Origin of the sequence: Synechococcus sp. H55.10, assembly GCF_047502715.1 — a bacterium.
In the GTDB taxonomy this organism is placed as follows: Bacteria; Cyanobacteriota; Cyanobacteriia; order Thermostichales; family Thermostichaceae; genus Thermostichus.
The window spans coordinates 57,156-113,048 of sequence record NZ_JANSJJ010000125.1; the positions used below are offsets into that span (position 1 = coordinate 57,156).

General features: G+C 61.2%; 55 protein-coding genes (2 of these 55 running past the window's edge). 38 read left to right on the plus strand and 17 right to left on the minus strand.

Going from position 1 to position 55,893, the window contains the following annotated elements:
- Positions 1-584: the 3' portion of a Stp1/IreP family PP2C-type Ser/Thr phosphatase gene (locus NW858_RS08655; protein ID WP_414332391.1), read on the plus strand. It extends 136 nt beyond the left edge of the window; 584 of the gene's 720 nt are visible here — the last part of the coding sequence; its start codon lies off the left edge, out of view; it ends in the stop codon at positions 582-584.
- Positions 585-595: 11 nt separating this feature from the next.
- Here the strand turns inward: NW858_RS08655 and NW858_RS08660 are convergent, their stop codons facing one another.
- Positions 596-1,513, minus strand: coding sequence for a histone deacetylase (locus tag NW858_RS08660; RefSeq protein ID WP_414332393.1), 918 nt, complete (start codon positions 1,511-1,513; stop codon positions 596-598).
- Between the two features lie 133 nt (positions 1,514-1,646).
- On the opposite strand from NW858_RS08660, the gene NW858_RS08665 reads away from it, so the two are divergent.
- A complete protein-coding gene (locus NW858_RS08665; protein WP_414520291.1) occupies positions 1,647-3,446 on the plus strand; it encodes a protein kinase domain-containing protein in 1,800 nt (599 codons plus the stop codon).
- Between the two features lie 3 nt (positions 3,447-3,449).
- A complete protein-coding gene (locus NW858_RS08670) occupies positions 3,450-5,789 on the plus strand; it encodes a transglycosylase domain-containing protein (RefSeq protein WP_414520292.1) in 2,340 nt (779 codons plus the stop codon).
- Positions 5,790-6,070: 281 nt separating this feature from the next.
- Here NW858_RS08670 and holA read toward each other — a convergent pair whose 3' ends face one another.
- Complete coding sequence (gene holA, locus NW858_RS08675; protein ID WP_414332399.1) at positions 6,071-7,051, minus strand: DNA polymerase III subunit delta; 981 nt, start codon at positions 7,049-7,051, stop codon at positions 6,071-6,073.
- 858 nt (positions 7,052-7,909) lie between these two features.
- On the opposite strand from holA, the gene NW858_RS08680 reads away from it, so the two are divergent.
- From NW858_RS08680 to NW858_RS08730, 11 genes are all read left to right on the plus strand, one after another.
- The gene (locus NW858_RS08680) at positions 7,910-9,304 is read left to right on the plus strand and encodes an IctB family putative bicarbonate transporter (RefSeq protein WP_414520293.1); all 1,395 of its coding nucleotides are present in this window, start codon (positions 7,910-7,912) and stop codon (positions 9,302-9,304) included.
- A 173-nt stretch (positions 9,305-9,477) separates the two neighbouring features.
- Complete coding sequence (locus tag NW858_RS08685; protein WP_414366262.1) at positions 9,478-9,816, plus strand: P-II family nitrogen regulator; 339 nt, start codon at positions 9,478-9,480, stop codon at positions 9,814-9,816.
- Between the two features lie 133 nt (positions 9,817-9,949).
- On the plus strand, positions 9,950-11,356 hold the full coding sequence (locus NW858_RS08690; protein ID WP_414509367.1) for an ammonium transporter: 1,407 nt from the start codon (positions 9,950-9,952) through the stop codon (positions 11,354-11,356).
- A 123-nt stretch (positions 11,357-11,479) separates the two neighbouring features.
- Positions 11,480-12,187, plus strand: coding sequence for a 2-C-methyl-D-erythritol 4-phosphate cytidylyltransferase (ispD, locus tag NW858_RS08695; RefSeq protein ID WP_414520317.1), 708 nt, complete (start codon positions 11,480-11,482; stop codon positions 12,185-12,187).
- 115 nt (positions 12,188-12,302) lie between these two features.
- Entirely contained in the window at positions 12,303-13,109 is an 807-nt protein-coding gene (gene cobM / locus NW858_RS08700; RefSeq protein WP_414520294.1) for a precorrin-4 C(11)-methyltransferase, read from the plus strand.
- Positions 13,110-13,287: 178 nt separating this feature from the next.
- Positions 13,288-15,159: a tetratricopeptide repeat protein gene (locus NW858_RS08705; RefSeq protein WP_414520295.1), complete on the plus strand. Its 1,872-nt coding sequence runs from the start codon at positions 13,288-13,290 to the stop codon at positions 15,157-15,159.
- 33 nt (positions 15,160-15,192) lie between these two features.
- Positions 15,193-16,422 (plus strand): NAD(P)/FAD-dependent oxidoreductase, encoded by a 1,230-nt coding sequence (locus tag NW858_RS08710; RefSeq protein ID WP_414520296.1) that lies wholly within the window; start codon positions 15,193-15,195, stop codon positions 16,420-16,422.
- Between the two features lie 149 nt (positions 16,423-16,571).
- A complete protein-coding gene (sufU, locus tag NW858_RS08715; RefSeq protein ID WP_414337875.1) occupies positions 16,572-17,060 on the plus strand; it encodes a Fe-S cluster assembly sulfur transfer protein SufU in 489 nt (162 codons plus the stop codon).
- Positions 17,061-17,122: 62 nt separating this feature from the next.
- The gene (locus tag NW858_RS08720; RefSeq protein ID WP_414520297.1) at positions 17,123-17,287 is read left to right on the plus strand and encodes a hypothetical protein; all 165 of its coding nucleotides are present in this window, start codon (positions 17,123-17,125) and stop codon (positions 17,285-17,287) included.
- A 106-nt stretch (positions 17,288-17,393) separates the two neighbouring features.
- Positions 17,394-17,600 (plus strand): hypothetical protein, encoded by a 207-nt coding sequence (locus NW858_RS08725; RefSeq protein WP_414520298.1) that lies wholly within the window; start codon positions 17,394-17,396, stop codon positions 17,598-17,600.
- A gap of 39 nt (positions 17,601-17,639) precedes the next feature.
- On the plus strand, positions 17,640-17,873 hold the full coding sequence (locus tag NW858_RS08730) for a hypothetical protein (protein WP_414520299.1): 234 nt from the start codon (positions 17,640-17,642) through the stop codon (positions 17,871-17,873).
- 129 nt (positions 17,874-18,002) lie between these two features.
- On the opposite strand, the gene fba is transcribed toward NW858_RS08730, so the two are convergent.
- Positions 18,003-19,082, minus strand: a complete 1,080-nt coding sequence (gene fba / locus NW858_RS08735; RefSeq protein WP_414332418.1) for a class II fructose-bisphosphate aldolase — start codon at positions 19,080-19,082, stop codon at positions 18,003-18,005.
- A gap of 409 nt (positions 19,083-19,491) precedes the next feature.
- Between fba and NW858_RS08740 the strand changes: the two genes are divergently transcribed.
- The gene (locus NW858_RS08740; protein WP_414332420.1) at positions 19,492-20,073 is read left to right on the plus strand and encodes a hypothetical protein; all 582 of its coding nucleotides are present in this window, start codon (positions 19,492-19,494) and stop codon (positions 20,071-20,073) included.
- Positions 20,074-20,120: 47 nt separating this feature from the next.
- Here NW858_RS08740 and murI read toward each other — a convergent pair whose 3' ends face one another.
- Together murI and NW858_RS08750 are read right to left on the minus strand one after the other, a co-directional pair.
- Positions 20,121-20,987 carry a glutamate racemase gene (gene murI / locus NW858_RS08745; protein WP_414520300.1) on the minus strand — a complete coding sequence of 289 codons (867 nt, stop codon included), beginning with the start codon at positions 20,985-20,987 and terminating at the stop codon, positions 20,121-20,123.
- Positions 20,988-21,091: 104 nt separating this feature from the next.
- On the minus strand, positions 21,092-22,900 hold the full coding sequence (locus tag NW858_RS08750; protein ID WP_414520301.1) for an N-acetylmuramoyl-L-alanine amidase: 1,809 nt from the start codon (positions 22,898-22,900) through the stop codon (positions 21,092-21,094).
- A 150-nt stretch (positions 22,901-23,050) separates the two neighbouring features.
- Here NW858_RS08750 and NW858_RS08755 point away from each other — a divergent pair, with 150 nt between their 5' ends.
- The 3 genes from NW858_RS08755 to NW858_RS08765 all read left to right on the plus strand — a co-directional run bounded on the left by NW858_RS08755 (position 23,051) and on the right by NW858_RS08765 (position 25,413).
- The gene (locus tag NW858_RS08755) at positions 23,051-24,169 is read left to right on the plus strand and encodes a hypothetical protein (protein ID WP_414332426.1); all 1,119 of its coding nucleotides are present in this window, start codon (positions 23,051-23,053) and stop codon (positions 24,167-24,169) included.
- A 220-nt stretch (positions 24,170-24,389) separates the two neighbouring features.
- Positions 24,390-24,995 (plus strand): precorrin-6Y C5,15-methyltransferase subunit CbiT, encoded by a 606-nt coding sequence (gene cbiT / locus NW858_RS08760; RefSeq protein WP_414332428.1) that lies wholly within the window; start codon positions 24,390-24,392, stop codon positions 24,993-24,995.
- A gap of 199 nt (positions 24,996-25,194) precedes the next feature.
- The gene (locus NW858_RS08765) at positions 25,195-25,413 is read left to right on the plus strand and encodes a hypothetical protein (protein WP_414337870.1); all 219 of its coding nucleotides are present in this window, start codon (positions 25,195-25,197) and stop codon (positions 25,411-25,413) included.
- 275 nt (positions 25,414-25,688) lie between these two features.
- Here the strand turns inward: NW858_RS08765 and menB are convergent, their stop codons facing one another.
- Both menB and cobA read right to left on the minus strand, forming a co-directional pair.
- On the minus strand, positions 25,689-26,513 hold the full coding sequence (gene menB, locus NW858_RS08770; RefSeq protein ID WP_414378485.1) for a 1,4-dihydroxy-2-naphthoyl-CoA synthase: 825 nt from the start codon (positions 26,511-26,513) through the stop codon (positions 25,689-25,691).
- A gap of 49 nt (positions 26,514-26,562) precedes the next feature.
- The gene (gene cobA, locus NW858_RS08775; protein WP_414520302.1) at positions 26,563-28,062 is read right to left on the minus strand and encodes a uroporphyrinogen-III C-methyltransferase; all 1,500 of its coding nucleotides are present in this window, start codon (positions 28,060-28,062) and stop codon (positions 26,563-26,565) included.
- 311 nt (positions 28,063-28,373) lie between these two features.
- On the opposite strand from cobA, the gene NW858_RS08780 reads away from it, so the two are divergent.
- A complete protein-coding gene (locus tag NW858_RS08780; RefSeq protein WP_414520303.1) occupies positions 28,374-29,378 on the plus strand; it encodes an ABC transporter substrate-binding protein in 1,005 nt (334 codons plus the stop codon).
- Between the two features lies 1 nt (position 29,379).
- On the opposite strand, the gene NW858_RS08785 is transcribed toward NW858_RS08780, so the two are convergent.
- The gene (locus tag NW858_RS08785; RefSeq protein ID WP_414520304.1) at positions 29,380-29,892 is read right to left on the minus strand and encodes a phycobilisome rod-core linker polypeptide; all 513 of its coding nucleotides are present in this window, start codon (positions 29,890-29,892) and stop codon (positions 29,380-29,382) included.
- 457 nt (positions 29,893-30,349) lie between these two features.
- Here NW858_RS08785 and NW858_RS08790 point away from each other — a divergent pair, with 457 nt between their 5' ends.
- The 6 genes from NW858_RS08790 (at position 30,350) to NW858_RS08815 (ending at position 34,086) form a co-directional block, all read left to right on the plus strand.
- The gene (locus tag NW858_RS08790) at positions 30,350-30,835 is read left to right on the plus strand and encodes a 2Fe-2S iron-sulfur cluster-binding protein (protein WP_414332440.1); all 486 of its coding nucleotides are present in this window, start codon (positions 30,350-30,352) and stop codon (positions 30,833-30,835) included.
- A 69-nt stretch (positions 30,836-30,904) separates the two neighbouring features.
- Positions 30,905-31,588 (plus strand): V4R domain-containing protein, encoded by a 684-nt coding sequence (locus NW858_RS08795; RefSeq protein WP_414520305.1) that lies wholly within the window; start codon positions 30,905-30,907, stop codon positions 31,586-31,588.
- Between the two features lie 52 nt (positions 31,589-31,640).
- Entirely contained in the window at positions 31,641-31,922 is a 282-nt protein-coding gene (locus NW858_RS08800) for a hypothetical protein (RefSeq protein ID WP_414332444.1), read from the plus strand.
- Between the two features lie 105 nt (positions 31,923-32,027).
- The gene (locus NW858_RS08805) at positions 32,028-32,567 is read left to right on the plus strand and encodes a hypothetical protein (RefSeq protein WP_414520306.1); all 540 of its coding nucleotides are present in this window, start codon (positions 32,028-32,030) and stop codon (positions 32,565-32,567) included.
- Between the two features lie 16 nt (positions 32,568-32,583).
- Positions 32,584-33,054 carry a phycobilisome protein gene (locus tag NW858_RS08810; RefSeq protein WP_414367802.1) on the plus strand — a complete coding sequence of 157 codons (471 nt, stop codon included), beginning with the start codon at positions 32,584-32,586 and terminating at the stop codon, positions 33,052-33,054.
- A 357-nt stretch (positions 33,055-33,411) separates the two neighbouring features.
- Positions 33,412-34,086, plus strand: a complete 675-nt coding sequence (locus NW858_RS08815) for a V4R domain-containing protein (RefSeq protein ID WP_414520307.1) — start codon at positions 33,412-33,414, stop codon at positions 34,084-34,086.
- 29 nt (positions 34,087-34,115) lie between these two features.
- Here the strand turns inward: NW858_RS08815 and NW858_RS08820 are convergent, their stop codons facing one another.
- Positions 34,116-34,805: a hypothetical protein gene (locus NW858_RS08820; protein ID WP_414334368.1), complete on the minus strand. Its 690-nt coding sequence runs from the start codon at positions 34,803-34,805 to the stop codon at positions 34,116-34,118.
- Between the two features lie 301 nt (positions 34,806-35,106).
- Here NW858_RS08820 and NW858_RS08825 point away from each other — a divergent pair, with 301 nt between their 5' ends.
- From NW858_RS08825 to NW858_RS08850, 6 genes are all read left to right on the plus strand, one after another.
- Positions 35,107-36,351, plus strand: a complete 1,245-nt coding sequence (locus NW858_RS08825) for an HhoA/HhoB/HtrA family serine endopeptidase (protein WP_414520318.1) — start codon at positions 35,107-35,109, stop codon at positions 36,349-36,351.
- Between the two features lie 175 nt (positions 36,352-36,526).
- Positions 36,527-37,426 (plus strand): glycine betaine ABC transporter substrate-binding protein, encoded by a 900-nt coding sequence (locus NW858_RS08830; protein WP_414520308.1) that lies wholly within the window; start codon positions 36,527-36,529, stop codon positions 37,424-37,426.
- Positions 37,427-37,446: 20 nt separating this feature from the next.
- Entirely contained in the window at positions 37,447-38,415 is a 969-nt protein-coding gene (locus NW858_RS08835; protein WP_414520309.1) for an ABC transporter ATP-binding protein, read from the plus strand.
- Positions 38,412-39,029: an ABC transporter permease gene (locus NW858_RS08840; RefSeq protein ID WP_414334363.1), complete on the plus strand. Its 618-nt coding sequence runs from the start codon at positions 38,412-38,414 to the stop codon at positions 39,027-39,029. The genes NW858_RS08835 and NW858_RS08840 overlap by 4 nt, the downstream gene beginning before the upstream one ends.
- A gap of 57 nt (positions 39,030-39,086) precedes the next feature.
- A complete protein-coding gene (locus NW858_RS08845; RefSeq protein ID WP_414334361.1) occupies positions 39,087-40,469 on the plus strand; it encodes a sigma-70 family RNA polymerase sigma factor in 1,383 nt (460 codons plus the stop codon).
- Between the two features lie 8 nt (positions 40,470-40,477).
- Complete coding sequence (locus NW858_RS08850) at positions 40,478-41,116, plus strand: VanW family protein (RefSeq protein WP_414334359.1); 639 nt, start codon at positions 40,478-40,480, stop codon at positions 41,114-41,116.
- A gap of 251 nt (positions 41,117-41,367) precedes the next feature.
- Here NW858_RS08850 and tilS read toward each other — a convergent pair whose 3' ends face one another.
- Both tilS and hrcA read right to left on the minus strand, forming a co-directional pair.
- Complete coding sequence (tilS, locus tag NW858_RS08855) at positions 41,368-42,393, minus strand: tRNA lysidine(34) synthetase TilS (protein ID WP_414520310.1); 1,026 nt, start codon at positions 42,391-42,393, stop codon at positions 41,368-41,370.
- Between the two features lie 39 nt (positions 42,394-42,432).
- Positions 42,433-43,560: a heat-inducible transcriptional repressor HrcA gene (gene hrcA / locus NW858_RS08860; RefSeq protein WP_414520311.1), complete on the minus strand. Its 1,128-nt coding sequence runs from the start codon at positions 43,558-43,560 to the stop codon at positions 42,433-42,435.
- 343 nt (positions 43,561-43,903) lie between these two features.
- On the opposite strand from hrcA, the gene NW858_RS08865 reads away from it, so the two are divergent.
- From NW858_RS08865 to NW858_RS08875, 3 genes are all read left to right on the plus strand, one after another.
- Positions 43,904-44,206, plus strand: a complete 303-nt coding sequence (locus tag NW858_RS08865) for an urease subunit gamma (RefSeq protein WP_414334353.1) — start codon at positions 43,904-43,906, stop codon at positions 44,204-44,206.
- Between the two features lie 99 nt (positions 44,207-44,305).
- Complete coding sequence (locus NW858_RS08870) at positions 44,306-44,665, plus strand: urease subunit beta (protein WP_414334374.1); 360 nt, start codon at positions 44,306-44,308, stop codon at positions 44,663-44,665.
- A 128-nt stretch (positions 44,666-44,793) separates the two neighbouring features.
- Positions 44,794-45,045, plus strand: a complete 252-nt coding sequence (locus tag NW858_RS08875; RefSeq protein ID WP_414334351.1) for a hypothetical protein — start codon at positions 44,794-44,796, stop codon at positions 45,043-45,045.
- A gap of 141 nt (positions 45,046-45,186) precedes the next feature.
- On the opposite strand, the gene NW858_RS08880 is transcribed toward NW858_RS08875, so the two are convergent.
- Positions 45,187-47,514 (minus strand): endonuclease MutS2, encoded by a 2,328-nt coding sequence (locus NW858_RS08880; protein WP_414520312.1) that lies wholly within the window; start codon positions 47,512-47,514, stop codon positions 45,187-45,189.
- Positions 47,515-47,611: 97 nt separating this feature from the next.
- Complete coding sequence (locus NW858_RS08885) at positions 47,612-47,788, minus strand: hypothetical protein (RefSeq protein ID WP_414341549.1); 177 nt, start codon at positions 47,786-47,788, stop codon at positions 47,612-47,614.
- A 156-nt stretch (positions 47,789-47,944) separates the two neighbouring features.
- Here NW858_RS08885 and NW858_RS08890 point away from each other — a divergent pair, with 156 nt between their 5' ends.
- The 4 genes from NW858_RS08890 to NW858_RS08905 all read left to right on the plus strand — a co-directional run bounded on the left by NW858_RS08890 (position 47,945) and on the right by NW858_RS08905 (position 49,859).
- Positions 47,945-48,349, plus strand: a complete 405-nt coding sequence (locus NW858_RS08890; RefSeq protein ID WP_414509434.1) for an NIL domain-containing protein — start codon at positions 47,945-47,947, stop codon at positions 48,347-48,349.
- 99 nt (positions 48,350-48,448) lie between these two features.
- Complete coding sequence (gene ndhL, locus NW858_RS08895; RefSeq protein ID WP_414334345.1) at positions 48,449-48,670, plus strand: NAD(P)H-quinone oxidoreductase subunit L; 222 nt, start codon at positions 48,449-48,451, stop codon at positions 48,668-48,670.
- Positions 48,671-48,697: 27 nt separating this feature from the next.
- Positions 48,698-49,033 carry a DUF3007 family protein gene (locus NW858_RS08900; protein WP_414348778.1) on the plus strand — a complete coding sequence of 112 codons (336 nt, stop codon included), beginning with the start codon at positions 48,698-48,700 and terminating at the stop codon, positions 49,031-49,033.
- Between the two features lie 205 nt (positions 49,034-49,238).
- Complete coding sequence (locus NW858_RS08905) at positions 49,239-49,859, plus strand: response regulator (protein ID WP_414334341.1); 621 nt, start codon at positions 49,239-49,241, stop codon at positions 49,857-49,859.
- On the opposite strand, the gene NW858_RS08910 is transcribed toward NW858_RS08905, so the two are convergent.
- The 4 genes from NW858_RS08910 to NW858_RS08925 form a co-directional block, all read right to left on the minus strand.
- Positions 49,839-50,891, minus strand: a complete 1,053-nt coding sequence (locus NW858_RS08910) for a sensor histidine kinase (RefSeq protein WP_414334339.1) — start codon at positions 50,889-50,891, stop codon at positions 49,839-49,841. The genes NW858_RS08905 and NW858_RS08910 overlap by 21 nt on opposite strands.
- Positions 50,892-51,440: 549 nt before the next feature.
- Positions 51,441-52,169 carry a DUF2993 domain-containing protein gene (locus NW858_RS08915; protein WP_414334337.1) on the minus strand — a complete coding sequence of 243 codons (729 nt, stop codon included), beginning with the start codon at positions 52,167-52,169 and terminating at the stop codon, positions 51,441-51,443.
- Positions 52,170-52,288: 119 nt separating this feature from the next.
- Positions 52,289-54,307 carry a magnesium chelatase ATPase subunit D gene (gene bchD, locus NW858_RS08920; RefSeq protein ID WP_414520313.1) on the minus strand — a complete coding sequence of 673 codons (2,019 nt, stop codon included), beginning with the start codon at positions 54,305-54,307 and terminating at the stop codon, positions 52,289-52,291.
- Between the two features lie 302 nt (positions 54,308-54,609).
- Positions 54,610-55,893 carry the 3' portion of a gamma-aminobutyraldehyde dehydrogenase gene (locus NW858_RS08925; RefSeq protein WP_414520314.1) on the minus strand. Its footprint extends 159 nt past the window's final position, so only the last 1,284 of its 1,443 coding nucleotides appear in the window; its start codon lies off the right edge, out of view; its stop codon occupies positions 54,610-54,612.

Below are 55,893 nucleotides of genomic sequence, written 5' to 3' on the forward strand. Positions count from 1 at the left end.
GCTTGTTGGCCGTCGAGACCATCCGGGCCTATCTGGATCGAGGCTGGAAAAACGTGCCGGCACCCAAGTTGCTCAGCGAAGCGGTAGAAGCAGCCAACGAGGCCATCCTCAAGGACCAGCGGCAAAACCCGGAGCGGGCCGACATGGGCACCACCGTGGTGGTGGCCTTGGTGGATCCTAACAACAATTGCTGGAGCGCTCACATTGGCGATTCTCGCCTCTATCGCTTGCGGGGATCCGAGATGCAGCAGATGACGGAGGATCACACCCTGGTGGCCCGCTCGGTTCGCCAAGGGGAGTTGACTCAAGAGCAAGCCCGCGTCCACCCCTGGCGACATATTCTCGAGCGCTGCCTGGGCCGGCCCGATGCGGGGCCGCCTGCCGTGCAGCCGATTACAGTTTGTCCGGGGGATCGCCTGCTGTTGTGTAGTGACGGCCTCACCGAGGAGCTGGAGGACGAGGCTATCGCCGAGTATTGCCTGCAGGTAGAGGACTTGGAGCAGCTCCCCCGCAAGTTAATCGAGGCGGCCAAAGAGCGGGGCGGGCGAGACAACATCACGGTGGTGATCGCCGAATATGCCTAGTTGGCAGCCAGCTAGAGACGGTATTGCCGGTACACTTCGCCGGCGGCGCGGTGCAGCAGCGAGTGGCGGTACACAAGGCGGGCAAGGTCTTGGCCATAGCCGCCGCCGATGACGCAGGCGACCGGATGGCCCCGTCTCACGCAAGTATCCAGCACCTGCATGTCGCGGCGAAACAGCCCCTCGTCGCTGAGGGCCAGCTTGCCCAAGAGGTCTTCTGCGTGGGGATCCACCCCCGCGTCGTAGAGCACCAGATCGGGGCGCACCTGGGCCAAGAGATCCGGCAAGTGGTCGGCCAAGATTTGTAGATAGGCTTCGTCTTCCAGGCCCACCGGCAGAGGCACGTCCAGGTCGCTCTGTTGTTTGGTGGCCGGGAAGTTGGCGGCGCAGTGCATGGAGAAGGTAAACACCCGCGGCTCGGAGCGGAAGATCCAGGCGGTGCCATCGCCCTGGTGCACATCCAAGTCTACAATCAGAACCTTGTGCACCAGCCCCTGCTGCAGCAGGACTTGGGCGGCAATGGCCAGGTCATTGAAAATACAGAAGCCGGAGCCGTAGGTGGGAAAGGCGTGGTGGGTGCCGCCGGCGGTATTGCAAGCCAGGCCGTGGCGCAGGGCCAACTGGGCGGTCAGGACGGTGCCGCCCACGGCTCGACAGGTGCGCCGCACCAGCTCAGGGCTCCAGGGCAGGCCGATGCGCCGCTGCAGCTTGGCTTCCAGGGATCCCTCACAGTAGGCCCGCACGTACTCTGGCGTGTGCACCGATTCGATCCAAGCCAGGGGAGGCAGCTCCGGCTGATGCACTTGCTGAGAGCGGATCACCCCTTCCCGCAGCAGCAGCTCGTGCAGGAGGCGGAATTTGGGCATAGGAAAGCGATGGCCCGGCGGCAGGGGGGCGCTGTAGTCGGGGTGGTAAACGACGGGCAAAGACATTCAAAGCAACCGGATTGACGGCGGTGGGCATAGCCTATGACAGCTTCAGTGCTTATGGTAGAGGTAGCCCGCTCCTGTCAGATCCCTGCGGAAGTCTTGCTCTGTTCTCTTCTCTGGATTGCCGCGATTTCCTATGTTCACTTCCTCGGATCCCTTTTTGGATCGCCTCTTGGCCCAGCGCTATCGCCTCACCCATCTGCTGGGGCAAGGAGGCATGGGGCGGGTCTATTTGGCCCAAGATCTGCTCTTTGGCGGGGTGGAAGTGGCCGTTAAGCTGCTCTCCCAGCCGGCGATGGACGAGCAGGCCCGCCTGCGCTTCGAGCGGGAAGCGAAAGCCTGCGCCGCTTTGGGCCAAAAGAGCCTGCACATTGTCAAGGTGAGCGACTACGGCATCACTGCCGATGAGGTGCCCTTCTATGTGATGGAATACCTGAACGGCCAAACCCTCAAGGATATTCTGGCGGCGGGACCTCTGCCTCTGGAGCGCTTTTTTCGGCTGGCCCGCCAAATTGGCCTGGGGCTCAAAGCAGCCCACGAAGGGATCCTCTTGGAAGGGCAGCGGATCCAGGTCATCCACCGCGACCTCAAGCCGGCCAACGTGATCGTGGTGGCCGACGAGAGCTTGGGGGAGCTGGCGAAGCTGGTGGATTTCGGCATTGCCAAGCTGCTCAACACCCGTGAGTCGCTGAGCCTCACCCACGCCTACTTGGGGACGCTGGCCTACTCCTCCCCAGAGCAATTGGAAGGGTTGCCGCTGGATGCCCGCTCCGACATCTACAGCTTCGGGATCATCCTCTACCAGATGGCGTCCGGCCAGATGCCCCTCCAGCCCACCACGGAATCTTTCCCGGGCTGGTACCAGGCCCACCACAAGCAGCGCCCCCTGCCTCTGGAAGAGCTGGGACTGCCCGCTGGCCTCTCCGACCTCATCCTCAGTTGTTTGGCCAAAGATCCAGCCGCCCGTCCGCCCACGGTGGCCAATGTGTTGGCAGAGCTGGAGCGCATCCAAGCCGGGATCCAAAGTTCCGCCCCTGTTGCCTTTCCATCGCCAGGGATCCGTGGCGCCTCGCTTCGGGATCCTGCTCCTTTAGCCACAGCCGGCACGCTGCGTCTCAGGCCCGTGACAGGGGCCACTGCGGCGGAAAACAGGGGACCCCTGCGCCTGATCCCCTTCTTGGCGGGCGGTTTGCTGGGTTTGGCTTTGGTGAGTTGGGGGTTGGGGCGGTTTCTGCAGCGCCCTGCGGCTCCGGTGATCTCCGGCTCTCGCCCCTCGCCAGCTCCCACGGAGTTAGAGGATGAGCGCCCCGGAGCGGGTGCGCAGCCCGATACGGCCCCTGAACCTCTTGCTCTGGATCTGGGCGGCGGCGAGACGGTTCGGGATCCGGCGCCGGAGCTGGAGCCCTACGCCAGCAGCGAGCCGGTGTTGCGCGCCTTCCCTCTCCAGACTTCCCGCGAGGTGGTGCGGGCCGCCCTGGGATCCCCCAGCCAGCAGGGGCGGGGCGCCTGGCCCAACACCGTGTACGACCTGTACCGCTTGGGCGGCATGAACTTGAGCCTCACCTACGACGAATCCAGCCTGGCGCTGCAACAAATCGAGGCCACCATCGCCGACGACGTGCCCGCCCCGCAGGCGGAAGGGCTGCTGGAAGACATGCTGCAGGCCCCCTTGCCCCCCCAGTTGCAGCGAGAACTGCAGGCGGTGCGGGAAAACCGTTCTGAGCGCGTCCAGTTCCGCTCCGGCTCTTGGTCTGGCCTCGTCGAGCGCACCCCCCAGGGCCACCTCTACCTGGCCGTTTGGGATCCCCCGCCCAGCCCTTCACCTTCCCCGCCCACCGTCCCCGTTGCCCAGCCCCGTCCGGCCCCCGCCGGCCCTCGTCCCGGCCAGACCATGCAGGAGCTGCTGCGCCGTACGCGCGAACTGCGGGGAGATTGAGCCATGTCTGCTTCCGAAGACAAAAAGTCGCTGTTGAACACCGTTGTCCACTTCTTCAAAACCCTGGCAATGGGGCGGCCTTTCCCTGCTGGGCCCACTGCCCTCCTCAAGCCCCCCGACCCTCCCCCGCCCAAGCGCCCGGTGCGCCTGCGGATTACTTGGCCGGGAGAAGCTCCCCAGGTGTTTGTCCTGCAGGGATCCGACATTCTGGGTCGCAGCCAGACGGTGGCCACCATCCGCATCCCCGCCCCTGCGGTGAGCCATCTGCACGCCTGCGTTCGCCCGCGTCCGGGTTGGCGTCTGCCCGGCCTGGGGTGGCGGATCCCGTTGCCCCCGATTCTCTACTGGCTGGGGTGGAACGCCGGTCGCTACCAACTGGAAGATCAAGACTCCACCAACGGCGTCTTTCGCCTCAAGCCCTTTGGCGGCGCCGAGCGGGTGCGGCGAGTGATCCTGCGCCATGGCCAGCGACTCAGCCTTGGCCCGCCCCGGGATCCGGAGAGCGTGTTTATTCAAGTGTTGGATCCACCGCCGCCGCAGGTGTACGGGGTGCGCGGCTGCCTGATCCTGATGGCGCTCTTGGGGCTGGGGGCGAGGATTTGGATCGGCCACGAGTGGAGCAAGTTCTCAGTAGAACCGCCGCTCGCCGCCGATCGCAACCCCCTCATCGTCCTGGCCGGGGATCGGCAAACCGAACTGCGCCGCCACCAGGGGGATACCTACCGGGAGCTGCCCAACCTAGAGGCCTTCGGCCCGATTCTGCCCAAGGTGGTGGTGGCCGCCGAAGATCACCGCTTCTACTCCCACTTCGGGGTCGATCTGCTGGGCATTGGCCGCGCCTTTTGGGTCAACCTGCGCTCCGGAGAGGTGCAGCAGGGGGGCAGCTCCATCAGCCAGCAACTGGCCCGCACCGTGTTGCGCGACTACACCGGCTCAGGCAACACCTTTGGCCGCAAGCTGCGGGAGGCCGTCGCCGCCCTCAAGCTGGAACGGCGCTACAGCAAAGACGAAATCCTCACCCTCTACCTCAACAACGTCTACCTGGGCAACGGCATCTACGGCTTTGAGACCGCCGCCCAGTTCTACTTCGGGATCCCCAGCCGCCAGCTCAGCCTTTCCGAAGCCGCCACCCTGGCCGCCATCCTGCCCGCTCCCAATGCCTTTAACCCCGTCGCCAACTACGATGCCGCCGTGCGGGGCCGGGATCGGGTGTTGGATCGCCTCAGCGAGCTCCAAGTCTTCCCAGAAGAGGAGATTCGGCGGGCCCGGCGCAGCCGCCTCACCCTCAACCCCAATCTGCGCTCCCAGACCTCGACGGTTGCCCCTTACTTCTACAGCACCGTCTTCCAGGAGCTGCGGCAGCTTCTGGGCCAAGACCTCTCGGCAGAGGGCAACTTCATCATCGAGACCACACTGCATTTGCCCTACCAGCGGCTGGCGGAGCAGGCCCTGGCCCAAACGGTGCGCGAGGCGGGCTCCCGCCTGGGCTTCAGTCAGGGTGCCCTGGTCAGCCTCGACAGCCGCAACGGCGAGATCTTAGCTCTCGTGGGCGGGATCGACTACAACGCCAGCCCCTTCAACCGGGCTACCCAAGCCCAACGGCAGCCGGGATCCACCTTCAAAGTCTTCACCTACGCCGCCGCCCTCAGCCAGGGGATCCCGCTTTCGCAGGTGCTCTCCTGTGAGCCGCTTACTTGGGGCAACCTCACCTTTCAGGGCTGCCGCTCGGGAAGTGCCCCCATGGACTTGGCCCGCGGCTTGATCCTCTCCGAAAACGTAATCGCCCTGCGGTTGGCCCAACAGGTGGGGCTGGAGCAGGTGGTGGCCATGGCGCGGCAAATGGGGATCCAATCCCCCTTGCAGCCCTATCCTTCCCTGGTACTCGGCACGATGGAGGTGAACCTGCTGGAGCTGACCGCGGCCTTTGCTCCTTTGGCCAATCGCGGCCTTTGGTCCAGGCCCCACACCATCCGCCGCATCCTGGATAGCAGCGATTGCGCCAACCCCGACGACTTTCGCACCTGCCGCGAGATCTACCCAGGCCGCGAGGATCCCCGCTCGCAGCGGCTGGTTTTGTCGGCAAGCGTCGCCCAGCAGATGACCGCCGTATTGCAAGGCGTGATCCGCTCCGGCACCGGCACTGCCGCTCGCCTTGGGATCGGAGAAGCGGGCAAAACCGGCACCACCACCGCCAACAAGGATCTGCTCTTTATCGGCTACACACCCAACCCGCCTCTGGTAACCGGCATTTGGCTGGGCAATGATGACTCCAGCCCAACGCGAGGGAGTAGCGGCATCGCCGCTCAAACTTGGGGAAGTTACATGAGGCAAGTCATTCAATAGCTCGCCAAAGCCAATCAGACAACTCCACATCCCGACAACTCGACAAATAGACGCTTTGCCTCCCTCACCCCCAGCCCTCACCCCCGGCCCCTCTCCCAGAGGGAGAGGGGAGTTAGAGCGGCGCGTCCGCGACAGCGTTGCGGAGCAATAACGACGTGGAGAAACGTTTCATTGCTATTTGAAATGGCTATAAGCTGGAAAAGGCTGTAACCTAAGCCGATTAAGTCTTCGGGCTGTTGTCAGAACTGTCTCTGAAGTCCGAGTAACAGAAACGGGGAAGATCAGCAGGATTTGCGGAGAATGGTCGCGATCTGGATTAGGGCTTCTTGAAACACCTCTCGCTCTGGCTGACCTTGCTTGAGCTGGTATTCCAGTTGCAAAAGTTGCTGCATTGCCTTCAGCAGAGCTGCGCTTTCCAGGGATCCCACCTCTTTCTGTAAAAAGTAAACTCGGTTGGGGTTGGCGATCTCTGCTTTTTGGGCGATGACTTTGGGATCCCGTTCTCCCTCCTCCAGCAGCAGCCGTACCCACAGCCAGGTGCGGAATTGGCCCACCAACACTGCCAGGATCTTCAGGGCCGGCTCGTTGTGATCCAGCAGATGGGCCAGGATGGGCAGGGCCTGATCCAAGTTGCCCTGGCGCAGGGCGGCCGCCAGTTGAAAGCTGTTGTAGGCGCTGGCGGGAACCAAGGCCTCGATTTGCTCAGGGGAGATGGGATCCTCTTGAGCGGCTGTAAACAGAGCCAGCTTTTCCAATTCCATCGCCAAGCGGCGGGAGTCGTTGCCCACCGCCTCGGCCAACTTCTGGGCTGCCGCCGGGCTGAGCTTGAGATGCCGTTGCCGGGCTTCGCTGTATACCTGTCTAAGAATGCCCTCTTCATCCCAGGGAGGCAGTTGGGGAAACTCGCGGACGATGGCCACTTTCTTGAGGATTTTGGTGGATTTGAGGCGTCCGTCCGGCTTGCTGCTGCTGGTTAACAGCAAATGTGTCGTGGGGGGCAACTGGGCCAGGGTGCGCTCCACTGCTTCCCACAGCTCTTCCGGGCAATGTTGGGTGAGTGTCGTCTCCTCCAGCCAAACCAGGCGGGCGTTGGATCCCAGGGGCGGCGTCATGGCCTGGCTGAGGCCGACAAGCGTCGATTCCGGTGGCAGGCGATCGTAATTAAAAGCAGCCCAATCGGGATCCAGCACTTGATCCCGCAACTGCTGCACCGCCTGCATCAGCCGATAGGTGTCATCTCCCCAGTAAAGGTAGACGGGCATAATACCCTAGCCCCCTCATCAACGCTCTGGCTGGATCCCTGGCCAACCTGTTTGATTGAGGCGGCTGCAGATCCCAGCAAGTTGCTCAGCCTCCGCAGAGCCGCCACTGCAACTGGTCTCCAGCCCTTTTCCGTGGTTTCTCTAGGCGTTATTTTACGTAAATCAACGCGCATGCTCCCGCCCTTTGTCCGGGATCCCCCAGAAAAAACCGGGCCAGGTTCAAGCCTCTTCCCTCTCTCTGAAAAAAGGTGCCAGCTTTGCATGATCTTTGATTTGGCCCTAGCTTGGCAAATTCTGTGTTCCCACTGAAGAAAGATCATCAATCTTCTCCTAGATTGAGCTTAGGGATAGGCATCGGGAGGGGGTCGCGAACGATGGACACCATTGGCGAACTGGAGTTCAAGGTACAGGTTCTGGCTCGCTGCCTGGGGTCTGCTTTGGGTTTAGGCCGTCCTACCCGTGTTCAGATTCATTATTGCGATCCTCAAACCTTGAATGCAGACAAATCGGGATCGGTGATTTCTCCTTTCGATTCCCAAGAAGTTAAGGGATCTCAGTTTCGCCCGTTGGCCTCGGTTGCCTAAGTGATGTTTCGAGCTTGGTCTCGACAAAGCTATCAAAATCTCTGGATACCTCTCGGCCAAAAAGAGACGGGTGGGCAGTTTAATGGGGGGATAATTCCCCCCAAAGTTGTTTCGTCTTGGGCTGCCTCTAAAACAACCAGTCCTGAAGCCAAGCCCAGGAAGAAAAGATTAGCCTTCTAGAAAGGGGATCCCTCTTGCCTTCCCGCCCTTGCTCCTGTCCGCTGGGGATATAAACTCGGAAGATGAGCTGAAGCCTAGGGTGTTGGAAGGAGTCATGCAACGAGCAACGCAAGCATGGCGCGGCCTGCTGCTGCGGGATTTCTCTATCGAGTCCTGGTGGCAGGGCAGCCTTTTGAGCCGAGTGTCGGGATCCCTGCGGCAGTGGGGCAAAAGCAGCCGGCTCGTCCAAACCTTGGATTGGATCGGTTTGGGCCTGGTGCTGCTCTACTGGTTTTTTTCGGCCCAAAGCTCCACCGGCATCCTAGGTCTGATTTTGCTGGCTATGGCGGCGCTTGTGGTCTTGGGCTGGCTGGTGGAAACCCCGAATTGGCTGCCCGTCCATCTGCCCCTAGGCCTGTTTTGGGGCATAGCCACCCTGGCCACAATCCTGTCGCCGGTTCCCTATGCAGCGCGGGACGGCTGGCTGAAGTTGACGCTCTACCTGGCCGGCTATCTGCTGCTGCAGCGTCTGCTTCGCCAACTGCAGTTCCGGGATTGGATCGTCGGATCCCTGCTCTTGGTCAGCTTGGGGATGGGGGTCTATGGCCTGCGGCAATACTTTTACGGGGCTGCCGAGCTAGCCACCTGGGTGGATCCGGAATCGGGCTTGGCAGGCCTGACGCGGGTGTACAGCTTTCTGCGCAACCCCAATTTGTATGGGGGCTACCTGGTTCCGCTCCTCCCTCTGGGGCTGGCTGCCATTTGCATCTGGCCGGGCTGGGGGATCAAGCTCTTGGTTGGGTTTACAACTGCCGTCAACTTCATCTGCCTGGTGCTGACCTACAGCCGCGGCGCCTGGATTGGCGGCCTAGCAGCGCTGGGAATGATGGCGGTGCTGCTGGCGCAATGGCAAACCCCCCACTTGCCAGCCCGTTGGCGACGTTGGACGCTGCCGGCTCTGTTGGGAGGGGGGGCAGCCACGTTGTTGCTTGCGATCGTAACAGTACGCCCCCTGCGGCTGCGGGCTCAGAGCCTCTTTTGGGGACGGCTGGACACCAGCAACAATTTTCGCCTCAACGTCTGGGCCGCCGCGCTGGACATGATCCGCGACTTTCCCATCTTGGGGATCGGCCCCGGCAATGTCGCCTTCAACCGCGTCTATCCCCTCTACCAGCGGGGCAACTTCAGCGCCCTTGGGGCCTACTCGGTGCCGCTGCAACTCGCCGTGGAGACAGGCTTCATCGGATCCCTGGCTTTTGCCTGGTTTTTGCTGGTGCTCTGGGATCACGGCTGGAGAGGCTGGAACACTTTGCTCAGCTCCCGGGATCCCGAGGGCCTGTGGGTGGCAGCAGGCTTAGCGGCTTGCACCGGCATGATGGCCCACGGCCTAGTGGATACCATCTGGTACCGTCCCCAGGTACAAATGCTGTGGTGGCTGGCGGTGGCCCTCGTCACAGCCAGTCTGGGTTCTCCTCGATCCTCAACGGCCGCTGAAAGACCCAGCTCGTGAGATGCCGGCGCGGACTTCTTAGAGTGGCCCGGGCTTGGCCTTCTGGTCTTGACGAGAGCAAATCTAGAGTGGTAAGCATTCTCAGTAGAGGAACGAAAATGTATCTAGATTTACAATTTGCAGGTTTTAGTAGTGTTAGAAATTAGCGGGATTGTTGGGGATATGGGAGGCCAATGAAAAAGATCGAGGCTATAATTCGGCCCTTCAAGCTGGATGAGGTGAAAATTGCCCTGGTCAATGCCGGCATCGTCGGCATGACAGTGAGCGAAGTGCGGGGTTTTGGTCGGCAAAAAGGACAAACCGAGCGCTATCGGGGATCCGAGTACACGGTAGAGTTCCTGCAAAAGCTGAAGGTGGAGATCGTGGTCGAAGACGACCTGGTGGACACGGTTGTGGAGAAGCTGATCGCGGCGGCTCGCACCGGCGAAATCGGGGACGGCAAGATTTTCATCAGCCCTGTCGAGAAAACCATTCGCATCCGTACCGGCGAACTCAACCAAGACGCCCTGTAAAGCAGGGAAGGTCTTGGAGCCTGGGTAGCTCGATCCGGGTCCCAGGCTGGCTTGCAGTGGGCAAATGAGGGATCTTTGCCCTATCTACTAGTGCGTTGTGAAAAGTACCGTCACTTTAGGTAAGTCGAAAAGCATGTCTACAACGATGATCCAAAAGCATAAGAACCCGCTACCTCAGCGGCTTGGGCGACTGGCCAAGTGGAGTCTAACTGCTGCTCTGACGATTTCGCTGGTTTTCCTATTGGGCCAGGGGAGTGCCTTCGCCCAGGACGCGGAAGTCGTACAGGAACATGCTGACATTGTCTGGACGCTGGTGGGGGCAGCCTTGGTGTTCTTCATGCAGGCGGGGTTCGCCATGGTGGAGACGGGCTTTACCCGCGCCAAAAATGCCGCCAACATCATGATGAAAAACCTGATGGACTTTTGCATGGGCTGTTGCGCCTTTTGGTTCATCGGGTTTGGCCTGATGTTTGGAGAAAATACTGGCTTCTTTGGCAGGAGCTGGTTTGCTTTCAGTTGGCAGCAAGCCCACGAAGCAGGGGATTGGCCCTTCACCTTCTTTGTCTTCCAGATGGTGTTTGCCGCCACCGCTGCCACCATTGTTTCCGGGGCCATGGCGGAGCGCACCAAGTTCGTGGCCTACCTCATCTACTCTGTCGTCATCTCTGGGCTGATCTACCCCATCTCGGGGGGCTGGGCCTGGAATGGTCTCTTCGGCGACTACAACGGTGGCACTAGCGGCTGGCTGGAAAATCTGGGCTTCATCGACTTTGCCGGTTCGGGCGTAGTGCATTTGGTGGGGGGCGCTTCCGCCTTGGCCGGGGCCATGGTGCTTGGCCCTCGCATCGGCAAGTACGGCCCCAACGGCGAGCCGCGGGCGATTCCCGGCCACAACCTGCCCCTGGGGATGCTGGGAGTGTTTATCCTCACCTTGGGTTGGATTGGGTTCAACGCCGGCTCGACCACAGCCGCCAGCCCCGATATCGGCTGGATTGCCATGAACACGCTGCTGGCAGCTTCGGCAGGGGCCATTGGGGCGATGATCACCTGCTGGGCGCATTTTGGCAAGCCGGATATGACCTTTGCCGCCAACGGGGTGCTGGGCGGCTTGGTAGGGATCACCGCTCCTTGCAACACTGTCCACCCTCTGGGAGCTTTGATCATCGGTTCGGTGGCCGGGATCCTGGTGGTCATCTCGGCGGTGATTCTGGATACGGTGCTGAAGATTGACGACCCGGTGGGCGCCGTTTCGGTACACGGCACCTGCGGTATTTGGGGGGTGTTGGCAGCCGGGATCCCTTGGTTTGCCCACGCCGATTCAGGGGTGACCTGGGCGCAATTTGGGGTACAAGTTGTGGGCGCTCTAGCCTATTTCTTCTGGCCTTTCCTCACCTGCTTGATCCTGTTTTTGATCCTCAAGGCAACCGTTGGCCTGCGCACCAGTGCCGAAGAGGAGCTGGCCGGCTTGGATGTGGGCGAGCATGGTAACGTGGCCTACCCGGATTTTGTGATTGCTTCTGCCGAGTTGGACCAACCTTGAGGCGGCACCCCGGCTCTGAGGGGGATCCAGCGGCACCAATCGCCACTGTCAACGATGAGGAGGGCCAAGCCTGGCCCTCCCTGGCTGTAAACTGGGATGCGGTTGGATGCACTTTTGGATCCCATGCACCTGTTGATCCCGGCGGCTGGCAGTGGCAAGCGAATGGGGGCGGCGGTCAACAAGCTGTTGTTGCCGCTTTTGGGCCAGCCCATCTTGGCTTGGACGTTGCGGGCGGCAGATCGGGCGCATTCCATCGAGTGGATTGGCATTCTCTCCCAACCCGGCGACTGGCCAGCCATGGAGCGGATCCTGGCGTCCATCGAGCTGTCCACGCCGGTGCAGCTTCTGCAAGGAGGGGTGACGCGGCAGGAGTCAGTTTACAGGGGGGTGGAGTATCTCTATGGGCTGGGAACGGTGGAGCGGGTGCTGATTCACGATGGAGCTCGCTGCTTGGCCACCCCTGAATTGTTCGATCGCTGCAGCGCCGCTCTGGAGCAGGTGGACGGCTTGATTGCGGCGATCCCTGTCAAGGATACGATCAAAGTCACCGAGACCGGCCCCAAGGGGATCCAAATCCAATCGACACCGGAGCGCAGCCGGCTGTGGGCAGCTCAGACACCGCAGGGGTTTCGCCTGTCGCTCTTGTGGCAAGCCCATCGGGAGGCGCTGGCCCAGGGGTGGCAGGTAACCGATGACGCAGCCCTGTTCGAGAAGCTGGGTTGGTCGGTCTATATCGTGGAAGGTGAGGAGTCTAACCTGAAGTTAACCACCCCCTGGGATCTGGTGCTGGCCGAGCAAATTCTACAGCAGCGCCTCGAGCTGGCGCGTTAGCCTAATCCCTTACTCTCTGTCGCCCTCACCCCCAACCCCTCTCCCAAAAGGAGAGGGGAGTTTTGGGGGATCGGCTGCTGTTAGGATGCAGGCTGCTGGGGCGAGAGGAGAGCAGATGAGCGAGGAGACTTCGTCCTACTGGCCTGTGCACATTGTCGGCGCCGGCCCCGGGGATCCCGAGCTGATTACCCTGCGGGGCCAGAGAGCGCTCGCGGAAGCAGATGTAGTATTCTACACAGGCTCTTTGGTGCCGGAGGGGCTGCTGACCCATTGTCGCCCTGGGGTGGAGGCCATCGATACACGCGCTTTCACCTTGGAAACGCTGCTGCCCCAGATGGTGGAGCGGGTCAAGGCAGGGCTGCGGGTGGTGCGGCTGCAGGATGGGGATCCGTCTCTTTACGGTGCTCTGCACGAGTTGCTGATTCGGCTGGCGGAGGCCGGGATCCCCTTTGAGATCGTGCCGGGGGTGAGCGCCTTTCAACTGGCAGCCGCCCGTCTGCAGGTGGAGCTAACGGTGCCGGAGCTGGTGCAGACGATTATCCTCACCCGCGCCAGTGGCCGGACGCGTGTGCCGGCAGCGGAAGCCCTGGCCAGCCTGGCGGCTCACCGCGCCTCTCTGTGTCTCTACCTGAGCGCCCGCCATGTGGAACAAGCCCAGGCGGATCTAATGACCCACTATCCTGCCGATACCCCTGTGGCCATTTGCTACCGTCTGGGCTGGCCGGACGAGCGGATCTGGCTGGGATCCCTGGCGGAGATGGCGGCCCTCACCCGGCAAGCCAGCCTGGAACGCACCGTGCTCTACCTCATCAGTCCCGCCCTACGGGGCTTGGCAGGAGCCGGCTCGGCCCGCTCGCGGCTCTACAGCCCTGACCACGCCCACCTCTTCCGCCCCAAAATTGGCCGGCGGGCCCATTTGTAACAGACTCTTTCAGTATATTGACGGATGACGGCAGGCTGAACATAATGACGATGAGGCAGCAAGATGAGGTCAAATACTTTGGCTTCTGGCTGCAGGGCGCCCATCTTTGCCAAAAGAAGTGGATCCCTTTTGGGGTTGTTGCAAGACTTTTTTTCTCCCTCTTTCTAGCCTTATGCTTATGGATGACTCATCTGCTGCTCGCAGCGCGGCAACCCTGATCAAGACTTTGCAGAAGGCCCTTGCTCCCCTGCCAAGCCGTTCGGCGCTGAAACAAGATGTCCTTTACCTGATGGTGGAGCTCCCACAGCAGGGACTGTTCAGCCGCTCTATGGTGTTGCAGCGGGTTGCCGACCAATTGGAAGGCGCGCCGGTGCAGGGAGTCAGCCAACTGGTGGTGTACGGTCGGCTGCAGGGAGAAACACAGCCGCAGTGGAAAAAAGTCTTCTATTTGTCTTCTGGGAAAAGCGGTGCCGACGCCACGCAGATTGTATTGCCGGACGCCAAGATTTCCGAGATCAAGGTGCTGGATGCCCAAAAACCTGTTGTGGATCCCGATGGCAGCTCTGATTTTCGCAAAGTTAAAACTCTAGAGGCGCCGGTTCCCAAAACCCAGAAAGAGCGACGCTCAGAGCCTGACCCAAGTCAGTCTCCTGCTGCTCATGCCTCTGCACAGGCCCAAGCTGGGATCCCGACCTCTCCGCCCACGACTGCCCCTGCTCGCCCCAGTTCTCCCATCAGCCTTCCGGTCAACGTTCAGGCGCTTGGCCAGCAGTTGCACCAACCTACCCTACGACCCTTCCTGGGGGGAGCCCTGGCTTTGTCTCTCCTGCTGGGGGCCGGGTTGGTGGTGCATTCTTTCCGGCAGCCCGACGTCCCTGCCCGGGCCAGATCGCTGGGAGTAGGGATCCCTCTGTTGCTCCTGGCTGCAGGGGGGGGCTGGCTGGGGTGGAAAGGCCGGCGTGCTGTCAACACCTTTAAGCGAGAGGGATCCTCTGATCCTTTGGCAGAAGGTTTGTCCTTTTTACAGGCCAATCAAGTTCCTGAGGCAGTGGAGCGGTTTCAGGAGGCCCTGTCCCTCACCCAGGGATCTGCTCAAGTTGAGATCCATAGCCTGCTCGGCCAAGCCTGGGCCGAGAAAGGCAACTGGGCAGAAGCCTTGGCCCAGCAACAAAAGGCCCTTGAGTTGGATCCCCACTTCAGCCAGGCCCACCTCCGTATTGCTCAAATTCGCCTCAAGTTGGGGCAATGGGACGAGGCGATCGATTCCTGTTGGTCTGCTTTGGAATTGAACGATCGCCTGGGCCTGGCCCACCACCTGATGGGGCAAGCGCTGATGCGCAAGGGCCAGTTGAAAGCGGCAATAGCAGCTTTTCAAACCGCCCTCAATCTCGATCTGGATCCCGAATTAGCCGCTGCTGTGCGGGTGGATCTGGGCTTGGCCATGGTTCATGCGGGGCGTCTGGCCCAGGCTGGCCAAGAGTTCAGCCAGGTGCTCCTCTCCGGCAGCTCCTCCAAGCTCCAGCAGGGCCGCGCCTACTACGGGCTAGGCTTGGTCTTAGCGGCCCAGGAGCAGCACAACGAAGCCATCAAGAGCTACCAGCGAGCCCTGGGGCTGGTGCCCAACTTGCCTGAGGCGGTTGCTGCCATCGGCTTGTCCTATTTGGGTCAAAAACACCGCGACGCCTCCGGGCGCAAGTTTGTCTGGCCCCAGCAGGTGCAAGAGGCTGTGCAACAGTTTGAACAAGCGTTAAGAGAAGACCCAGATTTGCCCGAAGCCCACTTTGGCCTGGGAGAAGTGGCTCGTATCAAGGGGGATCTGAGCTCAGCGTTGGCCAGCTATCAACGGGCGATGCGCAGCAACGGCAGCTACGGCATGGCCCACTACCGCCTGGGATCCGTCTTGGCCCGCCAAGGCAAGCTGGGGCAGGCCATCGATCACTTTCGCTCGGCTTTGGAAATTTCTCCCAACTTCCCCGAAGCCAGAGGGAGCCTGCAGCGGCTTCTCTCCAAGCAGATGGAAGAGGTGCATACCGACCTACTGCCCGTGTAAAGATGGGAGCTGATCGACGCTGAGGGATCCCGGTTGCCGCCCGACAAGGTGCGCGCCCGCCTGCGAGAGGTTGCCGCTCCAGCCATGAAGGGAGCCCTGCCCACAGTGGTCTTGGCCGGATGTGGCTATGGGGCCATCGACGCCTTGCGGGCCCTCAAAGGGCAAGCGCGGGTGATCGCCATCAATCCCCACCCCTACATCGTCAACTCGGGCATGTCCACGCGGCTGCTGAGCGGTCGGTTTTCCCTGGATCTGGTGCGGATCCCGCTGCTGGAGCACGTTCAAGCCAATGGTGCCCAGTTTCTGCCGGGACGAGTAACCCACATGCAGCCGCAGGCGCAAACCCTGACCCTGGAAGGCGCAGGCGGGATCCAAACCCTTGCCTACGATTACCTGTTGGTGAATGTGGGGCGGGAGCTGCGTCCCATCGACGGGATGCAACATGCCTTCGCCATTCGACCGGCGGAGCAACTGGTGGCCGCCCAAACCCGGATCCGGCAGTGCTGGCAGCGGGCGGCCCAGGGAGATCCGACGCCGGGCCTGCTGACCTTTGTGGTGGTGGGGGGAGGTTGCACCGGCACAGAGCTGATAGGAGAGCTGTACGACCTCTGCCGCGAGATGAGCGCAGCAACGGGGATCCCTTTGGCGCGGGCCCGCCTGCTCCTGATCCATGGCCAGGCCCATCTGGTCGAGGGCTTCTCAGAACGCTTCCGCCAGGAGGTGGAAAGGGAGATCCGCCGCTTGGGGGTAGAGATCTGGGCGGAGCGCCGGGTAAAAGCCTTCGGGCCACAGCAAGTTTGGCTAGAGGATGGCAGCGAGCTGGTGGCCCAGACCCGCCTATGGGCGGGTGGGTTGCAGGCGCCCGCCTGGCTGAGAAGCTGCGGCCTGCCGCTGGGGCCGACGGGATCCCTGCTGGTGGATGAGTGCCTGCGGGTGCAGGGGGCAGAGCGCATCTTGGCCTTAGGGGACTGCGCCGACTTTGTCTGGGGATCCCGGCTCTTGCCCAAGATCGGCGTGTACGCGGTGCGCCAGGGGCCGATTGCAGCACAAAACCTGCTGCGGCTCATCCGCGGCCAACCCCTGCTTCCCTACCGACCCCAGGCCACTGTGTTTGTCTGCGTTACGATGGGAAACCGGGTTGCCGTCGCCGAGAAGGGCAGGTGGGTCTGGCGCGGCTACCTGGCCACGCTGCTGAAAAACCTGTTCGATTGGCTCTACATGCGCCAACGCAAGCCCGTGCGCTGGCAGGCGTTTTTCTACTAAATCTCTACAGAGAACGGGGTTAAGATTAAGTTACAGATTGGCCGGAATGGGCTAGCTTCCTCGGCTTCTCGATCTCGACCCTATCGCCCTTCAACCCTCAAAAGCTCTTGACGCTCTCCGGCCCAAGCAGCGACCAAGCGGGAACAACAATGCCTCTCGATAACCTGCGCGGACTCTATCAGCAAGTCATTCTGGAGCGGTACAAAAAGCCCCGCAACTTCGGCAAAGTGGATCCGGTTCATCGCCACCAACGCGGCCACAACCCTTCCTGTGGCGACACCATCGACCTCACCTTGCAACTGGATCCGGATCAAGAGCGAATTGTCGATGTCAAGTTCGAGGGCGAAGGCTGCGCTATTGCCCTGGCCTCTGCCGATCTCATGGCTGACGCCGTGCGGGGGCGCACCATCCCCGAAGCGTTGCAGTTGGTGGATCACTTCCAAGCCATGATGCGCGGCGGCGCTGAGTTTCCGCGGGAGCAGCGGGCCTTGAACGCCATGAAGGGAGTTGCCCAATTTCCGGTGCGCATCAAGTGCGCCAACCTGGCCTGGCATGCCCTCAAACACGCGCTGGAATCGCCCGAACCCAGTGGATCCCCGGACAACCCAGGTTTTGTGAGCAACGAAAACACCGACTAGGTTTCGCCCTCTGGGGGCAACGTAGGGGATCCCTGTTATCCAGGAAACTCCGAGGATCAGGGATGCCAGGGTGCCTCTTTGGCTCGTCTGGGAGCCAATGGCCTCAGCAGCAAGCCCTTCAACGCCGCCACTCTGGCCGCCGCAATCGCGGCTCTGCTGAGCTGGGATCCCTGAACCTGCCCCCCCAGATCCGTAGGATCCCCGCCGCTATCCGCCAAATGGCGTAGAAAAATCCTATAAATCGCGTACGTAGATCCTCGGTGTTTTACGTTTTTTTACGGATATCCAGGCTATAATGGGAACGTGAACGTTGGAAATACGGAGGAAACGCAGATGCAAGCTGGTGTCGATCTAACGCTAGACTACCGTACTTACCGCATAGCGGCCCTGTTGAGCGAGAGCTTTTCTTTGGGAGCACTGCTGGGAGTATCCCTCAAGTGGCAGGGTGAGGCCTCTTCTGAGGACGAGCCGCGGGCCGGAGTTTCCCGCCTCTCGCTGGAGCAGATTGAGCAGCGCTATCTCGTTCCTCGGCGCAAGTAACCGGGACTCTCGAAGCAACTCTCTCAAACGGAAACGACCATGAATACCTCTCTCGATTTTCTCCCTGTTGCTCCGGCCCCTAGTATCGCAGAAGTCGTGGAGCAAGTTTTCCGCAGCGGCCTTCTCAGTTGGCATCAAGAAAACCTCATCAACGAGCTGCTCTTTCAGCGGCGCTACTCTGAGGCCGACCTGGAAATGCTGGATCGCCTGACTTTGGCGTTGCTAAATCGGCAAATCGAAGTGGAAAAAAGTTTTGTAGCAAAAGCTGCCTGACCGCCAAAACGCATCAAGTTCCTCCAAAGCAACAGGGGATCCTCTGCGGATCCCCTTACCTGTCGATTGAGCTAGAGTCTCCTCAGCAAACGCCGAGGAGTTCTGGGCTGCAGCGGCCGGGTGTGAGGGCTAGACCGCGACGGTCTTCTTCACCTGAGCTGCCAAAGCGCCAGAAGCATACTTGGCTGCCATCTCATCCAAGGTAACCACCGGAACCTTGGTGCCATGGCCGGCACAGCCGAAGGCGATGTAGCGCTCAGCGCACACTTTTTGCATTTCCTTAATAGAAGGCTTGAGGAAAGAGCGGGGATCAAAGTCTTTCGGATTTTCGGCCAGGGCGCGGCGCACGGCAGCCGTGATGGCCAGGCGGTTGTCGGTGTCGATGTTGACTTTGCGCACCCCGTTTTGGATGCCCCGCTGAATTTCTTCCAGCGGCACGCCGTAGGTCTCGGGGATGGAGCCGCCGTACTGGTTGATGATGTCGATCAACTCCTTGGGCACCGAGGAGGAACCGTGCATCACCAGGTGGGTGTTAGGCAGGCGGCGGTGGATCTCGGCGATGCGCTCCATGTCGAGAATGTCGCCGGTGGGCTTGCGGGAGAACTTATAGGCGCCGTGGCTGGTGCCAATGGCTACAGCCAGCGCATCCACCTGAGTTCGCTCCACAAAGTCCACCGCTTGGTCGGGGTCGGTGAGCAGTTGGTCGTGGCTGAGGGCCCCTTCAGCACCGTGACCATCTTCTGCTTCGCCACGGCCTGTCTCCAGGGATCCCAGGCAGCCCAGTTCCCCTTCCACGCTCACCCCAATTGCGTGGGCCACTTTCACCACTTCGGAGGTAACGGCCACGTTGTACTCGTAGCTGGCCGGCGTTTTGGCATCTTCTTTGAGGGAGCCATCCATCATGACGCTGGTGAAGCCGTTGCGGATGGCAGAGTAGCAGGTGGCGGGGCTGTTGCCGTGGTCTTGGTGCATGGCGACGGGAATGTGGGGGTAGGTCTCCACCGCCGCCAGGATCAGGTGGCGCAAAAAGTGCTCGCCCGCATACTTGCGTGCCCCTCGAGAGGCTTGCAGGATGACCGGACTGTTGGTTTCATGGGCAGCTTGCATGATCGCTTGGATCTGCTCCATGTTGTTGACGTTGAAAGCCGGAATGCCGTAGCCGTGTTCGGCGGCATGATCCAGCAGCGTCCGCATTGCAACGAGAGCCATCGGTTACCTCCTGAGGTGCTGACCTAATGCGTATAAGGTTTGCTTACCGTTGATCTTAAGATACTTTTTACGTTTTGGCGGATAAGCCGCCGGCGATCTGCGTATCTTGCCGAGGGATCTTTGCAACCATTGGCCGTGAGGCTCGCGCTCAGACGCAACAGGCCCACCAACCTCTCCAGATACAGTAGGAAAGGGCCGGGAGGGCAAGACTTTTCCCATCGAGGAAGGCTCTGCCCCTGCCTGACCATGTGTTCATATCGTTTCTGCATTGGTTGTCCGGAGGAATGAGAAGGTGCATTGCAATCCGCGGCCGGTCTTGGGCGCCAACCGAGGGAAGGCTCTATCCTGTGGGGGTAAACAACTGCCCTTGTCTCAAGGGAGAGGACTCCGACCCGCTAAGGCGATTGGTTTGGCCATAGCCTGCTGGGCGGCAGCGGGTCTTCGCTTGGCCGCTTGGGGGATCCCTGGGCAATCTCCGGATCAGGTGGCCGCCTGGGTGAGGGAGAATCCCGTGCTGCGGCCCCGTCCGGGCGAAACCCTGAACATCAACCGCGTGGAGCCGGATGGATCCCGGTTTACCTTTTTGGCCTCGGTGGCTCCGCCAGGACGGATCATCAACCCGCTGGATCGGGAGACGATTCGCTCGGAGCGCATGACCTTCTTTCGCCCACAAGGGCTGACGGCGGAAGATCTCTTTCAGGCAATTCGCGAGGTCTATGGGCCAGAGATTGCCGCCGATTTGGATCGGGCGGTGGAGGTGATCCGCTACCCGTCCCCAGAGGCCCTGGCGAATACTCCCGGCTATACCCTGGCCTTGGCCATTCAAGGCGTGGTGCTGCGGGGAAACCAATTCGTCTATTGGCTGGAGCTGACGCAAAACCCCGATGGCCGCGTGCAGCAAGGCCAGGTGTGGGTGTTTCAAGAGGAATGGCTGCCCAAGGTAGAAGGGGAGTTGGCGGAGCGCTTCCCCCTGCAGGTGATGACCCGTTGAGAACAAAGAGCCTGGTGCTCCCAGTCCTGAAGAGAAGGAGCGCCTGTTCAGGGGCGGCGGGAGCTGTTGACATCCAAGGCCGGCCATTCCACCCGTTCCACCTGGGGCCGAAAGCCCAGCCAAGGAGTGGCCAAGCGGGCAAATCGCTCTGGATCCCCGCTCACGCAGAAACGGTAGGGTTCCTCCTGGGCGGCGGCCGAGGGGCAGCGCAAGCCCCATAAGCTCAGTTCGCGGGCCAGGGATCGCACCAGCGCCACGCCGGGATCCACCCGTTTGACGGCTGGGGGCAGCAGGGATTTCAAGAGGGGATCCAGCAGCGGGTAGTGGGTGCAGCCGTAGACGAGGGTATCGATCCCCTGTTGCAACAGGGGCTGCAGGTAGCGTTCGGCCGCTTGCCGCAGGGCGGGGCCGTCCAACTGGCCGGCTTCGATGAGGGGGACGAACTCCGGGCAGGCCTGCTCCCAGCACTGGACAGGTTGGGGAAAACGCCTGCGATCCAGGGCGCTGTACTCCTGAATGGCCCTGGAGTAGGCGCGGCTTTTAACGGTGGCCGCCGTGGCGATCACCCCAATGCGGGATCCCTGAGACAAGGCCGCCTGGGCGCCCGGCAGGATCAGCCCCAGAATGGGCAAGGCGAACTCCTGCCGCACGTGTTCTAGGGCCAAAGCTGAGCTGGTATTGCAGGCCATCACCACCAGCTTCACCGGCTGCGCCTGCATCCACGTCAGAATTTGCCGCACAAAGGTCAAGATCTCCTCTGGGGAGCGTTCCCCATAGGGCAGCCGCGCCGTATCGGCAAAGTAGAGGAGCCGTTCCTGGGGGAGGCGGCGGCGCAAGGCTCGCCAAACCGTCAGCCCGCCCAAGCCACTGTCAAACACCCCAATTGGCCAACCGGGATCCGGATCCCAACGCATGCTCCGTTCTCCTCAACACCTTGGCTAAGCTGCTGTATCCTACCCTGCCTCTGAGGCTGTCGGCATCGCTTTCTGGCCCTCTCCCTGGGATCGGCTGCAGGACCTTAGCGGCTGCGCAGAAAGGCCTCAATGCCCTCGGCAATGGCCCGCGCCAAAATAGCCTGGTATTCGGCAGTAGCCAATTTTCGCCCTTCGGTTGGGTTGGTTACATAGCCCAACTCCAGCAGCACGGAAGGCATACCCACGGGCGTTTCCCGCACCATGAAAAAGCGGGCCCGTCGCACCCCCCGGTCGGCAGCGCCGGTGGCCCTCACCAAGCTGCGGTGCAGGATGGTGGCCAGCTCGGCGCTATCGGGCCGCAGGTAGTAGGTCTCGATGCCGTGGATGCCGGAGCGATCCAGGGCGTTGGCATGGATGCTCACCAATAGGGTAGCGTTGGCCTGAACGGCCATATCCACCCGCGGCTGCAGCAGCACTTCCCGGTCGTCGGTGCGAGTCATCACCACTCCATAGCCCCGCTCTTGCAGCAGTTGTCGTACCTGGAGGGAAACGGAGAGGACGATGTCCTTCTCCTGGATCCCATCCACTCCGATGGCGCCGGGATCCCGTCCGCCGTGTCCCGGATCGACGGCGATGACCGTCCGGCCCTGGGGTGGAGGAGGGGAAGCTTGGGCAGACGGTTGCCGCTGAGGTGTTGGCGGCGGGGCGTTGAGAGGCCGCAGCTCCAAGGTAATGCGGCGGGATCCCTGGCCGGGGTGGGGCTCAAACACATTGAACTCTTCGGCAGGTTGCACCAGAATGCTGACCGTGCGGGCATCTTCTTGCACAAAGCGGATCCGCTCCACCGGCCCCCCAACCGGCAAGCCGGGATCTGGCAAAGACTGGGGCAGGCGAGCCGGCGCCACGTTGATGCGGTAGCCGCCGCTTTCCGGATCCCAGCCGGCCCGGTAAAACAGGAACCCATCGGCGCTGATGATGAGCTGATTGCCCTGCAGCTCCACCGAGCGCAAGGTAGCCAGCGGCCCTTGGGGATCGCCCTGGCTGACCTCAGGCAAAAGGCTGGCCTGGTCAGCGCCACCGGCGGGCTGGATCCAGATCCCGCCCTGCTGCGGGTCGTAGCGGGCTTCCCAATCGCCACTCGAAGGATCCACATCCAACACCACCCGAGCAATCGTGGGCTCAAACTGCCCGATGCGCAGCCGCAAAACCCCCAGACGGTTGACGATGTAGGCTCGTTGGGTGAGGGCGGGGCTGAGGGTGGTGTTGAGAAAATCCACCACCACCCGATCCGGATCGAGGATGCGCCGCACCGTGGTGGCGGGGCTGCCCTGGGTGCGGATGAAAAAACCCTCCGCCTGCGGGGATACCCCCAAGATCTGATGGTCGGCACGGGAGGGAGCGGGGCTGCGGGGAGGGGGCGCAGGATCGCGGGGGCCAGGGGGAAACAGCGGGGCGGCAGGCGAGGGTTGGCCGGCCTGGAGGAATTGAACAGCCCAGCGGGAGGGGCCGGCGGTGAGCAGTTGCAGTTGGTTGAGTCTGAGAGGCTGATCCGGCTGCAGATACAGCACAAAGCGGGTGATGGTCTCTGTGAGCTGGCTGATCTGCAGGGAGGCAACACGGCCTGGGAAAGTCTGGGTTTGGGGATCCCGTCCATAGCGGGTGTTGGGAAAATCCAGAACAACCCGCGGCGGATTCTGGAGCACAAACAGGAAAGGCCGCACCTCGCCCTGGGTGTTGACTTCCAGCCGTCCCTGCTGCGGATCGTAGTACCAACGGTCGATGTGAGATAGACCTGGAGCCGTGGTTGCCTGAGCCCGGACAGGTTGAGGGAGAAACACGCCTGCTCCGGTTAAGCTCAACAGCAGCATCGCCCCCCATATCTGCCTTGACCCTGGCTTGTCCAATTCGGGCATGACCCTCCATCCACTCCGCACACCTGCTGCCCTCAACTATACCAACCTCCCCCGGGAGCGGCCTGAGAGGGAGCGCAATTTCGCTCTTGCTGGCGGGGTTGGGGGATGATGGGTTCGCTCCTTATTTTTGATTTTTGGAGGTATCCTGGGATGCCCAGCCCACCGGATCCCCTCACCCTAGCGCGAGCTGGGGACAGCCAATCGATTGTGCGGGTTGTGCGGCTGGAGCTGCTGCGGCGACGCTGGCCCGGACGGGTGAACTTTGCCGATGAAACCCTGCACATCCACCTCACCGGATCCCTGCCCCAACAGCCATCTCTGCTCGTTGCCCAACTGTTTTTGATGGTGCAGCAACTGCGGATCCCGCGGCTGAAGCAAGTGGAAATTTGTGCTTACCGCGGCTCCCAATTGCTCTGGCAGCGCAGCCTCAAGTTGGGATCCCAGCAGCGTTGGGATCGCTTTTCTTTCGATAGCTGGGCGGTCAATATCTGGGCTTATCCGGTTGCATTTGCAGTGGCCCTGCTGGTAAACAACGTTGGCTTGTTGCAGGTGTTGCATTTGCCTTTACACATCTGGATTCACGAGTTTGGCCATGCCACCATTGCCTGGTGGAGCGGACATCCAGCTTTGCCCTTACCCTTTGGCTGGACCAGTATCAGCTCAAAAGAGGATCCCTTTGTATACTTTGGGATCCTTTTTTTGCTGGCTTTGCTGTTCCGGTCAGCCCGCAAGGAACGGATCCGATGGCTGCAGGCGTTGGCTATTTTTCTGGCCTTGTTGCAGTTTTATATGACTTGGCTGCTGCCCAATCGTACCAAAGAGCTGCTGATTACCTTTGGCGGCGTTGGCGGTGAGTTTTATCTCAGCACCTTTTTAATAGCCAGCTTTTATCTTCGCTTGCCGGATCGTTGGCGATGGGATTTTTGGCGATTCATAGTGTTGGGAATTGCAGCCAGCAGCCTATGGAAAAGCTTTTGGCAGTGGCACACTATCCAATTGGGCCTGAACCAGATCCCTTGGGGAACTCTGTTTGGCGGGCAAGGAGATGCCAGTGGGGATATGAACCGCCTAAACTACGAGTTTGGCTGGAGTACCGATCGAATTATCCAAACCTACACTTTTTTGGGAAATTTGTGTGCCTTAGTCGTATTGAGCCTCTATGTCATATTCCTGTTGCGGGCAAACGATGAGATTTGGCTCTACCTGCGAGCAAGGCTCATCCTTTGGATGAATGGTTTGGGACACTTCGGCTCAGGCAAATGTCCTTAACAGCTTTTTCCAGCGTTATCTACTCCAGCCAAGGGAGCTACATCCCTCACCCCCAGCCCCTCTCCCAGAGGGAGAGGGGAGATCGACATAACGAGCCGTTTCATGGCTCTTGGAAATGGCCAGAACTTGATCGGATCCAGAAGGTGTTTTCAGACCGGCGATGGTCTGTCGAGCATTCGCTCTATGCTGAGGGATAGATGCACAGCAGCGGTGCCTTGCAATGTCAACCCCTTTCCCTTGGCCCTACCGCACCCCAGGGATCCCGGATTCTGCCTTTGAACGCATTCCAGGGATCCCGATGAGCCCTCGCGAGGTGCGCGTGTTGGTGCTGAGCCAGTTGCGCCTGGGAGAGAACCACTGCTTGTGGGATATTGGCGCCGGAACGGGCACGATTGCCATTGAAGCGGCTGTTCTGTGCCCCAAGGCTCGCGTGATCGCCATCGAGCGAGACGCAGAGGTGGTCAGCTTGATCGAGAGCAATTGTGAGAAATTTGGCCTCACCAACGTGCAAGTGATTCAAGGTACTGCCCCCGATTGTTTGCAACACCTTTCTCCTGCACCGGATCGCATCTGCATTGAGGGAGGCCATCCCCTACGGGAGATCCTGGAAGCCTGCTGGAGCCATCTCAATCCCAACGGACGGATCGTGGCGACAACCAACTCTTTGGATGGGCTCTACGGCCTCTCCGCCGGTCTGGCTGCTGTGCGGGCTCATCATGTGGAGGTCATTCAATCGGCGGTGAACCGTCTGGAACACCGCGGTCGGACTCAAATGTTGCTGCCGCTGGATCCCACTTTTGTTTTAAGCGGAGAAAAAATGAGCTAAGTTTTATATAACCTGTTTACATTTTTTGGTAAATCTTTTCTCAAAGCGACAGACAAAATTAGATAGGTTCATCTCAGCTATCCTGAACCAGTAAGAAGGATGGGCCCATTCCAAACCTTAAGCTATGCCAATATTTCTCGAACTCAAACTCAAATCTGCTCTTATACCAGATTAAGAGAGCTGGGAAACCCCAATGGCTATGGACCAATTCCAACACCCCTTTCAGGAGTCACGGGAAGTCAAGCTGCGGCAACTGTTGATTCGAGAGCGCTGGCCGGAAATGCTGAAGGGCTGCCGGGCTTGCATCCATTGGGACGACTTCAAGCGACCGGAATGCTGTGGTGACTGCGGCATTGGGGATCGGCGCAGACAAGAGATAGCCAGAGAGAGCCCGCCCAGCAAATCCTCAGGAACTTAGGGATCCCAGCCGCTGTTGTGGCTTGTAGTAACGAGCGCCTCTCCCAGGATAGCTATGTCGTGGATCCCTAGAAAGACCCTCTTGGACTACCCCTCAGGAGCCCATCCCAGGCCATCTCAACAGCAGCACCGGGATCTCTGTAAAGCTTTATACCCAAAATTCAGCGACAGGGTCGGAGACAACCCTCAAACCCTGATTTTTCCGCTGACCTGGTCAATCTTTTGCTGGATCTCGGCGGTCGCTTCCCTGCGGGGAAGTGGAATTCATGGAAAGAACTAGGGCCGCCAGGGAAACTGGCGAAAGTTGGGAGGGCGCTTCTCCAAGAAGGCGCGTTTGCCCTCGGCAGCTTCCTCGGTCATGTAGTACAGCAGCGTCGCGTCCCCGGCCAGCTCCTGCAGCCCCATCTGGCCGTCGCAATCGGCGTTGAAAGCTGCTTTGAGGCAGCGGATGGCCAGGGGGCTGTGCTGGAGGATCTCCCGCGCCCAGCGGATCCCTTCTGCCTCTAGTTCCTCCACGGGCACCACTGCATTGACCAGGCCCATCTCCAACGCCTGTGCGGCTGTGTACTGGCGGCAGAGAAACCAGATTTCGCGCGCTTTTTTTTGCCCCACCACCCGTGCCAGGTAGCTGGCCCCAAAGCCGCCGTCGAAGCTGCCCACCCGAGGCCCGGTCTGGCCAAAGATGGCGTTGTCGGCGGCAATGGTCAGATCGCAGATGAGATGCAAAACATGGCCCCCACCGATGGCGTAGCCGGCCACTAGGGCAATCACCACCTTGGGCAAGGAGCGGATGATGCGCTGCAGATCCAGCACATTGAGGCGTGGGATCCCGGCCTCGTCCAGGTAGCCGGCCTCTCCCCGCACGCTCTGATCCCCGCCGGCACAAAAGGCATATTTTCCATCCGTATGCGGCCCGGCGCCCGTCAAGAGCACGACTCCAATATTGGGATCCTCCCGCGCATCCAGAAAGGCGTCGATCATCTCGGCAACCGTCTTGGGGCGGAAGGCATTGCGTTTGTGGGGCCGGTTGAGGGTGATCTTGGCGATGCCGTCGGTTTTTTCGTAGAGGATGTCTTCGTAGAGCTTGGCCGTCTGCCACATGGTGTCTTGGGGGTTCCTTTTCTTTGCCAATCCCTGCCCATTATCCGCGCTAACCGTCTGCCTGAACGAGGGATCCCAACAGCCCTTCCAGGGTGTACTCCTGCGCCTCAACATCCACCCGCCCCAAGATCTGCTTGCAGGTTGCTGCCGTTTTGGGGCCGATGGCGGCAATCTGCACCGGCGGATCCCAGACTTCAGGGCCTAGCCCCGCCTGGCGCAGGAGATGGGCAAAATGCTGCACGGTTTTGGAGCTGGCAAAGGTGAGGATATCCACCTGGCGCTCTTTGAGGGCCTCGAGCACTTGGGGATCCGCTGCTGCCGGACAGGCCGACTGGTAGGCCGCCACCTCCACCACCTCGGCTCCGCGTTGCCGCAGCCCCTGCACCAGCTCCTCCCGTCCTCCGGATTCGACGCGGGGAAAGAGGATGCGCTGCCCCTGCACTGGCTCCGGCCAAATGGGCAGCAGGGCCTCGGCCACAAACTCAGAGGGCAGCAAATCTGGGCGGATGCCGTACTGGGCCAGTACCGCCGCCGTTTTGGATCCCACCACTGCCACCCGCACAGGGTGGAGCGCCCGGCTGTCTCGCCCCTGCTGCTGCAACCGCTCGAAAAAAGCCTGCACGCCGTTGGCCGAAGTCAGCAGCAGCCAATCGAATTTCTCCAGGTCGGCAATGGCTGCGTCCAAGGGATCCCAGCTTGTAGGCGGCTGGATGACCAGGGCGGGCATTTCCAGCACCCGCGCCCCCTGAGCCTGCAGCAGCTCGCGCCAAGCCGGCGACTGCCCCTCGGAACGGGTGACCAGCACCGTTTTGCCTGCCAAAGGAGCCGGTGGCGGTAACGGTGGGATCCCTGGCAAAAACTCCTGCCGCAGCCGCACCACCTCGCCCACCACCAGCAGGCCAGGCAGCTTTTCTGGCTCCAACCCTTCCCCCTGTTGCAGCTCTGCCAGGGTGCCCACCCAAACCTGCTGCTCCGCCTGCCCCGCCCCCCAGATCACGGCGGCGGCACGCTCCGGCGGGATCCCGGCTGCCACCAACTGGGCCGCAATCTGCTGCCGCTGCCGGGATCCCATCAAGATCACCAACGTATCCAACTGGGCCAGAGCGCCCCAGGGCAGGGGCTCCAGCTCATGGGCGGTCAGCACGGCAAAGGCGCGGCTCAAGTGCTTATCGGTCAGAGGGATCCCTGCCCACAAAGGGCCGGCCAGAGCCGACGACAGACCTGGCCAGATCTCAAACGGGCAGCCCGCCTCCCGCAGGGCCTGCACCTCCTCGCGGGCACGGCCAAAGATCAAGGGATCCCCCGCCTTGAGGTGAACCACCTGCTTCCCTTCCCGGCAGCGCTGGATGAGCCAGCGGATGCCCTCCTGCAAGCTCGCTGCTTCGGAACGTCGCCACACCTGCGCCTGGGGGGGCAACTCCGCCAACAAGCGCTCGTCCACCAGCTCATCCACCCAAACGGCCTCAGCCCGCCGCAAGATCTCCAGCGCCCCTTGCGTCAGGCCGTCCCGCCCACCCAGCCCCGCCCCCACCAGATACACCTTGCCCATGCCGCACCCCTTCTCTTGCCCTCTACCTGTTGATCCTGCCGCAAAAGCGGGATCCCGCTCCCTTTGCAACTGTAGTCATTTCAAATAGCAACGAAGCGTTTCTCTACGTCGTCATTGACGTCGTTATTGCTCCGCAACGCTGTCGCGAACGCGCCGCTCTAACTCCCCTCTCCCTCTGGGAGAGGGGCCGGGGGTGAGGGATGGGAGAGGAGAGATACCGACATCCGGCTAGGGGCTATTTGGGCCAAGCTGAGGCAAAAACCACCTGCTTGCGAGATACTGAAAGCGTTGCAGTCTGAGGATCCCTGCCCATGGCTAGTGTGACCGCAGAGCTCTGGCCCCGACGGCGCTTTCTAGCCAGTGGAGCTGCTCTAGTGACAGCAGCAGCGGGATCCCGCCGCTCCAGATCCCGGCCCCTGCGCCTGGTGACCAACTGGTATGCTCAGGCGGAGCATGGCGGCTTCTACCAGGCCCTGGCCCTGGGTATCTACGCCGACTACGGCCTGCAGGTGGAAATCCGCATGGGGGGAACGGCGGTCAACGTGTTGCAACTGCTGGCTGGAGGAGCAGCGGACTTTGTCCTCGGCGGCAGCCCCGACGCCCTGGCGGCCTTGCAATCAGGGATCCCCGTGCTCACCGTGGCCGCCTTTTTCCAGAAGGATCCCCAGTGTCTTTTGGTCCATCCGGGCGTGGGCATCGAGCGCCTGGAAGACTTGCGGGGCAAGCCCATCTGGGTCTCTCCAGGAGCCAACCTCACCTACTGGCCTTTCTTGCGGGCCAAGTTCGGCTTCAGCGACGAGCAAAAGCGCCCCTACAACCTCAGCCTCGCCCCCTTCCTGCTGGACAAATCCTCTGCCCAGCAGGGCTATGTCACCTCCGAGCCCTTCCGCGTGCGCCAGGAGGGCGGCTTTGATCCTGTTGTCTTCCTGCTGGCCGACTACGGCTATTCCCCTTATGCCACCACGCTGGAGACCACCCGCCCCTTTGCCGAACAGCACCCGGAGGAGGTGCGAAAATTTGTGGCCGCCTCTATCCAGGGCTGGCAGAGCTACCTGGAGGATCCCCGCCCCGGCAACCGCCTCATCCGCCAAGACAACCCCAACATGAGCGAGGCCCTTCTGGCCTACGCCCACCAAGCCCTAAAAGACTACGGCCTCCTCACTGCCGGCGACGCGGCCACCCTGGGGATCGGTGCCATGACCCACCAGCGCTGGCAGACCTATTTTCAGGAAATGGTGGCCCTGGGAATTGTCGAAGCTGGCCTGAATGCCCGCCAAGCCTACAGCCTCGACTTTCTCCCCGCTCCCGCCGCCTGAGTTACATCACCGCCAAGCTCTGCAGCCGCGGGGATCCCTGCATCGCCAGCTCATGGCGCCGGTGCATCTGCTCTGTCAGCAGGTAGGCCAGAGGCGGGCAGCCGCTCAGCCGCTGCCGCGGGTGGGGCAGTTGGTCGTTGCCGAAGGTGTGGCGGTACTCCTCCGAGTCGATAAAGGCATTGACCATGGCTTGAAAGCCCTGGTGGAGCAAGATGTCGTGGTAGGCGGCCACCTCCTCCTTGCTGGCCGGGGCCCGCCCCAAAAAGTGCTTAAAACCCTGCTCCACGCAGCGGGTGTTGCAGCCGGTGCTGAAAAAGAGCTGCCGGTAGAGCCGGGATCCCCCAATTTGGCGAACCAAGCGCTTGATCCCAATCCGACCCCGCAGAAAGTCCTGCTCGATTTTTTCCAGCTCTCCCGCCTTCTCGTGCTGGTAGGGCTGGCGTTCCAAAAGCTGTTGGTAGGCAGCCCGCAACAGGTTTTGCAACGTTTGCGGATCCCGCTGGCGTAGTTCCATAGCGATAGCTCCCAAGCAACGCGACCGACAAAAAGCGAACAAAAACCGATTAGACAAGAGGTCAACTTAAAGAAACAATGAAGATAGGGTTGCTCGATACACTTTTACAGTCGGCATTAACCAGATCCGAAAATTGTCAATGCCAACCCAAAATCCAATCGAGCAAAAGCCCTACTCAAGATTTATCTTGTCGATAAGTTGAACTGGGGAAGCTTGCGATAAATGTTTACAAGAAGGCCCCCAGTTTTTTCGAGTTTATGTGATTCTACTTTCCAGCTTTCTACATGGAGAAAATTTCCGTATTTATTCGTAGTTAAAGATTATGACATTTTGATTCTCTCAGCCTGGCCAAAATCCAGAATACGAGTAGGAACTGATTTTTCGCTTGCATTGCTTTTGCGGCAGGGCGTATCTGCCGGCAGAGTTTTTGTCTGCCTTGAAGTTGGGGATCCCACCTATGGTGAAACAAATCCGGCTAGATCCTCTATCCCGTGTCTCGGAGGTGGATACCTACAGCAATCTGCTGTCGGCCATTTTGTCGGAGGAGCTCCATGTCTCAAAGGAATGTAACGGCCGCGGCCTCTGCGCCACCTGTCATGTCTACGTCAAGGAGGGCATGGAGAGCCTCACCCCCATCACCCCCCGCGAGGCCAAAACCCTGGAGACGATCACCAGCGCCCGCAGCAATTCCCGCTTGGCCTGTCAGGCACGGGTGGTGGCCGATGGGGTGGTGGTGGAGCTGCCGCCGGGGATGTACGTGAACTCGCTGAAGGATATCGAGGTGCTCATCGGTCGGCGGGCCGAACAAGACTTGCTGCACCCCCGAACAGGGCGCGTTTTGGTGGAGGAGGGCAAGATCATCACCCGTTCCACGATCAAGCAACTGGAAAACGAAGACTTCCGCATCATCGGCAGCACCCTTGCCCAGACCCGCGAGGCCTAAGGGATCCCAACACTCTGCTTGGGTTCCTGCTGTAGTAGATCACGGCTCAGTTTTGTTGAGGAGAAAGCCATGGCCAGCGTTACCACTCGACCGGATCCCCGTCCCGCAGTCACCATGCCGGTGGGCCACGAAAAGCACGCCCACTACAGCTACCGCGATTTCTTCCGCTTTAACCGAGAGCAAGGCACGATCATCGACTGGAACAACACCCAAAACCTGCTGCTCAGCGAAGACTTCATTGTCGGCCTGCAGGCGGGCCTAGAGCGGGAAGTGGGCGATGCCTCTGCGGCGGTGATGTACACCATCGGCAGAGACTGGGGCAGCCGCGATGCCCAGCATTTTTCCCAGTGGTATGAGCGGGAGTACGGAGTTGGGGTCAAGCAGTCCAACCTTCTGTTTTTGCTGGAGACCTGGTGGTGGCCTTTTACGGCGCAAGGGTGGGGCAAGTGGGAGGTGGAAACCGAGTCCAAACAAAAAGGGTTCCTATTCATCAACCTGTTTGACTCGCTGGTGGCCCGCACCTTGGGCGATGTGGGCAAGCCGGTTTGTCACCTCTATGCCGGGCTATTTGCCGGATTTTTCTCTGCTATGACTTCCCGCGAGCTGGCCTGCATCGAGATCCAGTGCTACGCCATGGGGGAGACCTATTGCAAGTTTTTGCTGGGCGGGCAAGAGCGCATCGATGCCGCCAATTTCTGGGTGAGCGAAGGGGCCAGCGCCCGCGAGATCGAGCAGCGTTTGCACCAACTGTGAGGTCTGCCTGTGGCTTTTGCAATCCTTCCCTTGCCACTTTGGAGAAACGACCATGGTCACCCTCAACCTAGACACCGATCTGGACTTAACCCAGCCGCTGGCGGTGTTTTTACAGGGGTTGAACTGGGATAACCGGCCCTTGGCCAAAGCTCCCTTCGCTCCAGAATCGCTGTCGGACTCCCCCCTGTTCTTGGCCCAGTCGGTAGGGCAGTTTTTTGCCGGCTGCAATTGGTCGGGCGTCCGCCCGCGCCCTGAGCCACCGCCGGAGCTGCCGCCAGAGGATCCCTTTACGCTTGAGGATTTTGCCGCTTTGTTTGGTGGAGCCTTGCTCTAGCCCTGCTTTGCCCCAACTTGGGTTTTGCTTCCTCGAGCCGCTCGATCTTTTGACTTGTTTTGAATTGGTTTTTTTTGAATTGGTTTTTTTAAGGAGACCTCACCCATGAATGACCTTCACTCCTGGCCGGAGCGCATTGCCGATCGAGAAGGGGATTACCTGACGCCCGACGATCTGCAGGATCTCATCCGCTACGCTCTCTCCTTTCAAGAGCGGCTGCATCTCTACCAGGTTTTGCAACAGCAGGAGATGGCATGGATCGAGAAGGTTCTGCAACAGCACGGGTACAGCGGTGAGGCAGAATCCTCTCTCACCCCCACTCAGCGCCTCTTGGCCCGGCAACTGGCCTTCTGCTTGCGCTCCCTGAGCCTGAGCTTGTTGTTGGGGGATCCCTTGCCCCTGCAGCAATGGAGGTGTGGGGCGATGGAATGGTATCTGGGTTTGCCGGAAGCGCTCCAGCAGTTGCAGGCGGTGGTGCAGGGATCCCTGCCGGCGGATCAGCAGGGTTTGCTTGTCCCCTACTGGCAAGCGCTACAGGCTGTCTGCGCCCCTTCCCCAGAGCGGCTTGAGCCAGAATTTGCTCCTCAAACCGAGACTGCAGCTCCGTCGGAAGAAGCGCTCACCCTGATGCAAATGTTCGTCTAAACCAAGGGGGCTTCCTATGAATTCAATGGTCGCCGAGCTGATGCAACAAAGTGAGGGCCGCTATCTGCGCCCGGACGAGTTGAAAACCCTACACGCCTATGTGGAAGGGATCCCCAAACGAGTCCGCCTCTATCAAGTCCTGCAGGCCAAAGAGCAAGAGCTGCTGGAGCGGGTGATGGAGAAGTTCCAGCCGATGATGCCGAATTTGCCCCGCCAACATGGGCACCTGGCCTGGGAGCGTTGCCGCCGCGATCTCCTCATGGTGTGGCGCTACTGCTGCCTGGCCATGCTGCTCAACGATGAGGATTACCTGCGGGATAAGTTGCTCTACTGGCTGGAGACGATCCTGAAGTCCTTCAAGATGCGTGACCAGTGCCAGCCTGCCTATAAGTTGATGCTCGACTCCCTCAGCGCTGTCTTCGGCCCCGAAGAGAGCGAGGCCATCCGCCCCTACGTGCTCTTGGCCAAGTCGATGCTGGTCAACTGAAGTCAATGGGCTCTCGATCCATTCACCAATTACTGTATACAGCCCACTCCCTGCTCATCCATTCCTTGCTCCCTATGGCCAGATGAAGGCACTCCCTACTATCCCAGTGCTCCGTGCTGCTCGCCCAAGCGCTCCGCGCCGCTCACGCGACCACCCCCAGCCCCTCTCCCTGAGGGAGCTCGCCCTCACCCCCAGCCCCTCTCCCTGAGGGAGCTCGCCCTCACCCCCAGCCCCTCTCCCTCAGGGAGAGGGGAGCTGGGATCCAGGCAACCAACTATTTTGTTGCTATTTGAAATGACCGTGAAAGCCTCAGTTGCAGCCGCCCTCAAGTCCGTCCATCTCCCCGAGAGGAAAGCCATGATCACCCTGCAAGAGATCCTGCCCGGCCACTGCTTTAGCCCTGCCTACTACATCCGTCCCGACATCCACAGCGGCCTGCTCTACAGCCGGGGAGGATACCGCCTGGCGGCCTTTCCCATGCCTCTCCTGGAAGCCATCTACGCCGGCTTGCGCTACGAGACCGGGCAAGCCACCCGTGTCATCCTCTACAACTGTGGCCGCGAGTGGGGAGAAGCATTTTTCCGCCGCATCGAAGACGAACTCTCCCGCTACTACCAGCAACCGCTGCAGGAATTGCCGCTGGGGATCTTCCTGGATGCCCTCAGCGAGCTCTGGGCCACCCACGGCTGGGGACGCCTAGAGCTGGATTTTTCCGCTGCTGACCGCGGCTTGGTGGAGGCTAGGATCCTCAACTCCGGCTTTGCCCTGGCTGCTCGTGCCAGCCTCAGCCCGGAGGAGCTGTCTGCGCAGCGGGAGCCTGCCGGCTATCTGGAGGCAGGAATGCTGGCGGGCCTCTTCTCGTTGCTCTCAGGCCGGGATCTGGTCTGTGTGCAGACCACCTGCGAATCTTTGGGGGCCGACCTCAACCGCTTCCTCATCGGCACGGCTCAGCGGCTGCACAATTGCGAAGAATGGGTGCGCAGGGGCCTCTCCCACGAGGAGATTTGGGATCGGCTGGCCGCCGGTTCCTAGCCCTGGCCAGCAGGGTTTTCAAAAGCTGGCTAGGGGAGGTAGGGTTGGAAATCTTGGGTGACCGTCAGGGTCAAGTTGGCGTTGGGATCGATCACCGCCACCTCCGGCGCCGTCACATTGCCGATCACGGCCCCTGCTGCCGCTCCACCTAGCACCTTCTCCGTCGAGATCACCCGGTCGCCGAACAGGCCGCCCAAGATCGCCCCTGCCGCCGCCCCGATCAGGGCATCTTGCACGATCGCTTCCCCAGAAGTGTGGCGGGGATCCTTGCGCAGCGGGATTACCTGGCTTTGGGCGTAGAGAGGATAGGATTGGCCGTTGAAGATCAAGGCCCGCGAGACAAACTGGGTGCCGCCGCTCACCGGCTGGAATTGGCCTTCTAGGATAGCTCCCGCCGGCACGACCATGTTGCCGTAGATATCCCGCAGGGGAGTCTCCAGGCTAAGGCTGACGGCACGGGTTTCGCCAGGGGCAATCAAGAGGGCTTCCGGAGAGCGATGCACGGCTTGGATGAGATCCCCAGAGCGCAACAGCAAGGTGGTTTGCAGTTGAAAGGGCTGGCTTGGCTCATCAGGGGGAAGGGGGTTCACCGGGCGCCATCCCTGGCCGGGGGGCGGTGGCGGCAAGGGATCCCTTTGCGCCAAAACCGGGGTGGCTGCCGGTAGCCAGAGAAAACCGGCGAGTAGAGGAGCCAACAGACGACGGGCTGGGTTGGTCATGGTCTTACCCCCGATCTACCACTTCTACGTTAGCTGTAAGCCGGCCAAAGTTGGGGACAACAGCCCTGTCTGGCCTTCTATCCCCATCAAAGCCAGTTGGATATAGGGTGGCTACTCCAGGCAAGCAGATTCTGCTGCTCTTCAACCCAGATGGAAGTACGGAAAAGCGCCGCGGCTGCCGCCTTGGGATCCCTGCTGTCCATGCTAGATTAGGCCCTAGGTTTCGCAGGGGGCCAAGGTATTTCTGCGCTCCCAGCTCTTCTCTTCCTTGACTCAGGTAGCTATGAAGCGCAGCACATCCATGCCGGGCCAACCTTCTCCCAGTTCAGAAGCTTCTGCTCAACCTGCCCGTTTGCATCAGCAGGACGGAGTTCGTTCCTTTTTTAAGCCTTTGGCCGTTCTTAAGTCTCTTCTCTCGCCGCTGCTGCTGGTGCTCTTGGGCATTGGGCTAGGAGCAGCTCTCATGGGAAGCAACGGAGTATCTGCGCAAACGACGGCAACCCCGCCCCAACTGAACCTGAATTTTATCGCCGAGGTGGCGCAAAAGGTGGGGCCGGCGGTGGTGCGCATCGACTCCGAGCGGACGGTGCGCGTTCCGGGCGCTTTTCCAGAGGAGTTCTTTAGCGATCCCTTCTTCCGGGATTTCTTTGGCCAAGCGATCCCTTCCATCCCCCGCCAACGGCGGCAACAGGGCACTGGCTCCGGCTTTATCATCAGCCCGGACGGCCAGATCATCACCAACGCCCATGTGGTCGAGGGATCCGACAAGGTGACGGTGACGCTCAAGGATACCCGCAGCTTTGACGGCAAAGTAATTGGCACCGATCCGGTGACGGACATTGCGGTGGTGAAGATCGAGGCCCAGAACCTGCCGACGGTGAAGCTGGGCCGCTCCGAACTGCTGGAGCCGGGCCAGTGGGCCATTGCCATCGGCAACCCCCTGGGGCTGGACAACACCGTAACCGCTGGGATCATCAGCGCTTTGGGCCGCTCCAGCGGCGAGATCCGCGTGCCCGACAAGCGGGTGTCTTTTATCCAGACGGATGCGGCCATCAACCCCGGCAACTCAGGCGGCCCCCTGCTCAATGCTCAAGGGGAGGTGATCGGGGTGAACACGGCTATCATCCAAGGGGCGCAAGGGCTGGGCTTTGCCATTCCCATCGAGACAGCCCAGCGGGTGGCCAACCAGTTGATCGCCCGCGGCAAGGTGGATCACCCCTACCTGGGCATCCGTATGCTCACCCTCACCCCCGACCTGAAGGAACGTCTCAACCAGGATCCCAACAGCCGCATTTTCGTGACGGTGGATCAGGGGGTGCTCATCGGCGAGGTGATCCAGGGATCCCCGGCAGAGCGGGCGGGCCTGCGCGCCGGAGACATCATTCTTGCCATCAATGGCCGCGCCGTCACCACCGCCGACCAAGTGCAACAGGAGGTGGAGCGCACCGAGGTGGGCAGCACCCTGGAGCTGGAGATCGAGCGAGCTGGGCGGCGGCAGAAGATCCGGGCCGTCACCGGATCGTTCCCGGCCCCCGGCAGAGGCTAATGGGATGGGGTTGAGGCTCTGGGGCGGGGCAATGCCGGTAGTGCCGCTGTCGCTCTTGCAGTTACGGATCGGGGACAATAATGGTTTAATGGTGGCTTAACAGTCGCAACTTCCTGGCCCAGGCCGGAACACTCTCGCCAGGGCCGCTTGTCTCGAGTTGGGGATCCCTTTTGCCATGCTCAAAACCACTCGTCGCCTGGCTCTGCTGGCCCTCTCGGGGCTGGCCGCCCTTGTTCTTGCCCCTCAAGCGGGCCTTGCCAAACCGATTGTGGTCGGCTCTAAGGACTTCACCGAGCAGTTTATTCTGGGGGAAATGTACGCCTTGGCTCTGGAGGCGGCGGGGTTGGCGGTGGAGCGCAAGCTCAACCTGGGGGGAACGCCGGTGGCCCATGCCGGCCTGCTGAGCGGCGAGATCGATCTCTACCCGGAGTACACTGGCACCGGCCTGCTGACGGTGCTCAAGCTGCCCAGCAGCAATGACCCGGCCCAGGTATACGCGACGGTGGCCCGCGAGTACGAGCGCCAGTTCCAACTGGTTTGGCTGGATCCGGCCCCCATGAACAACACCCAGGCCCTGGCCATGACCCGCGCCAGAGCGGCGGAGCTGGGCATCACTACCCTCTCAGACATGGTGGCCAGAGCAGGCGAGCTGGTGATGATCGGGCCGCCGGAGTTTCAAGCCCGCGAAGACGGCCTGCCGGGGCTGCGAGCGGTCTACGGCAACTTTCGCCTCAAAGCCTACAAGGCGGTGGATCCCGGCCTGCGCTACCAGGGCTTGGTCAATGGGGAGGCGGATGTGGCGGTGGCCTTTGGCACTGACGGGGAAATTGCCGCCTTTGACCTGGTGGTGCTCAAGGACGACAAGCAGCTTTTCCCCCCTTACCAGGTGGCGCCGGTGGTGCGCAAAGATACCCTGGAGGCCAACCCCGGCATCGCCACTGCTTTGAACGCCCTTGCTCCGTTGCTGACGGACGAGGTGATGCAGCGGCTGAACTACGAGGTGAGCGGCAAGCGCAAGGAGCCGGCAGAGGTGGCGAGATCCTTCTTGGTGGAGGCCGGTATTTTGAAGGAATAGCCGTTGCCCGAGGCCCCGGCGTGAGCACCCTTGAATTCGAGCGGGTATCGCTGCGCTTCCCCCACAGTTCCCGTCCGGCTGTGGAGGAGTGCAGTTTTTCTGTGGCCTCAGGCCAGTTGGTGGTCATCCTCGGCCCTTCCGGCTGCGGCAAAACCACCCTTCTGAAGATGGTGAACCGGCTGCTGGAGCCCACCCAAGGACAGATTCGCCTGGATGGGCAGGATATCCGCCACTTTCCGGTGACGGCGCTGCGCCAGCGCATCGGCTATGTCATCCAGCAGGTGGGGTTGTTTCCCCACATGACGGTGGCCCAGAATGTGGCGGTGGTGCCGCGACTTTTGGGCTGGCCAAGGGAGCGCATCCGCGAGCGAGTGGACGAGCTGCTCAGCTTGGTCAACTTGCCCCCCCAAGAATACCGACGTCGCTACCCGGCTCAACTCTCAGGCGGCCAACAGCAGCGGGTGGGGCTGGCGCGGGCGCTGGCCGGGGATCCGGATCTGCTGCTGATGGACGAACCCTTTGGGGCCCTCGACGCCATCACCCGTAGCAAGCTACAAGATGAGATCCTGCGCCTGCAGCGGCAACTGAGAAAGACCATCCTCTTCGTCTCCCACGACGTGGAAGAGGCGCTGCGCCTGGCAGATCGCATCTTGGTGATGCAGCAGGGGCGAGTGGTGCAGTTCGATACTCCCTTTCGACTGCTCACCCAGCCGGCCACCCCCTTTGTCAGAGAGCTATTGGGGGCAGACGACATGGTGCGGCAACTGAGCGTGCTGCGGGTGGAAACGGCGATGGGGCGGATCCCGCACAACCACCAGATCCAGGAGGGGGCGGTGGTAAAGCCCCACGAAACCCTACGGCGGGCCTTGTCGCTGCTGCTGCGCACGGGGGCGGCGGCTCTCACGGTGTGGGAAGACGGGCGGGCTATCGGCATCGTTACCCTGGATCACATCCGCCATCTGGCCATGCTGGAGGGGGGATCCGCATGAGCTACCTTCTCCGCCATCCCGGCTTGGTGTGGCAGCTTACCCAAGAGCACCTAGCAATGGTGGCGACGGCCTTGGGGATTGCGCTGGTGCTGGCGCTGCCGTTGGCTTTGCTGGTTCACCACGTGCGCTGGCTAGCCCTACCGCTGATGGGGATCCTCAGCATCCTGTACACGGTGCCCAGCCTGGCTCTAATCATTTTGCTGATCCCTTGGTTCGGGCTCAATGCCCGCTCGGTGGTGGTGGCGATGGTGCTCTACTCGCAGGTGATCTTGGTGCGCCACCTGTACGTGGGTTTGCAATCAGTGGAGCCGGCTCTTCTGGAGGCAGCCAAGGGTCTGGGGATGAACCTCTGGCAGCGGTGGTGGCAGGTGCAGCTACCCCTGATGCTGCCGGTTGCCCTGGCCGGCTTGCGGCTGGCGGCAATTGTGGCCATTGCCATTGCCACGGTGGGGGCCAAGTTTGGGGCAGGGGGGCTGGGCACCCTGCTTTTTGAGGGCATTGCCCAGGCCGGTCGCTACGACAAAATCTGGGCTGGATCTCTAGCGGTGGGATCCCTGGCCTTGCTGGTGAACACGGCTCTGCTGGGGCTGGAGTGGGCGGCTCGCCGCGGCTGAGGGGATAGGCTTTCATCAGGTCTATCTTCGTTTCTGTGGGACGACGCTGGGTGTAGCATGGCTGAGCAACCAAGGACTCCGTCTCCCTGGCGCGAGCGGGTGAGGGATTGGCCATCCCGCAGCGATGTGGAGCTGATGGAAGCGCTCACAGCAGGGCATTCTGTTGCCCTGGCTGTACTCTACGATCGCTATGCCGGCTTGATCTGTGGGCTGGCCCTTAAGATCCTGGGCCATGCGGCCGAGGCGGAAGATCTGACTCAGGCGGTGTTTGTCGAACTGTGGCACAAGCCCGACTATGATCCGCGGCAGGGATCCGTGAGCAGTTTTTTGTGTGCGTTGACCCGTTCGCGAGCCATTGAGCGTCTGCGTTCCCAGGATAGCCATCAACGTTTTTTGAAACACTGGCAACCCCTGCTCGCCGCCGATGGCAGTGCTCCGATCCCTTTTGAGCAGCTCTCCCTCGAGGAGCGACGGCAAGCGGTGCAGGAGGCCCTCAGCCAACTGCCGGAAAGCCAACGGCAGGTTCTCGAGCTGCTCTACTACCAGGGGTTGAGCCAGGCGGACATTGCCCAACACTGGGGGATCCCGCTGGAGGCGGTTAAAGCCCGCACTCGCCAGGCCCTCTGCAAGTTGCGGGAATCGCTCTCCTTGGAGTTAAGTTCTGGGTCTGAAGCTGCCTCGCCCCCTTCATCAGAAGCACAGGAAGAACTGGCCGGCTATCTGCTGGGGGACTTGTCTCCTGAACAGGCAAGCGCCCTGGAGGCACGCCTAACCCAAGACCCGCGGTTGCTGGCAGAGTTGCAGGCCCTGCAAGAAACCCTGCATCTGCTGCCCTATGGGTTGCCAGGGGTGATTCCGCCGGCCAGCTTGCGGGGCAAGGTGATGGCAGAGGCGGGCATTGAGGAGGCGCTGACCCCTCTTCAGCCGGCACTGTCCTCTCTGGGGTTCGGTCGCCTCACGGCTGAGTGGCGCTGGGTAGGGGGCTTGGCGGCAGGGGCCTTGGCTTTGCTGGTTTTCGACAACTGGCGACTGCGACAGGCGCTGCAACTGGCCCGGCTAGAATCGGTGCAGACATTGTCCCATCTCTTGCAACAGCCGGGATCCCGTCTGGTGAACTTGCAGGGAGAGGTGGGGTCGGCCAACCTGCTGTTGCGCCCAGGAGAGTGGCAGGAGGTGGTCTTGGCGGCAAGGGATCTGCCCCAACCGGCCCCTGGAGAGCGTTACCACCTCTGGCTCAAGCTGGACGACGGCGAGATCCTCCACTGCGGCACCTTTCAGGTGGATGCCCAGGGATCCGCACTTGTGGCCTTGCGCCCGCCACACCCGCTGCCAGAGGGCGCCCGCCCCCAAGAGGTGCTGGTTACGGCCCAAGCCGCTGCCGTCCCTCGCCAACCCCAGGGTGAGGTTCTCTTGAAAGCCAAGGTGTCTTGGGAAAAGTGAAAGGGAAGATGCGGGGATTGGCTTTGTCGGTGGGGTTGGCCCTGCTGGCTCTGTGGTGGACGGATCCCACCCCAACCACCCTGAGCCGATACACCACTTCCTTGCAGGAGCGCACTCCCTCGCAGCTCCACAACATTCGCCAGGCTGCCCAAAGCCTGGATGGGGTTTACATTCAGCCAAGGGCAGTTTTTTCTTTCAACCAGGTGGTAGGGCCGCGCACCCTCGAGCGGGGCTATCTGCCTGCGCCGGTATTCATGGTGGCCGAAACCCTGGATTCGGTTGGGGGCGGGATCTGTCAAGTCTCCTCCAGCCTATACAACGCTGCTCTGCTGGCGGGGCTGGAAGTGGTGGAAAGGCACCCCCATTACCGCCCCGTGGAGTCGGTGCCCCCCGGCCTGGATGCCACCGTTTGGTACGGCTTGGCCGACCTCAAGCTGCGCAACCCCTTCCCTTGGCCGGTGCGCCTGCGCCTTCAGATCCGCGGCCAAAATCTCATCGTGTCGGTGCTGGGACGGGGATCCCGCCACGCCCTCCAGATCTCCCCCATCCGCGTGGAGCAGCAGCGGCTGGATCCCCAGCATTTGCAGGTGAGCGTCTATCGCGGCAACAAGCTCCTCTCCCAGGATCGCTATGTCCTGGATCCCTAGAAAGACCGTCTTAGCCCACCCCTCAGGAGCCCATCCCAGGCCACCTCAACAGCAGCACCGGGATCCTTGTAAAGCTTTATACCCAAAATTCAGCGACAGGGTCGGCGACAACCCTCAAACCCTGATTCTTCCGTTGACCCGGTCGATCCCTTGCTGGGCAAGGGTTTCAGGCCCCTCGGCGACAAAAAGTGAGGGGAAATTGCAGCCCAAAACGAGACCCTGTCGATCTGGGCCCCTGGATTGGGTAAGGGCTATAGTCGGGGAGAGTTGCTTCCTTTCGGGGAAGTGGAATTAATGGAAACAAAACAAATGTGATCCTCTTTCACTTCTAGCCAGCTCCCACCTGGATAGTCGGGGCTGCGGCTGCCGCGGCCTGCTTTTAAGAGCTGGATCCCGGCTTCCACCTGATCAAAGGTGGGGTGGTGGGGCAGCACCAGGGACAAAAATCGGAACATCACCTGTCGCTGCAGGGCTAAGGGGGCGGCCCGCAAGGGATCCCGTCGCAGCTTTGGCAAAGTGGGCTCATACACCTGCGCCCAGAGCTGATCTGCCTGGGCTACCACCAGCTCGTGTTCTGCTTGTAGCAGCGTGGCAGCTCGGTTCAGAGCCACTTCCAGTTGGGGGTTAAAGTGTTGCTTCAGGTAGGGCATCACCTCTAGGCGGAGGCGGTTGCGGCCATGGGCCAGATCTTGGTTGCTGCGATCCGGCCAGACCGGCAACTGGTGCTGCCGGCAAAATTGCTCGGTTTCCCAACGAAAAAGGCCCAGCAGGGGGCGCACCAACCGGGCAGAGGTGGGATCCCGCTCGTCCAGGCGGCGCTGCCAATCTAGGCTGCTCAGCCCGGCGGCTCCTGTCCCCCGCAGCAAATTCCACAACAACGTCTCTGCGCGATCGCTGGCCGTATGCCCCATCACCACGGCGCTGCACTCCCAAATGCGGGCCCATTTGTCCAACTGTTGGTAGCGCCAAGCCCTGGCCCCTGCCTCATCTCGGCGGATGGGATCCGCAGTTGCAACGGCATGGATTAGCCCCTGCTGCTGCAGCCATCGCTGCAAAAAGCGGGCACACTCCGTTTCGTCCGCCGACCAACGGTGATCACAATGCAGGACAAACAGCTTCCAGTCCCAGCGAGGCTGCAGATCCCGCAGGATCTGGAGCAGGCAAAAGGAATCTTGACCGCCGGAAAAAGCCACCAGCAAGCGCTCGCCGGGGTGAAGAAGCTGCCGCTGCCGGATGGCGTGTTGTACCCGCAGGTGAAAAGAAGAGAGCCTGGTCACAGCTTGCTATTGCTCGGGTGCAGCCCAGACCCTGCCCCCCTAAGCAAGAGCCCGAGTCAGGTGAGAGGCCACCGCCTGCACAGCCGCAATGCTGCGCTCGTAGGCCATTCGGGTCGGCCCCAGCAAGGTGACAGTACCCAGAGGAGCCGAGCGGCGGTGGTAAGTGGCAGCGATAACCGTACAGTGGTGCAAAGACTCCAGCGGGTTCTCGCTGCCGATGTAGATGATCACCGGGATATTGCGGTCGGGCTGTCCTGAATCGTTCCCCCTTGAGCCCCCATCGGTCAAATGGAGCCCAATCATTCCCTGGAGTTGCTCCGCCCCTTCCTCGATCAACTGCATCACCGCCTGCACCTGCCGGGCTTGGGAAAACTCCGGTTGACGCATCAGCTCTGTCATGCCGGCACTGAACACCTGCCCGAGAGATGGCCGCAGATAGCGTTGTACCACCGAGCGCAGCAGTTGCTGCAGCCAATGGCTGTAGGCGCGAAACTCTTCATCCAGCTTCAGCCAGCTCAAATCCTGCAACTCGGCAAAAGTCTTGCCCCGCAGCTTCAGGGTGAGGAAGTTGCTGAGCAATCGCAATTCATCTTCCAGATCCTCTTGGCAGTCGCTGGGCCACTCGGGTGGGCTGACCAAGGCCGAATGGGTTTGATAAGAATCGGTAACCACCAACACCATCACCCGCCCTGGCGCCACCGACACCAACTGCACGTGGTGAATGGCCACCACCGGCCCCTGGGGTGGGGTGATCAGAGCAATGCAGCCGCTCAGATGGGCCAAAAGCTGGGCCACCCTCTGGAGAAGACTGTCCAGGTCGTCGCCCAGCTCGCGGCCAAGCTGATCCAGCAACTGCTGCAGAGCAGGATGGGGATCCGACTGAGGAGCATCGCAGGGGATCCCATCCATGTTGGCAGAGGTCAACAGATCGTTTACATAGACCCGATAGCCAAAGTCGGAAGGAACCCGACCGGCGGAGGTGTGGGGCTGAAACAGTAACCCAACCTGCTCAAGGGTGGCCAAGTCGTTACGAATGGTGGCCGTGCTCACCCCAAAGTTATAGGACTGAGCCAAGGTTTTGGAACCGACAGGTTCAGCCGTCGCAATGTAGCTGCGCACCGTCGCCCAGAGAATCTTGCGCTGTCTGGGAGTCAGTTCGAGTTTCATAGCTCATCAAAAGAACCTAGTCAATCCATATCAAAGGAAACTGCTAAACAAAGCCGGTAAATTGCTCCAAGATAAACCAACTCAGGGCCGAGATACAAATCTAAACAAACCTTGACGACTACTACACCTATTTATCTATTGTTACTCTTTCAGGAGAGGCTGCCCAGGAAGGAAGATGCAACATCGGGTACCGAGACCGTCAGTGCTGGAGAAGGGCGGGTGGTTCCTCATACAACTTGGGAGCCTCTTGTTGGCCCAGAGGTGGTACAAGTTAAATCAACTCTAGGCTAACGTGGCGCCCTGCCGTCTCTTCTGTATCGTTTTGTATCTTTGAGGTGACCTCATGTACCTGTCTCCCCAGGAGAAAGACAAGTTGTTGATCTACCTGGCGGCCCAGTTGGCTCGGGATCGGCGGCAACGAGGCCTCAAACTCAACTACCCCGAGGCGGTGGCCTACCTGAGCGCAGCCGTTTTGGAGGGGGCACGGGAAGGGAAAACGGTTGCCCAGTTGATGAGCGAGGGGCTAACCTGGCTGAGCCGAGAGGACGTGATGCCTGGGATCCCGGAGATGATCCCGGAAATTCAAGTGGAAGCCACCTTCCCCGACGGAACCAAGCTGGTGACCCTGCACCACCCCATTCGCTAGCTGCTTTCTAAGGATCCCCCAACGACTCACAGACTTCAGGAGGTTGCCACCATGGCTCGCCAACCCAAAACCCCGCCTGCTGCGGACCCTGCACCGGTTCTGATCCCGGGGGAGCTGCTGCTGGCAGAGGATCCCATCCAAGCCAATGTCGGACGGGCCAGCGTGACCCTGGAGGTGACCAACCGAGGGGATCGGCCCATTCAGGTGGGATCCCATTTTCACTTTTTCGAGGTGAACCGGGCTCTAGTGTTCGATCGCGCCGCCAGCTTTGGCATGCGCCTCAACATTCCTTCCGGCCAAGCGGTGCGCTTTGAGCCGGGGCAAACCCATCGGGTGACGCTGGTGGCTTTGGGAGGCAAGGGGCTGGTGCACGGCTTCAATCGGCTCACAGAAGGTACGGTAAGCTCTGCTGCCCAAAAGCGGCTGGCTCTGGCGCGGTTGCAGGCGTGGCTGGGCTAGGCCTGGACATAACGCCCCCCGAAGTATGCAGCTTTGGGCATCTGGGCTGAGGCTTGGCCATATCCCCACCTCGCCTCAGATCCAGGAGAGTAGGGCTATCCAATTCTTCCGTTTCTAGGAGCCGGCCAATGTCGGAGCGCGAGACCGTCTGGTGGATGTGGGTGCAAGGCTTGGGGCTCAATCTTTCGGGGTTGGCGCTGCTGGCTGCAGCAGGCGCTGCCTTTGGCCCTCTCAGTTGGACAAGTATGACGGTGGCGGTGATGTTGAAGCTCATCGGGGATAGCCAACTGCTGCGGGGCTACTGGCTTTGGCAAAGCCGGCGGCAACAGGTGGGATCCCAGCCCGTCGGCTCGGCAGCAGCGCTCCAAAGTCAAGTTTGAACGGTTACCAAACAGCCTGGTCGTGGATCTTCAGATCCCCTCTCCCCCTGAGGGAGAGGGGGCGGGGAGCGCTTGGGCCGGCGGCAAAGTGTCTTAACCTTGTTGGAAACGACCGTAAGCGAGTTTGAAACAGCCCAACCCTCACCGCAAGTGGGCCACGGTCGCGCCGGTGCCGCCGTCTTGGGGATCCGCTGGGGCAAACCTCTGGACGCGGGGGTGATTTTGTAAGTAAGCTTGTACGCTGGCCCGCAAGCGCCCGGTGCCGTGGCCGTGGATGATCCAGACAGGGCCGGGGGGAGCTTGGGCAAAGTGCTGTTCCAGAATGGCCTCGGCATCGGCCACGGTTTTCCCCCGCAGATCGAGGGTGTTCTGGCTGGTGCGCAGGTTGAGGGGAGCGGTGGCTGCTGGGGCGGGAGGTGGGGCCTTGGGGCGTTGGCGCTGCTGGGCCTGCTGCTCGTCAATGGGATCCAACTGCTCCCGCGGCACCGTGAATTTGAGGATGCCGCTGCGCACCACATACACATCCCCTGTGACGGCGATCACCTCTCCCGTCTGCCCCAGGCCTCTCAGCCGCACCCGATCCCCCACCTCTGGCACAAACTCCCTATCCGCAGGCGGCGGCGAGGGAGAGTAGCGCTGCTGGATTTGCGCCAGCTCGGCCGTGATGCGCTGGGGATCCTCTCCCTGCTGCAATTTGCGGATGGCGGCGGCCACTTCCTGACGGGCGGCAGCCAACAGGGCTTGCAGACCTTGGTTTTGCTTGTGCTCCAGTTGGGCTTCCCGCTCGGCCATTTGGCGGCTGCGCTGCTGCATTTGCTGATATAAGCTCTCCAGCTCTCGATGCAGGGCTCCCACCTGGGCTGCCCGCGCTTCCAATTGGGCCCGCTGCGCTTCCAGCCCGGCAATCACCTGATCCACCTGGCTTTCTCCCTGCAGGTGCTGCTGGGCCCGTTGCAGGATCTCGGGATCCAGGTGCAGCCGTCGGGCGATGGCCAAGGCATTGGAGCGACCGGGGATCCCCCACAACAGGCGATAGGTGGGGGCCAGGGTGGTCTCGTCAAACTCCACCGAAGCATTTTCAAAGCCGGGATGTTGGTACTTCAGGGCCTTCAGCTCGCCGTAGTGGGTGGTGGCCAAGGTGAGCAACGCCTTTTCCGAGAGATACTCCAACAGCCCAGCCGCCAGGGCGGCGCCTTCTGTGGGATCCGTGCCCGCCCCCACCTCATCCAGCAGGACAAGGGCCGGCGCCGGGTCGGACTGCAGAACCCGCACCATGCGGCTGATGCGGTGGATGTGCCCCGAAAAGGTGGAGAGATTTTGTTGCAGGGATTGCTCGTCGCCGATGTCGGCATAAACGCCATCGAACCAGGGCAGTTGGGGCGGATCCTGAGCCGGCAGGAAGATCCCCGCCTTGGCCATCAGCGCCAACAGCCCCAAGGTTTTCAAGGCAACGGTTTTGCCGCCGGTGTTGGGGCCGGTGATAACCACGACACGAATGGACTCCGAGAGGGTGAAGTCGATGGGGATCACCTCCGCGCCCTGGCCTTCTGCGCGGCACTGCCACAACAGCAGAGGGTGGCGGGCCTGCCGCAGGCGCAGTCCTGCCGAGACAAACTGGGGGCGATGGCCGTCCAGCCAGAGACTGTAGCGGCCACGGGCCAAGGCCACATCCAGCCCCACCATCACCGCCTGCAGATGCTCCAAATCCTCGGCAACAGATCCCACCTGGGCCGAGAGGGCGGCCAAGATCCGCTCTTCCTCTGCCTGAATCTGAGCTTGGGTTTCCCGCAAGCGGTTGCCCAGTTCCACCACCGCATAGGGCTCCACATAGAGGGTGGCCCCGCTGGCAGAGCTGTCGTGCACAATGCCGCGGATGAGATCCCGCTGGGCGGCCTTCACCATCAGCACAAACCGCCCCTGCCGCTGGCCGATCAGGGTATCCTGTAGCGCCTGGGGGTACTGGCTCATCAACTGTTGCAGGCGCTCTTGGATCTGGCTGCGTTGCTGCCGTTGCTGCCGGCGCAGATCGGCAAGGACGGGGCTGGCACTGTCCCGCACCTCCCCCTGCTCCTCCAGACAGCGAAAGATCTCCTGCTCCAGCTCCGGGTAGGTGCGTAGGTCACTCACCCAAGCCTGCAGGCGGGGCAGACAGTCCTGGTCATCGATCAAACGGCGGATGCGGCGGGCGGATCCTAGAGTTGTAGCAACCTGCACCAGCTCTTCCCCGCTCAGGATCCCTCCCCGTTCGGCTCGTTCCAAGGCCGGCAGCAAGTTGTGGATCCCTGCCATGGAAACTCCGCCCGCCTGCGAGCGATCGAGGCGGATCGCCTCTTCAGTCTGCTCAAGATAGGCTTCGCTGTCGGCGCGACTCTGCCAGGGATCCAGCTCCAAGCAGGCGCGGCGGCCCAGCGGCGTGGCGGCAAAGGTGGCCAAGTGCTGACAGAGGCGGGGCCACTCCAGCAGTTCCAAAGTTTCTTGGCGGAGGGAGGAATCAGGCTGAGAAGAGACCGGAAGAGGGCACAAAGGGTTGGCCGTAGGCATTACTGAACCCATTGGCGATTCCAGATCAACGATTCCGGGAAGAACGGAGCTGCAATCGCTTCATCTCTTGCAAAAACTGCCGCTGATAGTTGAGGAAAGCAGTGTGCCACTCGCGGAAGCGACGCTCGCCATCACGCACCAACATCTGCCGATAGTGCTCGGAGTTGAGGCAGGGCTGGGCCGAGTTCATGGGGATCAACAAAAACGCTCTGATCCCATTGTGACAGGCTGCGGGACGCCCTTCACAGCTTCCGTGGGATCCCGCCTCCCTGCTTCTGCCCATGCAGGACGGGAGGATGCCGCCAGCAGCCTGCCATACTGGAAGAGTCACGGCACCTCAGATACTCAGGCCAAACTCGTGCGCAAACGAGTCACCCTAATCTTTCCCCGCCATTTGGTGAATGTCCCCGTCACCTATCGATTGGCCAAAGATTTTGATGTGGCCGCCAATATTGTGCGCGCCAGGGTAACCCCCAACGAAGTGGGAACCTTGGTGGTGGAGCTCTCAGGGGACATCGACCAGGTGGAGGCTGGATTGGAGTGGGTACAGTCTCTGGGCATTGAGGTGGCCGAACGGGCCGAGGCAATTCAGATCGACCCCGATTTGTGTGTGGACTGCGGCTTGTGTACCGGAGTCTGCCCCACGGAGGCCCTCAGGATTTCCGCTCCCGACTGGAAACTGGAGTTCTCCCGCAACCGCTGTGTCATGTGCGAACAATGCGTTCCCACCTGCCCTGTTGGGGCGATCAGCGCGAGCCTGTGATCAGTTGGCCGAGTTGCCGACTCCCGCAAGCCGACAAATCCCTTTACAATGCTGTTAGATTTGTTTGACACGGTCAAATAGCTGCGGGACGTACTCGACATGGCTTCTACCCCATCGTTGATTTGGGCAACTTATGCCGGTTTGGCAATACTCTATCTGCTGGTGTTGCCGCTGTTGTCTTTGCTGTATGTGGACAAACGCTGGACTTCGGCTGGCGCTTGGGAAAAGGTGCTGATGTTTTTCTTAGTCTTGTTTTTCTTTCCCGGCATGGTGCTGGTGGCTCCCTTCATGACATTTCGACCCAAGCCTCGGTCGCTGTGAGGCCGGCCATTTGTCGATTACCGGGTCATGCGCAGATTGGATGTTCTTGGCGTCGGCCTAGGCCTGCTGTTGGGGGGCGGCGGCCTCTACGGCCTGCTGCTTTGGGCGGGCTTAGACACGGGGGCTGCGCAGCAGATATCCAGCGTGGTGCTTTTGCTGGCGTGCTTGGGCTGGACTTTGGGCTACCTGAGGCGGGTGCTGCGTGGGGAAATGACCTTGAAGGCTCAGTGGGCCAGCTTCGAAACCCAGCAAATCCAAGAGAAGCTCCATTCGCTCTCTGCGGAAGAGTGGCAGGCCCTACAAGCTGAATTGGCAGCCGAGCCAGAAGGGATCCCTGATGGGGTTGAGCAAGACAAAAATTGAGGCCACCGGACAGGCCGCGCCCAAAAGTTCGCTGGTGGGGCTCCGGGGTGGGCGCCCAGAAGGTTGGGTTTCCACAGCAGCACTTGTATATCTGGTTACTATTTGCTCCTCTTGAGAATGCTACATTACGCTCCGTGCGCGATTCTGACGTATGACGGATCAGCGGGTAGAGCAAGCCTTTAACTTTCCTTCTACTTCATCCCCTATGAGCAAAGCCATACTGCTGGCTCAGGGCCAAGCCTCACAAGTTCATCTCTGGAAGTTGGGACTGGAGTCGCAGGGACACTCTGTGGTGCTGGTTTCCCCCTGTGAAGCGTTGCTGGAGGTGGCAACCAGTCAGCCTCTGGATCTGGATCTGATGGTGGTGGACATGACGACGGGGCTGTTTAACCCCTATGCCTTTTGCCGAGAGTGCCAAAGCAAGCTGCCCAACATCCCTGTGATCCTGACTCATTATCCCGGTCGCCACATCGAGCCGGCAGAGCGACGCTGGGCAATTTATCAGGGGGCAGCGGATGTAATCCCTGGCTTGGCCGAGGCCGGGGATATTCTCCACTCCCTCGAGCGAGTTTACGAGGCTGCCAGATGGTTCTGGCCTATTGACACGGAGGCACTCTACAGGGCTCTGGAGCAAGCGGGTTTGTGGCCTGGCAAGGTCAGCCGTACATCCTCTTCCTCCACTCAGGCGCATCCTCCCACTGCCTCTTTACAACCCATCACAGCAGAAGAAAAACCAGGGCAAAAAGACTCGACCCCACAGATGAAGTACCGATTGATGTATCGGGGCCGCCCTGTTGGTGGGGCCTTAACTCAGCACCAGGGCTAGGGTGGCGCCCTGGGATCCCGTCTCGATCAACCGCAAGTCACCCCCGTGGGCTTGCAGGATGCGCTTGGCAATGTACAGTCCCAGACCTCCCGATCCGGTTGGGTAGCGCTGGCCGGCGATGTGGATGGGCTGGGCGATGTAGGGCTGGGCCAGCTCTTCCAGGGGAGCCGGCAGGCCAGGGCCATCATCCCGCACCTGGATCTGGCGAGGGCTGACGGTCAGCACCACCGCATGGCGGGCGTAGCGCAAGGCGTTGTCCACGAGATTCACCAGCGCCCGTTCCAGCTCGGCCTCATCGGCGTTGCCCCAGCCCTCTCCTTCCACGCGCAGGTCGATCCCCCGTTCTTGGGCCAGGGATCCCATGCGTTCGGCCACTCTTCTGGCCAAGGATCCCAGATCGCAAAGACGAGGGTGCAGCTCGATCTCGCCCCGCTCCAGGCGGTGGGCCTCCACCATTTTTTGCACCAGCGCCAGGTTGTGTTGGTTCTCCTCCAGGATGCGATCCAGCAGGGCAAGCCGTTCCCGGGGATCCAACTGCTGCTCCTGCTTGAAGGCGCTCAGCAGATGTCCAAAGGCGATGAGGGGAGTTTTCAAGTCATGCACCAAGGTGGCGATGAAGGCCTCCCGCCGCAACTGGTCGATCTGGATTTGGCGCAGCAAATGGGCAAAAGCCTGCCGCAGGATTAGGGCCTCTTGGGGATCCTGGGTACGAAGCAGCAAATTCCAACGGGCCGGCTGGTTGATCAAGGTTTCTAGGTGGGCCAACTCGCGGGCCAGCAAGGTGAGGGGGCGCAGGATCAAAGAAGACAGGACATAGCCCACCACCGCCGATAGTACCGCCAGCAACGGGATCCACAGCAGCAGCAGAATGATCCCTTCGGCACTAAATTGCGTGTCGGGCCAGATCCACTGCACCGACAGGATGAACACCAAGTTGGGGACAAAGGAAAGGCTGGCAATCACCAGCGCCACCTGCGTGCGCAAGCTGTGGGGAAAGCGGCGACGCCAAAACTCAAGGAGGCGGTGTCTCAAGGGGGAATGGAAGAGAGGCTTAACTTGAATTAGGCCAGAGACCAGCAGAGGGGTCAAGAGGGCCGGCGAAAAACAGGGGCACTCCCAACTGAACTGGGATCCCTGACACCCGATCCCTGCCGGGCAAAGAGTTGCGCCAAGCGCTCTGTCCCAGCCTGAATTCAAATCCAGAGCCGGCTGGGACGCCTGGAGTGCTGAGAGAAGTCTTCCAGCCCCTAGGGTTATAGTCGTTTCAAACAGGATTGAGACACTTTGTCGCCAACCCAAGCGCTCCGCGCCGCTACCCTCACCCCCAACCCCTCTCCCAGAGGGAGAGGGGAGTTAGAACAGCGTTGTGTAGCAACAACGACGTAGAGAAACGTTGCATTGCCATTTGAGATGACTATAAAACCCGGCGGGCCTGGGCATGGGCGCGGCGTCCCCGTCGGGATTGGGATCGCGTGAATAGGCCATGAAAAAACCTCTGGGAGTCTGTCCGTGTTTCGACCCCAGAGGCTTCTTCTCTTCACTCCTCACCACTATTGAGCGTAGCTGCCCGCCGAAAGGTTGTCAAGCATTTTCCCATTGCGGTTGGCGCATGGGAAAGTGCGCCAGGGTGGCGCTGCCGTACAGAACCATCTGCCGGGGCTGTAGGTTCACCCGATCTACCCGCAGCTCCGTACCCCGCAAGGCCAACTGATCCAAGTCCAGAAGCCCATTCAGGTGATCGACCAAGGCCCGGCTCAACGCCAGCTCCGCCTCTGTATCACCCACAAACATCGGATCTGTAAAGCGGATGCGACGCTGCTCCACCACCTCAACCTGGGCGGAAAAACCAACGCGGAGAGACCTGGCCTCTGCTTGCTGTACGTTTGCCTGCAATTCCAGTCGACGCGCCGGAGTGATGGCGATACGAACGTGGTGGAAGGATAGGGATTTGCCATCCTGCCCTACCAAGGCCAGCCTGTTCAGCACAAAAGGCGTGTTGAAGGATTGGGCCAGATCGGCTTCGCTCAGCACCACCCGCATCGTGGCCTGTACCGGCTGGCGCAGCTTGATCTTCCCCTGCCAGATTTGGCTGAAATCAATGGCCACAGCATTGCAAAACAGCTCTAGGGCCGAAAGCCTCAGGCCGTTGTACATCTGCAGGTGCTGGCCCAACAGCTCAAAGCTGTCGATGCGTCCTTGCAACAGCTTGGCGACAGGCTCGACTCGCACACGCGCCTCCAGCCGCTCTACCTGCTTGAAGAGAGCGCGAATGGCTGCGCTCACGCCCCGACTGACCCAGTCAACAGCCATAGGATTCTCAAGGAGCAGTTCCGGCAGGAGTCCTGTAGTCATAGGGCAAGGTGAAGAGCGCCTACAGAGATCATAACCAACCATTAAGAAAAGTTACAAACACCGCCGCGGCTGCTCCTTCAGAGAGAAGTGCGTCCTTCTTGAATGGCCGAGCGGGCCACGGCTGCAATTCCCTGGTCGGTGGCGCGGGGCAGATGAAAGTACCGCCCGCCCGCCAGTTCCGCCAGCTCGGCGCCAAAGCCGGTGGTTACAAAGCGGCTCTGCGAGTCGATGAAAAGCAGCTTCAATCCCAGGGCACGGATGCGCAGGGCGATCTCCCGCAGCTCCTGCTTCAGGTCGATGGGATCGCCTTCGCTGCGTCCCAGGGAGCGGCTGAGGGGGATGTTGCCCCGGCCATCGGTGAGGGCCACCAGCATCACCTGACCCACGTCGCCGCTGGCGCGGGCGTTGACCCCTAGGCGCACCGCTTGGGTGAGGGCATGGGCCAGTGGGGATCCCCCGCCACAGGGCAGGGATTCCAGGCGGCGGCGGGCCAGCTCGATGGAGCGGGTGGGGGGCAGCAGCACTTCGGCAGCCTCGCCACGAAAGGCGATGAGGGCAACCTTGTCGCGGTTTTGGTAGGCCTCGGTCAGCAGGCGCAGGGCGGCGCCTTTGGCCGCTTGCATGCGGTTGAGGGCCATGGAGCCGGAGGCATCCACCACAAAGATCACCAAGGCTCCAGCTTTGCGGGCCAGCTTTTTGGCGCGGATGTCGCCGGGCTCGACGATGACGGCCCGCCCCGGCTGCCGCAGGCGGCGACTTTTCTGGTAGGGGGCAGCAGCCCGCAGGGTGGCATCGACGGCGATGCGGGGGTTGACGCCCTGGGGCAGAATGGGCTTGATGTAACGGCCCCGGTCGGCGCTGAACACCAGGCTGCGGGATCCCGTTTTTCCCTGCTGGTTCAGAGATTGGGCGAAGGCCAAGAGGCGCGGGTCGAGGGCCACCTGCTCAGGATCGAAGAAAAACTCCTGCGGCAGGCTGAGATTTTCCGGCTGGGGATCCGTTTCCTCCTTGTCCTCACCGGCGTTGTCGGGGTCTGGCGGCGGGGGCTCCGGCTGTTGCGATTGGGGTGGCGGCGGGGGTTGCTCGGGGTCGTAGCGGGCGCGGGGCAGCAGCACCAGTTGTACCGCCTGTTGTAGATCTTCGGCTACCAGGCGATCCCGTCCCTCCAGCGCGGCCAGGGCACAGGCGGCCCGCAGGGCAAACTGCTCCCCTCGATGGCCTTGGACGTTGCCGCGGATGGCCTCTTGCACCAGGTAGTGGATCTGTTCCCGCCGCGGTTTAACCTGGGGCAGCCACTCCCGCGCCAGGATAATCTGGGTGCGGATTTCCTCCAGTTCCGCCTGGTGTTCCGCCAGAAAAGGGTCGGGGGCATCGCCGAATTGGTTGGCCCGCTGGGCGATCTCCCGCCGTTCCTCCAGGCTCAGCTCCCGCTCCAGCGGCACCACCATGGCCAGGCGATCCAGCAGGTGGGGGCGCAGGGATCCCTCTTCGGGGTTGTAGGTGGCCACCAAGAGAGGCCGGCAGGGGTGCTGCAGGCTTAGCCCTTCCCGTTCCAGGCGGTTTACCCCCTCCCCTACCACCGTCAGCAGCAGGTTGACGATGGCGTCGTCTAAGAGGTTGATGTCGTCCACATAGAGCACGCCCCGGTGGGCGGCGGCCAAGAGCCCCGGTTGGAAAACCGTTTCCCCCTGCCTCACCGAGGCCTCCACATCCACGGATCCCAAGAGCCGATCCTCCGTCACCCCCAAGGGAATCTGGACAAAGGGAGGGGCCATCACCCGGGTGGGGGGCGTTGTTCCCTGGGGGTAGCGGGCCTTGGCCCAGTCTGACCAGGTCTCGGGCCGCGCCGGGTCGTCGTTGCAATAGGAGCCGGCAATCACCTCGATAGGAGGCAGCAGGGCGTGGATCCCTCGGGCTAAAACCGACTTGGCCGTGCCCCGTGGCCCCACCAGCACCACCCCTCCCAAGCCGGGATCCACCGCCGCCAACAATAGAGCCAGCTTGGCGGTTTGCTGTCCGACCACGGCGGTAAGAGGGAAGGTGCGGGGAGGGGCCAGGGTTGCAGATCCCGAAGGGGACTTAGGGAGGTGGGTCATCGACGGTTAGATCTTGGCGATCTTTTGAGAATCTTCCCAGATCCAGGGCAGATTGAGAGCTTGTACACCCCAGTCTATCGTTTTCAAGCGACGCACCGCTTGCGCGACCGAGATTTCTAGGGACGTTCCCAGACCGCTCTGCTCCCTCACCCCCAGCCCCTCTCCCAAAGGGAGAGGGGAGATTGAGATAGCGCTCCGCGCTGCCGGGGCGAACGAGGCAGCAAAGGGTTTCCGGAAAACTGGAGATGTCCCTGTTGAACTGCTGCTGTTTCGTTTTATGGCTGCTCAGGATGGTCGTAGCTTCAGGGGGTGGCGATCATCACATGCTTGGTAATCTGATAGTCGCGCACCGCCTCGGCGGAAAGATCTTTGCCAAATCCCGATTGTTTGAAGCCGCCATGGGGAGCCTCAGAGGCAATGGGAATGTGGTCGTTGATCCAGACGGTGCCCACCTCCAGCTCAGCGGCTAGTTTCATGGCTCGTCCGATGTCTTGAGTCCACACAGAAGCCGCCAACCCGTATAGGACGTCATTGCCCAGGCGTAGCGCCTCCGCTTCTTCGCGGAACGAGCCGAGCGTGAGAACCGGCCCAAAAACCTCACTCTGCACGATCTCCGCTTTTTGATCGACATTGGCAATCACTGTGGGTTCGTAGTAGTAGCCCCGGTCAAACTGGGAAGGGATCCGCCCGCCGGTCAGCACTTTGGCCCCTTCGGCTTTGGCCCGCTCCACAAATCCCATCACCCGCTCCCGCTGGGCTGCCGAGACCAAAGGACCCATCTCCACCCCCGCCTCAAAAGGGGATCCCAGTGTCACTTTGCGCATCGCCTCCACAATGGCCTCCTGCACCTGCGCCAGCTTGCTCTCGTGCACATAGACGCGGGTGGCTGCCGTACAGTCCTGGCCGGTGTTGAACGTGGCGGCGAAGGCGGCCTTGGCGGCCACGCTTTCCACGTCAGCATCTGCAAAAACCAGGAAGGGCGCTTTCCCCCCCAACTCCAAATGCACCCGCTTCAGGGTATTGGCGGCGGTGCGCATCACCTGCTTGCCGGTGGCGGTAGAGCCGGTAAGGCTGACCATGCGCACCTGCGGGTGCTCCACCAAAGCTTGGCCGGTGGCATTGCCCCCGGTAACAATGTTCACAACCCCCGGCGGGATCCCGGCTTCAGCGATCAGTTCCCCCAACATCAGAGTGGTCAGAGGGGTGGTGGGAGCAGGCTTGAGCACCACCGTACAGCCAGCAGCCAGAGCAGGGCCGATCTTCCAGACGGCCATCAGCAGCGGGTAGTTCCAGGGGGTAATTTGCGCGCACACCCCCACCGGCTCTTTGCGAAATAGCGAGGTGTAACCCTTGGCGTATTCTCCGGCGCCGAAGCCATGGATGTCGCGGGCGGCGGCAGCGAAGAAACGCAGATTGTCGACCGCAAACGGCAAATCTCCCCCCAAGCTCACCAGCTCGTAGGGCTTGCCGGTGTTTTCCGACTCTACACGTGCCAATTCGGCGGCGCGAGCTTCGATGAGATCCGCCAATTTCCAGAGGGCCAGGGAGCGCTCGCCAGGCGTGAGTTTCGACCAACGGCCATCGTA

Excerpts from the sequence above, each read along its gene's own strand:
- NW858_RS08865 (WP_414334353.1), top strand. The coding sequence starts at position 43,904 with ATGTACCTGTCTCCCCAGGAGAAAGACAAGTTGTTGATCTACCTGGCG.
- NW858_RS08690 (WP_414509367.1), top strand. The coding sequence starts at position 9,950 with ATGTCTACAACGATGATCCAAAAGCATAAGAACCCGCTACCTCAGCGG.
- holA (WP_414332399.1), bottom strand. The coding sequence starts at position 7,051 with ATGCCCGTCTACCTTTACTGGGGAGATGACACCTATCGGCTGATGCAG.
- NW858_RS08790 (WP_414332440.1), top strand. The coding sequence starts at position 30,350 with ATGGTGAAACAAATCCGGCTAGATCCTCTATCCCGTGTCTCGGAGGTG.
- NW858_RS08905 (WP_414334341.1), top strand. The coding sequence starts at position 49,239 with ATGAGCAAAGCCATACTGCTGGCTCAGGGCCAAGCCTCACAAGTTCAT.
- NW858_RS08685 (WP_414366262.1), top strand. The coding sequence starts at position 9,478 with ATGAAAAAGATCGAGGCTATAATTCGGCCCTTCAAGCTGGATGAGGTG.
- ispD (WP_414520317.1), top strand. The coding sequence starts at position 11,480 with ATGCACCTGTTGATCCCGGCGGCTGGCAGTGGCAAGCGAATGGGGGCG.
- NW858_RS08765 (WP_414337870.1), top strand. The coding sequence starts at position 25,195 with ATGGACCAATTCCAACACCCCTTTCAGGAGTCACGGGAAGTCAAGCTG.
- NW858_RS08800 (WP_414332444.1), top strand. The coding sequence starts at position 31,641 with ATGGTCACCCTCAACCTAGACACCGATCTGGACTTAACCCAGCCGCTG.
- NW858_RS08720 (WP_414520297.1), top strand. The coding sequence starts at position 17,123 with ATGCCAGGGTGCCTCTTTGGCTCGTCTGGGAGCCAATGGCCTCAGCAG.
- NW858_RS08845 (WP_414334361.1), top strand. The coding sequence starts at position 39,087 with ATGGCTGAGCAACCAAGGACTCCGTCTCCCTGGCGCGAGCGGGTGAGG.
- fba (WP_414332418.1), bottom strand. The coding sequence starts at position 19,082 with ATGGCTCTCGTTGCAATGCGGACGCTGCTGGATCATGCCGCCGAACAC.
- NW858_RS08750 (WP_414520301.1), bottom strand. The coding sequence starts at position 22,900 with ATGCCCGAATTGGACAAGCCAGGGTCAAGGCAGATATGGGGGGCGATG.
- NW858_RS08670 (WP_414520292.1), top strand. The coding sequence starts at position 3,450 with ATGTCTGCTTCCGAAGACAAAAAGTCGCTGTTGAACACCGTTGTCCAC.
- NW858_RS08830 (WP_414520308.1), top strand. The coding sequence starts at position 36,527 with ATGCTCAAAACCACTCGTCGCCTGGCTCTGCTGGCCCTCTCGGGGCTG.
- cobA (WP_414520302.1), bottom strand. The coding sequence starts at position 28,062 with ATGGGCAAGGTGTATCTGGTGGGGGCGGGGCTGGGTGGGCGGGACGGC.
- NW858_RS08705 (WP_414520295.1), top strand. The coding sequence starts at position 13,288 with ATGGATGACTCATCTGCTGCTCGCAGCGCGGCAACCCTGATCAAGACT.
- NW858_RS08840 (WP_414334363.1), top strand. The coding sequence starts at position 38,412 with ATGAGCTACCTTCTCCGCCATCCCGGCTTGGTGTGGCAGCTTACCCAA.
- NW858_RS08915 (WP_414334337.1), bottom strand. The coding sequence starts at position 52,169 with ATGGCTGTTGACTGGGTCAGTCGGGGCGTGAGCGCAGCCATTCGCGCT.
- cbiT (WP_414332428.1), top strand. The coding sequence starts at position 24,390 with ATGTCAACCCCTTTCCCTTGGCCCTACCGCACCCCAGGGATCCCGGAT.
- NW858_RS08780 (WP_414520303.1), top strand. The coding sequence starts at position 28,374 with ATGGCTAGTGTGACCGCAGAGCTCTGGCCCCGACGGCGCTTTCTAGCC.
- cobM (WP_414520294.1), top strand. The coding sequence starts at position 12,303 with ATGAGCGAGGAGACTTCGTCCTACTGGCCTGTGCACATTGTCGGCGCC.
- NW858_RS08665 (WP_414520291.1), top strand. The coding sequence starts at position 1,647 with ATGTTCACTTCCTCGGATCCCTTTTTGGATCGCCTCTTGGCCCAGCGC.
- NW858_RS08810 (WP_414367802.1), top strand. The coding sequence starts at position 32,584 with ATGAATTCAATGGTCGCCGAGCTGATGCAACAAAGTGAGGGCCGCTAT.
- NW858_RS08850 (WP_414334359.1), top strand. The coding sequence starts at position 40,478 with ATGCGGGGATTGGCTTTGTCGGTGGGGTTGGCCCTGCTGGCTCTGTGG.
- NW858_RS08680 (WP_414520293.1), top strand. The coding sequence starts at position 7,910 with ATGCAACGAGCAACGCAAGCATGGCGCGGCCTGCTGCTGCGGGATTTC.
- NW858_RS08820 (WP_414334368.1), bottom strand. The coding sequence starts at position 34,805 with ATGACCAACCCAGCCCGTCGTCTGTTGGCTCCTCTACTCGCCGGTTTT.
- NW858_RS08660 (WP_414332393.1), bottom strand. The coding sequence starts at position 1,513 with ATGTCTTTGCCCGTCGTTTACCACCCCGACTACAGCGCCCCCCTGCCG.
- NW858_RS08900 (WP_414348778.1), top strand. The coding sequence starts at position 48,698 with ATGCGCAGATTGGATGTTCTTGGCGTCGGCCTAGGCCTGCTGTTGGGG.
- NW858_RS08725 (WP_414520298.1), top strand. The coding sequence starts at position 17,394 with ATGCAAGCTGGTGTCGATCTAACGCTAGACTACCGTACTTACCGCATA.
- NW858_RS08805 (WP_414520306.1), top strand. The coding sequence starts at position 32,028 with ATGAATGACCTTCACTCCTGGCCGGAGCGCATTGCCGATCGAGAAGGG.
- NW858_RS08755 (WP_414332426.1), top strand. The coding sequence starts at position 23,051 with ATGCCCAGCCCACCGGATCCCCTCACCCTAGCGCGAGCTGGGGACAGC.
- NW858_RS08825 (WP_414520318.1), top strand. The coding sequence starts at position 35,107 with ATGCCGGGCCAACCTTCTCCCAGTTCAGAAGCTTCTGCTCAACCTGCC.
- murI (WP_414520300.1), bottom strand. The coding sequence starts at position 20,987 with ATGCGTTGGGATCCGGATCCCGGTTGGCCAATTGGGGTGTTTGACAGT.
- bchD (WP_414520313.1), bottom strand. The coding sequence starts at position 54,307 with ATGACCCACCTCCCTAAGTCCCCTTCGGGATCTGCAACCCTGGCCCCT.
- NW858_RS08795 (WP_414520305.1), top strand. The coding sequence starts at position 30,905 with ATGGCCAGCGTTACCACTCGACCGGATCCCCGTCCCGCAGTCACCATG.
- NW858_RS08815 (WP_414520307.1), top strand. The coding sequence starts at position 33,412 with ATGATCACCCTGCAAGAGATCCTGCCCGGCCACTGCTTTAGCCCTGCC.
- NW858_RS08785 (WP_414520304.1), bottom strand. The coding sequence starts at position 29,892 with ATGGAACTACGCCAGCGGGATCCGCAAACGTTGCAAAACCTGTTGCGG.
- sufU (WP_414337875.1), top strand. The coding sequence starts at position 16,572 with ATGCCTCTCGATAACCTGCGCGGACTCTATCAGCAAGTCATTCTGGAG.
- menB (WP_414378485.1), bottom strand. The coding sequence starts at position 26,513 with ATGTGGCAGACGGCCAAGCTCTACGAAGACATCCTCTACGAAAAAACC.
- ndhL (WP_414334345.1), top strand. The coding sequence starts at position 48,449 with ATGGCTTCTACCCCATCGTTGATTTGGGCAACTTATGCCGGTTTGGCA.
- NW858_RS08875 (WP_414334351.1), top strand. The coding sequence starts at position 44,794 with ATGTCGGAGCGCGAGACCGTCTGGTGGATGTGGGTGCAAGGCTTGGGG.
- hrcA (WP_414520311.1), bottom strand. The coding sequence starts at position 43,560 with ATGAAACTCGAACTGACTCCCAGACAGCGCAAGATTCTCTGGGCGACG.
- NW858_RS08730 (WP_414520299.1), top strand. The coding sequence starts at position 17,640 with ATGAATACCTCTCTCGATTTTCTCCCTGTTGCTCCGGCCCCTAGTATC.